The 56,869-nt window shown below is 73.1% G+C and carries 51 protein-coding genes and 1 pseudogene (1 of these 52 cut by a window edge); 30 read left to right on the forward strand and 22 right to left on the reverse strand.

Annotated features, from left to right (window positions below):
- Nucleotides 1-46 precede the first annotated feature (46 nt).
- Nucleotides 47-1,963 carry a translational GTPase TypA gene (typA, locus tag IE225_RS05095; RefSeq protein WP_190056118.1) on the reverse strand — a complete coding sequence of 639 codons (1,917 nt, stop codon included), beginning with the start codon at nt 1,961-1,963 and terminating at the stop codon, nt 47-49.
- 980 nt (nt 1,964-2,943) lie between these two features.
- Between typA and IE225_RS05100 the strand changes: the two genes are divergently transcribed.
- The 6 genes from IE225_RS05100 to IE225_RS05125 all read left to right on the forward strand — a co-directional run bounded on the left by IE225_RS05100 (nt 2,944) and on the right by IE225_RS05125 (nt 9,431).
- Complete coding sequence (locus IE225_RS05100) at nt 2,944-4,599, forward strand: peptide ABC transporter substrate-binding protein (protein WP_190056119.1); 1,656 nt, start codon at nt 2,944-2,946, stop codon at nt 4,597-4,599.
- A 181-nt stretch (nt 4,600-4,780) separates the two neighbouring features.
- A complete protein-coding gene (locus tag IE225_RS05105) occupies nt 4,781-5,707 on the forward strand; it encodes an ABC transporter permease (protein ID WP_190056120.1) in 927 nt (308 codons plus the stop codon).
- Nucleotides 5,708-5,737: 30 nt separating this feature from the next.
- Nucleotides 5,738-6,658, forward strand: a complete 921-nt coding sequence (locus IE225_RS05110) for an ABC transporter permease (protein WP_190056121.1) — start codon at nt 5,738-5,740, stop codon at nt 6,656-6,658.
- Between the two features lie 48 nt (nt 6,659-6,706).
- Complete coding sequence (locus IE225_RS05115) at nt 6,707-7,753, forward strand: ABC transporter ATP-binding protein (protein ID WP_190056122.1); 1,047 nt, start codon at nt 6,707-6,709, stop codon at nt 7,751-7,753.
- The gene (locus tag IE225_RS05120; RefSeq protein WP_229879259.1) at nt 7,746-8,894 is read left to right on the forward strand and encodes an ABC transporter ATP-binding protein; all 1,149 of its coding nucleotides are present in this window, start codon (nt 7,746-7,748) and stop codon (nt 8,892-8,894) included. The genes IE225_RS05115 and IE225_RS05120 overlap by 8 nt, the downstream gene beginning before the upstream one ends.
- Before the next feature lie 144 nt (nt 8,895-9,038).
- On the forward strand, nt 9,039-9,431 hold the full coding sequence (locus IE225_RS05125; protein WP_190056123.1) for a VOC family protein: 393 nt from the start codon (nt 9,039-9,041) through the stop codon (nt 9,429-9,431).
- A 4-nt stretch (nt 9,432-9,435) separates the two neighbouring features.
- On the opposite strand, the gene IE225_RS05130 is transcribed toward IE225_RS05125, so the two are convergent.
- The 6 genes and pseudogenes from IE225_RS05130 to IE225_RS05155 all read right to left on the reverse strand — a co-directional run bounded on the left by IE225_RS05130 (nt 9,436) and on the right by IE225_RS05155 (nt 18,586).
- On the reverse strand, nt 9,436-10,440 hold the full coding sequence (locus IE225_RS05130; RefSeq protein ID WP_190056124.1) for an ABC transporter ATP-binding protein: 1,005 nt from the start codon (nt 10,438-10,440) through the stop codon (nt 9,436-9,438).
- A gap of 476 nt (nt 10,441-10,916) precedes the next feature.
- Nucleotides 10,917-11,963 (reverse strand): annotated as a pseudogene (locus IE225_RS32845) (ABC transporter ATP-binding protein); the annotation flags it as partial.
- Complete coding sequence (locus IE225_RS34205) at nt 11,960-13,051, reverse strand: ABC transporter permease subunit (RefSeq protein ID WP_229879265.1); 1,092 nt, start codon at nt 13,049-13,051, stop codon at nt 11,960-11,962. The pseudogene IE225_RS32845 and the gene IE225_RS34205, both read right to left, overlap by 4 nt.
- Entirely contained in the window at nt 13,048-14,112 is a 1,065-nt protein-coding gene (locus IE225_RS05145; RefSeq protein WP_190056126.1) for an ABC transporter permease, read from the reverse strand. The genes IE225_RS34205 and IE225_RS05145 overlap by 4 nt, the downstream gene beginning before the upstream one ends.
- Before the next feature lie 47 nt (nt 14,113-14,159).
- Nucleotides 14,160-15,998, reverse strand: coding sequence for an ABC transporter substrate-binding protein (locus IE225_RS05150; protein WP_190056127.1), 1,839 nt, complete (start codon nt 15,996-15,998; stop codon nt 14,160-14,162).
- A gap of 458 nt (nt 15,999-16,456) precedes the next feature.
- Nucleotides 16,457-18,586, reverse strand: coding sequence for a S9 family peptidase (locus IE225_RS05155; protein ID WP_190056128.1), 2,130 nt, complete (start codon nt 18,584-18,586; stop codon nt 16,457-16,459).
- Nucleotides 18,587-18,763: 177 nt separating this feature from the next.
- Here IE225_RS05155 and IE225_RS05160 point away from each other — a divergent pair, with 177 nt between their 5' ends.
- Nucleotides 18,764-18,958, forward strand: coding sequence for a hypothetical protein (locus IE225_RS05160; RefSeq protein ID WP_190056129.1), 195 nt, complete (start codon nt 18,764-18,766; stop codon nt 18,956-18,958).
- A 333-nt stretch (nt 18,959-19,291) separates the two neighbouring features.
- Here the strand turns inward: IE225_RS05160 and IE225_RS05165 are convergent, their stop codons facing one another.
- Together IE225_RS05165 and IE225_RS05170 are read right to left on the reverse strand one after the other, a co-directional pair.
- Nucleotides 19,292-19,564, reverse strand: a complete 273-nt coding sequence (locus IE225_RS05165; protein ID WP_190056130.1) for a hypothetical protein — start codon at nt 19,562-19,564, stop codon at nt 19,292-19,294.
- A 66-nt stretch (nt 19,565-19,630) separates the two neighbouring features.
- Nucleotides 19,631-19,774, reverse strand: a complete 144-nt coding sequence (locus IE225_RS05170) for a hypothetical protein (RefSeq protein ID WP_190056131.1) — start codon at nt 19,772-19,774, stop codon at nt 19,631-19,633.
- 625 nt (nt 19,775-20,399) lie between these two features.
- On the opposite strand from IE225_RS05170, the gene mshB reads away from it, so the two are divergent.
- The 7 genes from mshB (at nt 20,400) to IE225_RS05205 (ending at nt 28,247) form a co-directional block, all read left to right on the forward strand.
- Entirely contained in the window at nt 20,400-21,377 is a 978-nt protein-coding gene (gene mshB, locus IE225_RS05175) for an N-acetyl-1-D-myo-inositol-2-amino-2-deoxy-alpha-D-glucopyranoside deacetylase (RefSeq protein WP_190056132.1), read from the forward strand.
- Nucleotides 21,377-21,787: a DUF6113 family protein gene (locus tag IE225_RS05180; RefSeq protein WP_190056133.1), complete on the forward strand. Its 411-nt coding sequence runs from the start codon at nt 21,377-21,379 to the stop codon at nt 21,785-21,787. Before mshB ends, IE225_RS05180 begins: the two co-directional genes overlap by 1 nt.
- 211 nt (nt 21,788-21,998) lie before the next feature.
- Nucleotides 21,999-24,560 carry a hypothetical protein gene (locus tag IE225_RS05185; RefSeq protein ID WP_190056134.1) on the forward strand — a complete coding sequence of 854 codons (2,562 nt, stop codon included), beginning with the start codon at nt 21,999-22,001 and terminating at the stop codon, nt 24,558-24,560.
- Nucleotides 24,561-24,746: 186 nt separating this feature from the next.
- On the forward strand, nt 24,747-25,682 hold the full coding sequence (locus IE225_RS05190) for an ABC transporter ATP-binding protein (RefSeq protein ID WP_190056135.1): 936 nt from the start codon (nt 24,747-24,749) through the stop codon (nt 25,680-25,682).
- Nucleotides 25,679-26,419, forward strand: coding sequence for an ABC transporter permease (locus IE225_RS05195; protein ID WP_190056136.1), 741 nt, complete (start codon nt 25,679-25,681; stop codon nt 26,417-26,419). Before IE225_RS05190 ends, IE225_RS05195 begins: the two co-directional genes overlap by 4 nt.
- Nucleotides 26,416-27,636, forward strand: coding sequence for a sensor histidine kinase (locus IE225_RS05200; RefSeq protein WP_373303134.1), 1,221 nt, complete (start codon nt 26,416-26,418; stop codon nt 27,634-27,636). The genes IE225_RS05195 and IE225_RS05200 overlap by 4 nt, the downstream gene beginning before the upstream one ends.
- Nucleotides 27,633-28,247 carry a response regulator transcription factor gene (locus IE225_RS05205; RefSeq protein WP_190056137.1) on the forward strand — a complete coding sequence of 205 codons (615 nt, stop codon included), beginning with the start codon at nt 27,633-27,635 and terminating at the stop codon, nt 28,245-28,247. Before IE225_RS05200 ends, IE225_RS05205 begins: the two co-directional genes overlap by 4 nt.
- 94 nt (nt 28,248-28,341) lie before the next feature.
- Here IE225_RS05205 and IE225_RS05210 read toward each other — a convergent pair whose 3' ends face one another.
- Complete coding sequence (locus IE225_RS05210; protein WP_190056138.1) at nt 28,342-29,202, reverse strand: transglutaminase-like and tetratricopeptide repeat-containing protein; 861 nt, start codon at nt 29,200-29,202, stop codon at nt 28,342-28,344.
- A gap of 85 nt (nt 29,203-29,287) precedes the next feature.
- Nucleotides 29,288-30,388 (reverse strand): GNAT family N-acetyltransferase, encoded by a 1,101-nt coding sequence (locus tag IE225_RS05215; protein WP_190056139.1) that lies wholly within the window; start codon nt 30,386-30,388, stop codon nt 29,288-29,290.
- A 146-nt stretch (nt 30,389-30,534) separates the two neighbouring features.
- Between IE225_RS05215 and fdxA the strand changes: the two genes are divergently transcribed.
- Nucleotides 30,535-30,855, forward strand: a complete 321-nt coding sequence (fdxA, locus tag IE225_RS05220; RefSeq protein ID WP_190056140.1) for a ferredoxin — start codon at nt 30,535-30,537, stop codon at nt 30,853-30,855.
- 163 nt (nt 30,856-31,018) lie between these two features.
- Entirely contained in the window at nt 31,019-32,116 is a 1,098-nt protein-coding gene (locus IE225_RS05225; RefSeq protein WP_190056458.1) for a bifunctional succinyldiaminopimelate transaminase/glutamate-prephenate aminotransferase, read from the forward strand.
- Between the two features lie 151 nt (nt 32,117-32,267).
- Here IE225_RS05225 and IE225_RS05230 read toward each other — a convergent pair whose 3' ends face one another.
- Both IE225_RS05230 and IE225_RS05235 read right to left on the reverse strand, forming a co-directional pair.
- Entirely contained in the window at nt 32,268-32,762 is a 495-nt protein-coding gene (locus tag IE225_RS05230; protein ID WP_190056141.1) for an ATP-binding protein, read from the reverse strand.
- Nucleotides 32,763-33,113: 351 nt separating this feature from the next.
- Nucleotides 33,114-34,112 carry a VldE C-terminal domain-containing protein gene (locus IE225_RS05235; protein WP_190056142.1) on the reverse strand — a complete coding sequence of 333 codons (999 nt, stop codon included), beginning with the start codon at nt 34,110-34,112 and terminating at the stop codon, nt 33,114-33,116.
- A 132-nt stretch (nt 34,113-34,244) separates the two neighbouring features.
- Here IE225_RS05235 and dapE point away from each other — a divergent pair, with 132 nt between their 5' ends.
- Together dapE and IE225_RS05245 are read left to right on the forward strand one after the other, a co-directional pair.
- Complete coding sequence (gene dapE / locus IE225_RS05240) at nt 34,245-35,324, forward strand: succinyl-diaminopimelate desuccinylase (RefSeq protein ID WP_190056143.1); 1,080 nt, start codon at nt 34,245-34,247, stop codon at nt 35,322-35,324.
- Between the two features lie 95 nt (nt 35,325-35,419).
- Nucleotides 35,420-36,178 carry an LOG family protein gene (locus IE225_RS05245; RefSeq protein ID WP_190056144.1) on the forward strand — a complete coding sequence of 253 codons (759 nt, stop codon included), beginning with the start codon at nt 35,420-35,422 and terminating at the stop codon, nt 36,176-36,178.
- A 284-nt stretch (nt 36,179-36,462) separates the two neighbouring features.
- Here the strand turns inward: IE225_RS05245 and folP are convergent, their stop codons facing one another.
- The gene (folP, locus tag IE225_RS05250) at nt 36,463-37,323 is read right to left on the reverse strand and encodes a dihydropteroate synthase (protein WP_190056145.1); all 861 of its coding nucleotides are present in this window, start codon (nt 37,321-37,323) and stop codon (nt 36,463-36,465) included.
- A gap of 162 nt (nt 37,324-37,485) precedes the next feature.
- Here folP and IE225_RS05255 point away from each other — a divergent pair, with 162 nt between their 5' ends.
- Complete coding sequence (locus tag IE225_RS05255) at nt 37,486-37,863, forward strand: DivIVA domain-containing protein (protein WP_190056146.1); 378 nt, start codon at nt 37,486-37,488, stop codon at nt 37,861-37,863.
- A complete protein-coding gene (locus IE225_RS05260; protein WP_190056147.1) occupies nt 37,860-38,444 on the forward strand; it encodes a DNA-3-methyladenine glycosylase I in 585 nt (194 codons plus the stop codon). Before IE225_RS05255 ends, IE225_RS05260 begins: the two co-directional genes overlap by 4 nt.
- Nucleotides 38,445-38,470: 26 nt before the next feature.
- Here the strand turns inward: IE225_RS05260 and chcB are convergent, their stop codons facing one another.
- Nucleotides 38,471-39,274: a 2-cyclohexenylcarbonyl CoA isomerase gene (gene chcB, locus IE225_RS05265; RefSeq protein ID WP_190056148.1), complete on the reverse strand. Its 804-nt coding sequence runs from the start codon at nt 39,272-39,274 to the stop codon at nt 38,471-38,473.
- A 408-nt stretch (nt 39,275-39,682) separates the two neighbouring features.
- Here chcB and IE225_RS05270 point away from each other — a divergent pair, with 408 nt between their 5' ends.
- Nucleotides 39,683-39,850, forward strand: a complete 168-nt coding sequence (locus IE225_RS05270) for a DUF3117 domain-containing protein (protein WP_190056149.1) — start codon at nt 39,683-39,685, stop codon at nt 39,848-39,850.
- 303 nt (nt 39,851-40,153) lie between these two features.
- Here the strand turns inward: IE225_RS05270 and IE225_RS05275 are convergent, their stop codons facing one another.
- Nucleotides 40,154-40,852, reverse strand: a complete 699-nt coding sequence (locus IE225_RS05275; protein WP_190056459.1) for an O-methyltransferase — start codon at nt 40,850-40,852, stop codon at nt 40,154-40,156.
- A gap of 234 nt (nt 40,853-41,086) precedes the next feature.
- On the opposite strand from IE225_RS05275, the gene sigE reads away from it, so the two are divergent.
- From sigE to IE225_RS05300, 5 genes are all read left to right on the forward strand, one after another.
- On the forward strand, nt 41,087-41,800 hold the full coding sequence (sigE, locus tag IE225_RS05280; RefSeq protein WP_190056460.1) for an RNA polymerase sigma factor SigE: 714 nt from the start codon (nt 41,087-41,089) through the stop codon (nt 41,798-41,800).
- Nucleotides 41,797-42,795 (forward strand): anti-sigma factor family protein, encoded by a 999-nt coding sequence (locus IE225_RS05285; protein WP_190056150.1) that lies wholly within the window; start codon nt 41,797-41,799, stop codon nt 42,793-42,795. Before sigE ends, IE225_RS05285 begins: the two co-directional genes overlap by 4 nt.
- Before the next feature lie 148 nt (nt 42,796-42,943).
- Entirely contained in the window at nt 42,944-44,866 is a 1,923-nt protein-coding gene (locus IE225_RS05290) for a trypsin-like peptidase domain-containing protein (RefSeq protein ID WP_190056151.1), read from the forward strand.
- A gap of 244 nt (nt 44,867-45,110) precedes the next feature.
- Nucleotides 45,111-45,554, forward strand: coding sequence for a sec-independent translocase (locus tag IE225_RS05295; RefSeq protein WP_190056152.1), 444 nt, complete (start codon nt 45,111-45,113; stop codon nt 45,552-45,554).
- Between the two features lie 293 nt (nt 45,555-45,847).
- Nucleotides 45,848-46,525 carry a hypothetical protein gene (locus IE225_RS05300; RefSeq protein ID WP_190056153.1) on the forward strand — a complete coding sequence of 226 codons (678 nt, stop codon included), beginning with the start codon at nt 45,848-45,850 and terminating at the stop codon, nt 46,523-46,525.
- A 148-nt stretch (nt 46,526-46,673) separates the two neighbouring features.
- Here IE225_RS05300 and IE225_RS05305 read toward each other — a convergent pair whose 3' ends face one another.
- From IE225_RS05305 to IE225_RS05315, 3 genes are read right to left on the reverse strand one after another with little or no spacing between them, the layout of a single operon-like run.
- Nucleotides 46,674-47,807 carry an Mrp/NBP35 family ATP-binding protein gene (locus IE225_RS05305; protein WP_190056154.1) on the reverse strand — a complete coding sequence of 378 codons (1,134 nt, stop codon included), beginning with the start codon at nt 47,805-47,807 and terminating at the stop codon, nt 46,674-46,676.
- Between the two features lie 43 nt (nt 47,808-47,850).
- On the reverse strand, nt 47,851-48,522 hold the full coding sequence (locus IE225_RS05310) for a DUF1003 domain-containing protein (RefSeq protein WP_190056155.1): 672 nt from the start codon (nt 48,520-48,522) through the stop codon (nt 47,851-47,853).
- A complete protein-coding gene (locus tag IE225_RS05315) occupies nt 48,512-49,837 on the reverse strand; it encodes a magnesium transporter MgtE N-terminal domain-containing protein (protein ID WP_190056156.1) in 1,326 nt (441 codons plus the stop codon). Before IE225_RS05315 ends, IE225_RS05310 begins: the two co-directional genes overlap by 11 nt.
- Before the next feature lie 247 nt (nt 49,838-50,084).
- Between IE225_RS05315 and IE225_RS05320 the strand changes: the two genes are divergently transcribed.
- Entirely contained in the window at nt 50,085-50,831 is a 747-nt protein-coding gene (locus IE225_RS05320) for a hypothetical protein (protein ID WP_190056157.1), read from the forward strand.
- Nucleotides 50,832-50,994: 163 nt separating this feature from the next.
- Here IE225_RS05320 and IE225_RS05325 read toward each other — a convergent pair whose 3' ends face one another.
- A complete protein-coding gene (locus tag IE225_RS05325) occupies nt 50,995-51,510 on the reverse strand; it encodes a hypothetical protein (protein ID WP_190056158.1) in 516 nt (171 codons plus the stop codon).
- A gap of 48 nt (nt 51,511-51,558) precedes the next feature.
- Nucleotides 51,559-52,674 (reverse strand): magnesium and cobalt transport protein CorA, encoded by a 1,116-nt coding sequence (locus tag IE225_RS05330; protein ID WP_190056159.1) that lies wholly within the window; start codon nt 52,672-52,674, stop codon nt 51,559-51,561.
- A 575-nt stretch (nt 52,675-53,249) separates the two neighbouring features.
- Between IE225_RS05330 and IE225_RS05335 the strand changes: the two genes are divergently transcribed.
- The gene (locus tag IE225_RS05335; protein WP_190056160.1) at nt 53,250-53,834 is read left to right on the forward strand and encodes a suppressor of fused domain protein; all 585 of its coding nucleotides are present in this window, start codon (nt 53,250-53,252) and stop codon (nt 53,832-53,834) included.
- 117 nt (nt 53,835-53,951) lie between these two features.
- Here IE225_RS05335 and IE225_RS05340 read toward each other — a convergent pair whose 3' ends face one another.
- Complete coding sequence (locus tag IE225_RS05340; RefSeq protein WP_190056161.1) at nt 53,952-55,154, reverse strand: MFS transporter; 1,203 nt, start codon at nt 55,152-55,154, stop codon at nt 53,952-53,954.
- 125 nt (nt 55,155-55,279) lie between these two features.
- Here IE225_RS05340 and IE225_RS05345 point away from each other — a divergent pair, with 125 nt between their 5' ends.
- Both IE225_RS05345 and IE225_RS05350 read left to right on the forward strand, forming a co-directional pair.
- Nucleotides 55,280-55,927 (forward strand): DUF6758 family protein, encoded by a 648-nt coding sequence (locus tag IE225_RS05345; RefSeq protein WP_190056162.1) that lies wholly within the window; start codon nt 55,280-55,282, stop codon nt 55,925-55,927.
- A 187-nt stretch (nt 55,928-56,114) separates the two neighbouring features.
- A protein-coding gene (locus IE225_RS05350; RefSeq protein WP_190056163.1) for a PHP domain-containing protein crosses the window boundary here: on the forward strand, nt 56,115-56,869 show its 5' portion. It continues 103 nt past the right edge of the window; only the first 755 of its 858 coding nucleotides appear in the window; its start codon is at nt 56,115-56,117; its stop codon lies off the right edge, out of view.

The raw sequence follows: 56,869 nt of genomic DNA on the forward strand, positions 1-56,869 counted from the left end.
GGCCGTCCCCGCCGGGGCAGCTCCCCCCGGTACGGGCGCGCCGGGGTCAGGCGTGCTTGGCCCGGCTCGCCGCCCGGGCGCGCTCGCGCTGGTCCAGGACCACCTTGCGGATGCGGATGGCCTCCGGGGTCACCTCGACGCACTCGTCGTCGCGGCAGAACTCCAGGGACTGCTCCAGCGACAGCTTGCGCGGCGGGATGATCTGCTCGGCCACGTCGGCGGTGGACGAGCGCATGTTGGTGAGCTTCTTCTCCTTGGTGATGTTGACGTCCATGTCGTCGGCGCGGGAGTTCTCGCCGACGATCATGCCCTCGTACACCTCGGTACCCGGCTCGACGAAGAGCGTGCCGCGCTCCTGGAGGTTGGTCATGGCGAAGGCGGTCACCACGCCGGCGCGGTCGGCGACGAGGGAGCCGCTGTTGCGGGTCTGCAGCGGACCGGCCCACGGCTCGAAGCCCTCGTGGAGGGAGTGGGCGATGCCGGTGCCGCGGGTGGCGGTGAGGAACTCGGTGCGGAAGCCGATCAGGCCGCGCGAGGGCACCACGAACTCCATGCGCACCCAGCCGCGGCCGTGGTTGGACATGTTGTCCATACGGCCCTTGCGGACGCCCATGAGCTGCGTGACCGCGCCCATGTGCTCCTCGGGCACGTCGATGGTCATGCGCTCCACCGGCTCGTAAACCTTGCCGTCGATCTCCTTGGTGACCACCTGCGGCTTGCCGACGGTCAGCTCGTAGCCCTCGCGGCGCATGGTCTCTACGAGGATGGCGAGCGCGAGTTCGCCGCGGCCCTGGACCTCCCAGGCGTCGGGCCGGCCGGTGTCCAGCACCCGCAGCGAGACGTTGCCGATCAGCTCGCGGTCGAGGCGGTCCTTGACCTGGCGGGCGGTGACCTTGCGGTCCTTGACGGCCGCCTTGTTGTCGGCGCCCTTGCCGGAGCCGCCCCGGCCGACCAGCGGGGAGGTGTTGGTGCCGATCACCATGGAGATGGCCGGCTCGTCGACCGTGATCAGCGGCAGCGCGACCGGGTTCTCCGGGTCGGCGAGGGTCTCGCCGATCATGATGTCGGGGATGCCGGCGACGGCGCAGATGTCGCCCGGGCCGGCCTTCTCGGCGGGCTTGCGGGTGAGCGCCTCGGTCATCATCAGCTCGGAGATGCGCACGTTCTGCACGGAGCCGTCGCGCTTCATCCAGGCCACCGTCTGGCCCTTCTTCAGCTCGCCCTGGTGGACGCGCAGCAGGGCGATACGGCCGAGGAAGTTGTCGGCGTCGAGGTTGGTGACGTGCGCCTGGAGCGGGGCGCCCTCCTCGTAGGTCGGGGCCGGGATGTGCTCCAGGATGGTCGAGAAGAACGGCTCCAGGCTGGTGGAGTCGGCCGGTACGGTCCCGTCCTGCGGCTTGGTGAGGGAGGCCACACCGTCGCGGCCGCAGGCGTAGACGATCGGGAACTCGATCTGGTCCTCGTCCGCGTCCAGGTCCAGGAACAGGTCGTAGGTCTCGTCCACGACCTCGTCGATGCGGGCGTCCGGACGGTCGGTCTTGTTGATGCAGAGGATGATCGGCAGCCGCGCCTGCAGCGCCTTGCGCAGCACGAAGCGGGTCTGCGGCAGCGGGCCCTCGGAGGCGTCGACGAGGAGGACGACGCCGTCGACCATGGACAGGCCGCGCTCGACCTCGCCGCCGAAGTCGGCGTGGCCGGGGGTGTCGATGATGTTGATGGTGACCGGGTCCCCGCCGTCCTTGGGGTGGTACTTCACCGCCGTGTTCTTGGCGAGGATCGTGATGCCCTTCTCACGCTCCAGGTCGTTGGAGTCCATCATGCGGTCGTCGACCTGGTCGAGCTGGTGCGCGGCGAAGGCGCCGGCCTGCTTGAGCATCGCGTCGACGATGGTGGTCTTGCCGTGGTCGACGTGGGCGACGATGGCGACGTTGCGGATGTCGTGGCGCTGAATGGACGCGGCCATGGTGCGGCGTATCTCCCGGGGGTTGCGGAATGCCCGGCGCGGACGTCTGCGGTGCGCGGGCCCTGCCGGGCTGAACATGCCACGGCCTCACCCCATGGTACGGGTGCCGCGACGGCGACCACCTCTCCGGTGTGCCGGTATATCCGGTTCTCCCGGTTTGCGACCCTCTCGGGTCTTCCTCACACCCCTCGGCCTTCCGGAGTCGCACGGTTGTAGTTTGACCTGGCTTTGCCAAAGAGGCGGGGCGCGGCCCGCGGTCCGCCGGCCGGCTTGATCACCCGCGCCGGATGGATCGGCATTCCCGGCGACGGCGCGGACGCGTGTCCGGAAAACCGCTGCCGGCCGCAAGACGGTCACCTCAAGGAGCACCGCCGCCCTCTCCGCCCGTGCCGCCGGCCCGCCGGGTCGGCGGCGGTGTGTTCCGCGGCACGGGGCCGGACCTCGCGTCGAGAACCGGTCTTTCGTCGTCTTTCGTCGCGCGATCGCGGATACAGGGTTTTCCCTATGGCTGGAAATAAAGGGAGTTCTCCACGGTCACAGGCGTATGCCGTCCGCACTAGTCTTGCCTGCTGCTCACCCGGCCGCCCGACTCGCGGTCCGGTGAACTCTTCCGCCGCGGCGTCGAAGCAGATCTCCGCCGTCGGCGCAACTGATTTATCGTCAACTCGTTCGCTATCCGGACAGTTGACACCGATACTTGTGTAACAAGTCCGTTTCGCAGGCATCTTTCACCAAACTGTTTGTCCGGATTTTGGAAGAAGTAGATGCCAGGTGTGATCGAACCGAGACCTAAGAGGTGTGGCTCACCTGTGAGCCATGGCAGATAGTTAGGCGCGTAGAGCTCGGGTGGACGAGCCACGTGCCGCGGACGGCGCCGGCTCACGAGCCTTGCGGGTGCACCTGATTCCCCGTTCTTGCGGTCCGTGGGATGTCCTGTGCCCGCTCTTGCGGTGAACAAAAGGACTCAGGAGGAGGAACCCATGCGTGGTGCCAGGAGCGCCAAGTGGGTCGCGGGCGCGATCGTCATAGCCCTGGCCGCTACTGCCTGCGGCGGAAGTGACGACAACAGCGGCAACAGCGGCGGCAGTGGCGCCGGCAAGAACGGCGGGACCTTCCGGATGGGTATCACCGAGCCGGTGGCCATCGACCCCTACAACGCGCAGGAGTCCGAGGGCATTCTGGTCACGGACAACCTTTTCACGGGCCTGTACGAGCCGACCGCCGACGGCCAGGTCGTCCCGGCGCTCGCCACGTCCAAGAAGGCCAGCTCCGACGGCAAGACGTGGACCTTCACCATCAAGAAGGGCACCAAGTTCACCAACGGCGAGCCCGTGGACGCCCAGGCGTTCATCCGCGGCTGGAACCGGGTGGCGCAGAAGTCGGCCGCGTCCGACGTCGCCTACCACATGGCCGGAATCGAGGGCTTCGACGAGATCCAGGCCGGCAAGTCCAAGGCCATGTCCGGCCTGAGCGCGCCCGACCCCTACACCCTCCAGGTCAAGCTGTCCTCGCCGGACTTCGAGTTCTACATCAAGACCACCCACACGGTCTTCAGCCCCGTGCCCAAGGCCGCGGGCGACGCCCACAACAAGGCGTACAACGAAGCCCCCATCGGCAACGGCCCGTTCAAGATGCAGGGCAAGTGGGAGCACAACAAGTCGATCACCCTCGTCCGCAACGACTCCTACGGCCTGAAGAAGGCTCACCTGGACAAGGTGCAGATCGACATCCTCAACGCCAACAACGGTGTGACCCTGGAGTACCAGGGCTTCGAGTCGGGTCAGTACGACTGGGCGCGCATGCCCACCCCGCAGCTTCCGGCCGCCAAGGCCAAGTACGAGCCGCAGGGTGAGTGGATCCAGGAGGACACCAACGGCATGAACTACCTCCTGCCGATCACCGACAACGGCCCGATGAAGAACCCGAAGGCGCGCCTGGCGGTCTCGTACGCCATCGACCGGGATGCCATCATCAAGGGCGTCTTCCAGGGCATGATGACCAAGTCCACGACGATCCTGCCGCCGGTCTTCAAGGACGTGTACCAGAAGGACCTGTGCACCTCCTGCGTCAAGCAGGACAAGGCCAAGGCCAAGCAGCTCGCCAGGGAAGGCGGCCTGAAGCCCGGCACCACCATCGAGCTCGGCTACAACACCGGCTCCGGCCACGAGGAGTGGATCCAGGCCGTCAAGCAGCAGCTCGAGGACGTCCTCGGCGTGAAGGTGAAGAGCACCGGCAAGCCCTTCGCCGAGCTGCTCGCCGACCAGCAGAAGCCGGGCGCGACGGGCCTGTACCGCTTCGCGTGGGGCGCGGACTACCCGACGCCGGACAACTACCTCTTCCCGCTGCTGGACACCGCGTCCATCAACAAGGACTCCTCCGGCAAGGTCACCGGCGACAACCGCGGCCGCTACAGCAGCAAGCAGTTCGACGCCCTCGTGGCCAAGGCCCGTTCCACCGCGGACCAGGCCGGCCGCAACGCGCTCTACAAGCAGGCCGAGAAGAAGGCCCTGGACGACATGGCCCTGATCCCGCTGTGGAACCGCACCCAGCTGCGTCTGGTCAACACCAAGAAGTTCGCCGACATCCGCATGGACTTCCACGAGAACCCCAACCTCGCCGAGATCAGCATGAAGTAGCCCGGGCGCCGCGGAACGCGGCAGTCCGGTGACGGGGCCGCGGTGCCGAGCTGGACTCGGGTGCCGCGGCCCCTCCGATCGTCGGGAGGACGCGATCCGCCCTCCCGTCCCCACCCCGCATCCCCGTCCGCGGACGGGGACGCTGCCCGGCGAACGGCAGCGCGGCGCAGAGAGGCAAGTCATGGGAAGGTATGTGGTCCGTAGGCTGGGCCAGTTGGTCGTGGTCGTACTCGGTGCGACGCTGATCCTGTTCGCCTGCCTGTTCGTGCTCCCCGGCGATCCCGTGGGGCAGATCGCGGGCAGCGACAAGGCGCGCGACCCGGCCGTGATCGAGCAGTTGCACAAGCAGTACGGACTCGACAAGCCCCTTGTCGTGCAGTACGGCACCTACGTGGGCAAGCTCGTCACCGGTGACCTCGGCACGGACTACACGCAGAGCCGTCCGGTCGCGGAGATCCTCGAACCCAAACTGGTCAACACGGCGAAGCTGGCGGTGTTCGCCATCGCCATCGACATCGTCATCGGCGTCTCCGTCGGTGTGGTGGCGGCGATGCGCAGATACTCCATCTGGGACGTGTCGGCGACCTTCGTCACCACACTCGCCATCGGCGTGCCGTCCATCGTGCTCGGCATGCTCATGCAGCGTCTCTTCGTGGTCGAACTGGGCTGGTTCCCGCTGATCGCCGACGGCAGCTTCAAGTCGATGGTGCTGCCGGCCGTGACGCTCGCGATCATCGACGCCGCCCTCGTCGCACAGCTCGCCCGCAGCACCATGCTCGAAGTGCTGCGCGCCGACTACGTGAAGACGGCCGTGGCCAAGGGACTCTCCCGCCGGACGATCCTCTTCCGCCACATCCTGCGGAACTCGGTCATCCCCGTCGTCACCTACCTCGGCATCTCGTTCGGCACGCTGCTCGGCGGCGCGATCATCACCGAGACGATCTTCAACTGGAACGGCATCGGTCTCGCGCTGATCCAGGCGATCCAGCAGAACAACAACCCGATCATCGTCGGGGTGGTGACGATCAGTGTGGCGATCTTCGTCCTGCTGAACCTGGTCGTCGACCTGCTGTACGCCGCTCTCGATCCGCGTATCCGCCTCTCCTGACCCGCCGGGTCGCCACCAAGGAGTCACACCATGACCGAACTCGTCACGGGCACGGGAGAGCCGGCACCGGCCCCCGCCGCGACACAGCCCGGCGCGGAACCCAGCGTCGCCAGGGTCAGTCAGTGGGCCGACATCCGGCACCGCTTCTTCGCCAACAAGCTGGCCGTGGTCGGCCTGGCGATCATCGTCGTCCTTGTGCTCACCGCCCTCCTCGCCCCCGTGCTGGCGCCGTACGACCCGCTCAAGCAGGACCTGACCGCCACGCTCCAGGCCCCGGGCGGCAAGCACCTGCTGGGCACCGACGCGCTCGGCCGGGACCAGCTCTCCCGCCTCATCTACGGCAGCCGGATCGCGGTGGTCGTCGGCCTCGCCTCCATCCTCGTCGCGCTCACCATCGGCATCGTGCTGGGCGCCCTGGCCGGCTACTTCGGCCGCTGGGTCGACACGGTGATCATGCGGGCCGCGGACATCTTCTTCGCGTTCCCGCTGCTCATCGGCTCCATCGTCATCATCCTGCTGATGGGCCGCGGCGTCCTGCCCGTCGTGCTGTCCCTGGGCATCTTCCAGTGGGCCACCTTCGCCCGCCTGCTGCGCAGCCAGATCCTCTCCGTGCGCGAGATGGACTTCGTCCACGCCGCCCGGGCGCTCGGGGCCGGCCGGAGCCGGATCATCCGGAAGCACATCCTGCCCAACTCCGTCACGTCGGTCCTGGTGTACGGCACCAGCAACGTCGGCATCGCCATCGTCGCGGAGGCCTCGCTGTCGTACCTGGGCGTGGGGGTCGACCCGGAGGTCGCCGAGTGGGGCAACATGATCTCGGCCGGGCGCGGATTCATGGGAGTCAAGGACTTCATGTGGACCTACCCGAGCCTCGCCATCGTCATCACCGCGCTGGGCTTCATCCTGCTGGGCAACGGCCTGCGCGACGCACTCGACCCGAAGCTGCGGTGAGGCACACCCGTGAGTCGACCCCTGCTGAAGCAAGACGAAGGTGATGGCATGACCAGCCTGGAAACGGCTCCCGCGAACGCCGGGCCGGACGGGACCGCGCCGCTGCTCGAAGTCCGGGACCTGCACGTGGAGTTCAAGGTCCGCGACTCCGTCACGAAAGCGGTCAACGGCGTCAACTACAGCGTCAACGCGGGCGAGACGCTGGCGGTGCTCGGCGAGTCGGGCTCGGGCAAGTCCGTCACCGCACAAGCGATCATGGGCATTCTGGACAGCCCTCCCGGACGCATCACGAAGGGCCAGATCTTCTTCCAGGGCCAGGACATCCTCAGCCTGCCGGAGAACGAGCGCCGCAAACTGCGTGGCGCCAGGATGGCCATGATCTTCCAGGACGCCCTGTCCTCCCTCAACCCCGTGCTGTCGGTGGGCTTCCAGCTCGGCGAGATGTTCCGCGCCCACCAGGGCCTGACCCGCAAGGAAGCCAAGGCGAAGGCCATCGAGCTGATGGACCGCGTGCGCATCCCCGCCGCCCGGCAGCGGGTCAACGACTACCCGCACCAGTTCTCCGGCGGCATGCGCCAGCGCATCATGATCGCCATGGCGCTCGCCCTGGAGCCCGACCTCATCATCGCCGACGAACCGACCACCGCCCTGGACGTCACCGTCCAGGCCCAGGTGATGGACCTGCTCGCGGAGCTCCAGCGCGAGTACAACATGGGGCTGATCCTCATCACGCACGACCTGGGCGTGGTCGCGGACGTGGCCGACAAGATCGCCGTCATGTACGCGGGCCGGATCGTGGAGACCGCCCCGGTCCACGAGCTGTACAAGCGGCCGGCCCACCCGTACACACGCGGCCTGCTCGACTCCATCCCCCGGCTCGACCAGAAGGGGCAGGAGCTGTACGCGATCAAGGGACTGCCCCCCAACCTGCAGCAGATCCCGCCCGGTTGCGCCTTCAACCCGCGGTGCGCGCAGGCACGGGACATCTGCCGCACCGACGTTCCGGCGCTCGTCCCGGTGACCGGCGAGGACGGCACGGAACTGCCGGGCCGTGCTTCCGCGTGCCACTTCTGGAAGGAGACGCTCCGTGGCTGAGCTCAGCAAGGACAGCGGACACACCGACGCCATGCCGAACGTCTCCGAGGTGGAGGTCGTCGACGCGTCGTCCGAGACGGAGGCGGTCGCGGCCGTCGAGGCGCCCGTTCAGCGGGGAGAGCCGATCCTGCAGGTGCGGGACCTGGTGAAGCACTTCCCGCTGACCCGGGGCATCCTGTTCAAGCGTCAGATCGGAGCGGTCAGAGCGGTCGACGGCGTCTCCTTCGACCTCCACCAGGGCGAGACGCTCGGCATAGTCGGCGAGTCCGGCTGCGGCAAGTCCACCGTGGCCAAGCTGCTGATGAACCTGGAGCGGCCCACCGCCGGGCAGATCTTCTACAAGGGCCAGGACATCACCCGGCTGTCCGGGCGTGCGCTGAAGGCGGTGCGCCGCAACATCCAGATGGTGTTCCAGGACCCGTACACCTCGCTCAACCCCCGCATGACGGTGGGCGACATCATCGGTGAGCCCTTCGACATCCACCCCGAGGCGGCGCCCAAGGGCGACCGGCGCAAGCGGGTGCAGGAACTGCTGGACGTCGTCGGCCTCAACCCCGAGTACATCAACCGCTACCCGCACCAGTTCTCCGGCGGTCAGCGCCAGCGCATCGGCATCGCCCGCGGGCTCGCGCTCAACCCGGAGATCATCATCTGCGACGAGCCGGTGTCGGCGCTGGACGTCTCCGTCCAGGCGCAGGTCATCAACCTGATGGAGCGGCTGCAGGACGAGTTCAACCTCTCCTACATCTTCATCGCGCACGACCTGTCGATCGTCCGGCACATCTCCGACCGCGTCGGCGTGATGTACCTCGGCCGGATCGCCGAGATCGGCACCGACGAGCAGATCTACGAACACCCCACGCACCCCTACACCCAGGCGCTGCTGTCGGCGGTGCCCGTCCCCGACCCCGAGGCCCGCGAGCACCGCGAGCGGATCATCCTCACCGGCGACGTGCCCTCCCCGGCCAACCCGCCCTCCGGCTGCCGCTTCCGCACCCGCTGCTGGAAGGCCCAGGACAAGTGCGCCCAGGAGGTGCCCCTGCTCGCCGTGCCCGAGCGGTTCAAGGGCACCGACTCCCCGGCGGCCCACGAGTCGGCCTGCCACTTCGCGGAGGAGAAGGACGTGGTCCACGCGGCCTGACGCCCGCCGCCCACGTGCCCGGTTCCCGGTGCCCCGCGGGGTGCCGGGAACCGGCGTTCCGCCCCGGGACATCCGAGGACCGGGCGCTTCGGAGCCGCACACTTCAGGACCGGACGCTTTGGGACCGGACACTTCAGGACCAGGATGCTGCACCACATCGAACTCTGGGTGCCCGACCTCGCGCGCGCGGTGCGCGAATGGGGCTGGCTGCTCACCCGGCTCGGCGGCCGGCCCTACCAGGAGTGGGAGCACGGCCGCAGCTGGCGGCTGGGCGGGACGTACCTGGTCGTGGAGCAGTCGCCGGCGATGAGCGGCGAACGCCACGACCGGATGCGCCCGGGGCTCAACCACCTCGCCTTCCACGCCGGGAGCCGCGGTGACGTCGACACCCTCTCCGCCGCCGCCCCGGCCCACGGGTGGCACCCGCTCTTCGCCGACCGGTACCCGCACGCGGGCGGACCGCGGCACTATGCCGCCTACCTGGTGAACTCGGACGGCTTCGAGGCGGAGTTGGTGGCCGCGGAGCAACGGGCCTGAGGCGTCACGGGGCTACGCGCGCCCCCGCCCAGTGGCACGCCACCTGCGCCCGGCCGCCCCCCTCCAGCACCGCCGGTTCCTCGGTACGGCACCGGTCGGCGACGCCCGCCCGCGCGGCCTCGCCGCCCGCCAGTACCGGGCAACGGGCCTGGAAGCGGCAGCCGGAGGGGATGTGGGTGGGGTCGGGCGGCTCGCCGGTGAGGACGACGGGGGCGCCCGGGGCCTCGGGGAGGACGGAGAGGAGGGCCTGGGTGTAGGGGTGCCGGGGTGCCGTGAGGACGTCCTCCACCGGGCCGGTCTCCACGACGCGCCCCAGGTACATCACCGCCACCCGGTCGGCGATGTTCCAGGCGAGGCCCAGGTCGTGGGTCACCACCAGCGCGGCCAGGCCCAGTTCGGTGCGCAGCCGCAGCAGCAGGGCGAGGATCTCGCCGCGCGCCGAGGCGTCCAGGGAGGCCACCGGCTCGTCGGCCACCAGCAGTTCCGGGTCCAGGGCCAACGCGCCCGCGATGACGACGCGTTGGCGCTGTCCGCCGGAGAGTTCGTGCGGGTGGCGCAGGAAGAAGCGCTCGGGGGGCCGCAGTCCGGCGCGGGAGAGGGCCCGCGCCACCGCCTCCCGCTCGTCACCGCCGTGGCGGTGGATGCGCAGGCCCTCGGCGACCGCCTCGTAGACCGTGTGCCGGGGGTTGAGGGAGCCGCTGGGGTCCTGCAGGACCAGCTGGGCGCGGCGGCGGTAGGTCTTCAGGGCCCGGGAGCCGTACTCCAGCGGCCGGCCCGCGAAGACGACCTGCCCCCGCGTCGGGCGGACCAGGCCGAGCAGGGCGCGGGCCAGCGTCGTCTTGCCGCAGCCGGACTCGCCGACCAGGGCGACGATCTCGCCGGGGCGGATGTCGAGGTGGACGCCGTCGACGGCGCGCAGCGGCGGTCCGCCGCGCCGGCCCGGGAAGGCGACGTGCAGGTCCCGGGCGCTGAGCAGCGGGGGCGGGGACGGGGTGCCGTCGTCGGTCACGGGGTGCTCCTCGTCCTGGACGTGCCCGTCGCCTCACCGGCGGGGGCGGCACCGGTGGCGGCAGCATCGGTGGCGGGTCCGGCGGCGGCAGCCTCGGCGGCGGGTTCGGCGGCGGGTTCGGCGGCGGGTTCGGCGTTCGTGCCGGTTCCGGTGGGTCCGGCGTCCGTGCCGGTTCCGGTGGGTCCAGCGTTCGTGCCGGTTCCGGTGGGTCCGGCGTTCGTGCCGGTTCCGGTGGGTCCGGCGTTCGTGCCGGTTCCGGCGGGTCGGGTGTCCGCTCCGGCACCGGCCACGGGGCCGGTGGCTGTTTCGGCTTCGGTGACAGGTTCGGTGTCCGTGCCGACTCCGGCCGTGGGTTCGGCGTTGGCTTCGGCGCCGGGGGCGAGCCCGGTGGCCGCTTCGGTTCCGGCCACGGGTGCGGTGGCCGTTCCGGTACCGGCGGCCGGGTCGGCGGTCGCTCCGGTACCGGCGGCCGGCTCTGATGCCGACCCGGTGGCCGTTCCGGCACCGGCGGCGGACCCGGCGTCCGTGCCGGCTCCGGTCGTCGCTGCGGCGTCCGCCGCGGGGGCGTCCCCTTCCGCCCCGACCCGTACGCACGCCGCCCGCCGGCCCTCGCCCGCCTCCCGCAGCACCTGGTCCCGGGTGGTGCAGACGTCGAGCACGGCGGGGCAGCGGGGGTGGAAGGCGCAGCCGGCGGGGACGGCGGACGGGTCGGGCGGGTCGCCGGGCAGGCCGCGCGGGGCGAACCGGGAGGCCGGGTCGCCGATGCGCGGGAAGGCGGCGGACAGGGCCTGGGCGTAGGGGTGGCGGGCGTCGTCGTACACCGCCCGGGCCGGGCCCTCCTCGACCACCCGGCCGGCGTACATCACCGCCAGCCGGTCGCAGGTGTCGGCGAGGACGGCCAGGTCGTGGCTGATCATGATCAGGCCGAGGTCCTGCTCGGCGACGAGCTGCTCGATCAGCCGCAGGATCTGCGCCTGGATCATCACGTCCAGCGCGGTCGTCGGCTCGTCGGCGACGACCAGGCGCGGGTCGCAGGCGAGCGCCATCGCGATCATGACGCGCTGCCGCTGGCCGCCGGAGAGCTCGTGCGGGTACGCCGACGCCCGCGCCGCCGGCAGGCCGACGTGCTCCAGCAGCTCACCGGCGCGCCGCCGGGCCGCGGCCGCCGTCGCCTTCCGGTGCAGCAGGATCGGCTCGGCGATCTGGTCGCCGACGCGGTGCACGGGGTTGAGGGAGTGCATCGCGCCCTGGAAGACGATGGAGGCGCCCGCCCAGCGCACCGCCCGCACCCGCCCCCACCGCATGGTCAGCACGTCCTCGCCGTCCAGCAGCACCTGCCCGCGCACCCGGGTCCCGGCCGGCAGCAGCCGCAGCAGCGCCAGGGCCAGCGTCGACTTGCCGCAGCCCGACTCGCCCGCCACGCCGAGCTTCTCGCCCGCCGCGAGCCGCAGGTCCACGCCCCGTACGGCGGCCGCGCCGCCCGGGTAGGTCACCTCCAGGTCCCGTACGTCCAGCAGTGTCACCGTGCCACCCCCAGCCGCGGGTTGAGGACCGTCTCCACCGCGCGTCCGCACAGCGTGAACGCCAGGGCCACGCCCGCGATGGCCAGGCCGGGCGGCACCAGGTACCACCAGTCCCCGGCGCTGACCGCGCCCGCCTCCCGCGCGTCCTGCAGCAGCCCGCCCCAGGACACCACCGTCGGGTCGCCCAGGCCGAGGAAGGCGAGGGTGGCCTCGGTGAGGATGGAGGAGGAGACCATCAGGGTGGTCTGCGCCAGCACCAGCGGCATCACGTTGGGCAGTACGTGCCGGGTCATGACGTGCGCGTGCCCGCCGCCCAGCGCGCGGGCGCGCTCGATGTACGGCCGTGCCTCCACCGCCAGCGTCTGGGCGCGCACCAGGCGGGCCGTGGTCGGCCAGGTGGTCACGCCGATCGCGAGGATCACCGTGCCCAGCGAGCGGGGCAGCACGGCGGTCAGCGCGACGGCGAGCACCAGCGTCGGCATCACCAGGAACCAGTCGGTGACCCGCATCATCACCGTGGCGTACGCGCCGCGGAAGTGCCCGGCGGTGATGCCGACCGCCGCGCCGATCGCCACGGACAGCACCGCCGCGAGCAGCCCCACCAGCAGCGAGACCCGTGAGCCCCACACCACCAGGCCCAGCAGGTCGCGGCCGTAGCGGTCGGTGCCGAGCCAGAACCGGCCGCTCGGGGGCGCCAGCGGCTGCCCGGGCGCGTCGGTGACCCCGGCGACGTCGGATCCGACGGCCAGCGGCGCGGTCAGCGCCAGCAGCGCGCACAGCACGAGCGCGGCCAGGCCCGCCAGGCCGGCGCGGTGGGTGCGGTACTGCCGCCAGAACCGGGCCGCCGCCCGCCGCCGGCGCTGCCAGGCCGGCCGGCGCGGCCCGGCGTGCGCGGCGGCGTCCTGTGCGGAGGCATCCTGCGCGGCGGCATTCTGCGCATCCGCGCCCCGCGCATCCGCGCCCCGCGCATCCGCGCCCCGCGCATCCGCGCCCTGCGCATCCGCGCCCCGCGCATCCGCGCCCTGCACGTCCGCGCCCCGCGCATCCGCGCCCCGCGCGTCCGCCGGCGGGGTCACTCCGGTCGTCATCGCCCCACCCTCGGGTCGAGCAGCGGGTACACGAGGTCGGCCAGCGTGTTCATGATGATCACCGCCGAGGCGAAGAGGAGGAACAGGCCCTGCACCAGGGGCAGGTCGGGGACGCTGAGGGCCTGGTAGAACAGCCCGCCCAGACCCGGCCAGGAGAACACGGTCTCGACCAGGATCACGCCCGCGACGGTCCGGCCGAGGTTGATGAAGACGAGGGTGACGGTCGGCAGCAGCGCGTTGGGCACGGCGTGCCGGCGCCGCACCAGGTCGTCGCGCAGGCCCTTGGCGCGGGCGGTGGTCAGGTAGTCGCTGCCCATCTCGTCCAGCAGCGCCGAGCGGGTGACCAGCAGCGTCTGGCCGTACTCGACGGCGACGAGCGTGACGACCGGCAGCACCAGGTGGTGGGCGACGTCGAGGACGTGCGCGAGGCCCTCCTCGCCGCCGGACTCCATGCCGCCGGTCGGGAACAGCCCGGGGACCGGGCCCACGCCGACCGCGAGGACGACGATCAGCAGCAGGCCCAGCCAGAACGACGGCACGGAGTACAGGGTCAGCGCCAGCCCGGTGTGGATCCGGTCTCCGAGCCGCCCGTGGCGCCAGGCGGCGCGGGTGCCCAGCACGATGCCGAGCACGGTGTACAGCACGAACGCGGTGCCGGTCAGCAGCAGCGTGTTCGGCAGCGCCTCGGTGATCTTGTCGATGACGGGCGCGCGGAACTGGTACGACGTGCCCAGATCGCCGGTGAGCGCCTTGCGGCAGTAGTCGGCGAACTGCTCCCACAACGGTAAGTCCAGCCCGAACTCCCTGCGGTACTGCGCGAGTTGCTCGGCGGACACCGGACGCCCGCCGGTCATCGTCTTCACCGGGTCGCCGGGGATGAGCCGGAAGAGGAAGAAACCGGTGACGAGGACGGCGAACAGCGACACGGCGGCGCCGGCCAGCTTGGCCGCTCCGTAGCGCAGGTAGGCGGCGGCGGTGCGGGCGCGCGGGCCGCGCACCGCCGCACCGGTGGTCCTCCCGGCCACCTCCTCCACCGGGGGCGGCGCGGCGTCGGCGGTCATGGCCGCGGCCCGGGTGCCGGGCCTGCGGGGCGGGTCGGTCGCATGGGCTACTCCCGGTCGTCGGCGGTGGCGCGGCGGCGCAGGGCGAGGAACGCGCCGACCGCCGTCAGGACGACGACGCCCCCGGCGATGCCGGCGATCACCCCGGCCGAGCCGGGTCCGCCGGAGGACGGGTCGGAGTCGGCCGGGACGGCCGACCACCAGCTCCAGTAGCCGTCCTGGCCGTAGATGTTGCCCGCGTCCTTCGGCATCGTCTCGATCGAGGCGATCTGGTCGGTGCGGTAGGCCTCGACGGCGTTGGGGTACGCCATGACGTTCATGTACCCCAGGTCGTACAGCCGGGACTCCATCCGCTGGACGATGTCCGCCCGTTTGGCGGGGTCGTACTCGGCGAGCTGCCGGGCGTAGAGCCGGTCGTAGGCCTTGTCGCAGATGAAGTTGTCGGTGGCGGCGGTGTCCTTGGGGGTGTCGGGCAGGGCCGCGCAGGTGTGGATGGACAGCACGAAGTCCGGGTCGGGGTTGACCGACCAGCCGTCGAAGGCGAGGTCGTAGCGGCCGGCGAGCCACGGGTCGGTGACGTTGTCCAGGCAGTCGAGGTTCACGCCGATGCCGAGTTTGCCCCACCACTCCTTGAGGTACTGCCCGACGGCCTTGTCGTTGGGGTCGGTGGCGTGGCACAGGACGCGGTAGGTGAGCGGCTTGCCGTCCTTGCCGACGCGCCTGCCCTCGGCGTTCTTGCGGTACCCCGCCTCGTCCAGGAGCCGGGCCGCCTTCGCCGGGTCGTAGGCGAGTTTCTGGTCCGGCGAGGGCTTCCAGAAGTACGTCGAGAAGCGCGGCGGGATGTAGCCCTGGCCCTCGACGGCGTGGCCCTGGAACACCTTGTCGATGATGGTCTTGCGATCGACCGCCAGGAACAGGGCGTGCCGCACCCGCACGTCGAGCAGGGACGGGTCGCCGTCGCCGAATTTCTGCCCGTCCTTCGCGCGGGCGCCGGGGTTGACGGCCAGGGCGTAGAAGCGGCGGCCCGGGGCGTCGTTGACGCGGATGTGCTTCGCGCCCTTGAGGGAGGCGGCCTGGGCGGGGGTCAGGGAGGGCGAGCCGGCGACGAACGAGACCTCGCCCTTGCGCAGGGCGGCGACCGCCGCGTCCTGGTCCTTGTAGTACCGGAAGACCAGCTCGTCGAACTTCGGCGCGCCGCGCCAGAAACGCTGGTTGGCCTTCAGCCGCACGTAGCTGTCGGGCTTGTACGCGGTGAGGACGAACGGCCCGTCGCCGACGACGGGGAAGCTCTTGTCGTTGTTGAACTTCGAGAAGTCCCCGACCTTCTCCCAGACGTGTTTGGGCACGATCGGCACGTCGAGCGCGGTCATCGTCGCCTGCGGCTTCTTCAGCCGGATGACCAGCCTGGTCGGGCTCGGGGCCGTCACCTCACGGAAGTTGGCGACGAAGCTGCCGTTGGCGGTGGCCGCCTTCTCGTCGGTCATCATCTTGGTGAAGGTCCAGGCCGCGTCCTCGGCGGTGACCTTCCGGCCGTCCGACCAGGTGGCGTCGGAGCGGATGGTGTAGGTCCAGGTGAGCTTGTCCGCGGACGGGGACCACCGGGTGGCCAGGCCGGGGACGGGGTGGGCGTCGCCGGGGTCGTAGTCGGTCAGGTACTCGTACATCAGCCGGTTGATGCTGGTACTGACCAGCCGGGTGGCCAGGAAGGGGCTGAGGGAGTCGACGCTCTGCGCGACCGCGACGGTGAGCGTCTTCTTCCCGTCCGCCGCCGCGGCCCGCTGGGGCGCGGGGTTCAGCGGGGTCGCGAGGCCGGCCGTGAGGGCCAGGGCCGCGACCCCGGCGGCGGCGAGCCGGGCGGTTCTGCCGTGCTGGTCTGCTCTGCTCATGGAGATCCTGACCTCGCGTCATCGCCGGCACAGTCGAGAAGAGTGGTCTATCAGCGCGCCTCCGGGGCGTCAACGGCGCGTAGAGGGCGTGTGGCCTGCGGAAATAACAAGTTGATCACACAATGGGCGGTCATTGGTCCATACCACTGAAGGGGTGCAGGTCGGGCGCTGGCGCCCGGGCTCGTCCTCCCCGTACCTGGGCAAACCGCCCGAAATGCGTTAACGCGTCGGCAACTTGGCGGAAGCCGTCGCGCCATACGGACGCGCGAGTCTGGGGAGGTACGGCCGTGCGGGTGCCGTGAACGGGCCGGGGTGCGCCATGTCACCCCGGCCCGTTGCCGTGTGCGCGGCCCGTTGCGCCGCGCGCGTCCGCCGCCGCGCGCGTCCGCCGCCGCGCGTGTCCGTCGCCGTGTGCGCTTGCCGCCGTGTGCGTCCGCCGTCGCGCGCGCCGTCGGCCGTTACGCGAGCCCCAGGACCCGCTTGAGGAAGTCCACCTGGAGCAGCAGCAGGTTCTCCGCGACCTGCTCCTGCGGGGTCATGTGGGTGACGCCGGACAGCGGCAGCACCTCGTGCGGGCGGCCGGCGGCCAGCAGGGCGGAGGACAGGCGCAGGGAGTGGGCGACGACGACGTTGTCGTCCGCCAGGCCGTGGATGACCATGAGCGGCCGGTGCGGCTCGGCGGGGGAGACCAGGCCGTCGTCGTCGACGAGCGAGCTGCGCGTGTACGCCTCCGGGGCGGCGGCCGGGTCGCCCAGGTAGCGCTCGGTGTAGTGGGTGTCGTACAGCCGCCAGTCGGTGACCGGGGCGCCGGCGATGCCCGCGTGGAAGACGTCCGGGCGGCGCAGCACGGCCAGGGCGGCGAGGTAGCCGCCGTAGGACCAGCCGCGGATCGCCACCCGGGACAGGTCGAGCGGGTGGCGCCGGGCGAGGTCCCGCAACGCCTCGATCTGGTCGTCCAGGGTGCGCGTGAAGTCGTCGCGGATGGCCTTCTCCCAGGCGGGGGAGCGGCCCGGGGTGCCGCGGCCGTCGGCCACCAGGACCGCGAAGCCCTGGTCGGCGAACCACTGGGAGGTCAGGTGCGGGTTGTGCGCGGCCACCACCCGCTGGGCGTGCGGGCCGCCGTAGGGGTCCATGAGGACCGGGAGGGGAGTGTCACCGTGGTAGTCCGTTGGCATAAGCAGGGCGCACGGGATTCGGCGTGCGCCCCCCTCCAGCAGTGTCACGCGCGGGGACAGACCGGGATCTTCGGCGTACGACGGGATAACCGCGACGCGCTTGCCGTCCCGCAGCACCTGCACCTGCGTGCCCGGCCGGTCCAGCCGGGCGGACACCAGCACGGTCACGTCCCCGGCACGCACCGCCGTGTGCACGCCGGGCTCCTGCGACACGCGCTCCACGCCGAGCTCGTTGACGCGGTGGACGTGCACCTCCCCGATCTCCGCGTCGGCCGCCTCCGCGCCCGCCGAGGCCGCGACCAGCACGTCGTCGGCCGACACGTCGAGCACCGCCCGCACGTGCAACTGCGCCCCGGTCAGCGGCCGTTCCCCCACCGCCAGGACACGCGCCCCGCCCTCGTCGGCGATCCGCACGAGCTGTCCCGACGGGCTCCAGCACGGCACCCCGGGGAAAAGATCCAGCCAAGTTGGATCTTCGTCGGCGTGCACCATCCGGGTCGCCCCGGTGTCCGGGTCCACGGCCAGGTACACCTGGCTGCGCTGGTCCCGCGCCTGCACCAGCAGCAGCGGCGGACCCGCCGCCGACCAGTGCACTCGTGCCAGATAGGGGTAGCGCGCCCGGTCCCAGACGACCTCCGTGCGCACCCCGTCGAGGCCGATCACGAACAGCCGCACCTCCGCGTTGTCCGTGCCCGCCGCCGGGTACGCCACCCGCTGCGGCTCGCGCTCCGGGTGCGCCGGATCGGCGATCCACCACCGCCGCACCGGCGTGTCGTCCACCCGCGCCACCAGCAGCCGGTCCGACTCCGGCGCCCACCAGAAGCCCCGGGAACGGCCCATCTCCTCGGCCGCGACGAATTCGGCCAATCCGTAAGTGACCGATCCCGCGCCCCGCGCGGGCTCCGGCTCGGCGAGCGCCCGGTCGCCCTCTCCCTCGGCGCCCACCACCCGCAGCGCCCCGCCGGCGACGTAGGCGACGTACCGCCCGTCGGGGGAGGGCCGCGGGTCCACCACCGGCCCCGGGACGCGCAGTTCGCGCGCCGTACCGGCCCGCAGCTCGGCCGTGAAAAGCCGCCCTGACAAGGCGAAAGACGCCAACTCGACGGTGGCGTCGGTGGCGTAGGCGACGACGCCCGCACCCCCCTCCCGGCTGCGCTCCCGGCGCGCCCGCTCCTCGGGCGGCAGGTGCTCCTCGGCGCCGCCCAGCAGGACCCGCGGATCGGCCGCCACGCGCTCCGTGCCGTCCGTCAGGTCCAGCACCCACAGCGCGCTCGCCCGGTCCGTGCCGGAACGCGAGCGCAGGAACACGACACGGGAGGCGTCGGGCGCCACGGTGAACGAACGCGGCGCGCCGAGCGTGAACCGCTGGGTGCGGGCGTGCCGTCGGGGAAAGGAGTCAGGCTCGGTCGTCATGGCACGACGATATTGGCCATGCGCCCCCTTGTGCGGCCGTGCGCCGACCGATGCGCGCGTTCGGATAGTTATGATCACAGTCGCATAGTGGGTAGGAACCTGCTTGCTCCCGCGAGGATTTGTCTGCCCCCAACGTCCGACCCCCCGCGCCCTTGGGACCTTTGGAGGTGAACCGCCGTGGCACTCTCGATTTCGGCGGTGGTGCTGCTGGCGATCATCGTCTTCATTCTGATCAGGAAGTCAGGGCTGAAGGCGGCACACGCCATCGTCTGCGTTCTGCTCGGCTTCTACCTCGCCTCCTCGACAGTCGCCCCGACGATCAACGAGCTGACGACGAACATCGCCGGGATGATCGGCAGCATCAAGTTCTGACACGTGCGGTGGTGCCGCGGGCGCCGGGGCGACGACCGGAGCTCGCGGCACCACCGGCCGGTCCCGCGCCCGGAGGAGCCCCGGCCGCCGAACGGCCGCGCGGCGCCCGACGAGAACCGGAGGCCCGCCGGCCTCCGCGGCGTCGGAAGATACGGGGATGCCCCGGCTCCGGCACCGGGCAGCTGCCGGCCCCTGCCGGGGAACGTCCCGCCGCCCGCGAGGACTCCGGCCGCGGCGGGGACGTCACCGTCGCCGACCGGACGGCTCCGCGGATGATCCGCCGCACTGTGCCGAAGGGCGTGTCGTGGACGAGCCGGGTCCGGCCGCCCCGACTCAGGACGGTGCTTCCGGCTCGACCGAGTTCTTCACGAGCTTCGGCGGAGCGCTGCCCACGTCAACCCGATAGCTGTTCATTATCTCTTCCAAGCGCCTGAATATCAGTTCGTCCCCGAGGTCTTCGCGGAGGGCCTCCAAAACTTGTGGAGCGCTGATCTCGGAGCAGTATTGACCTGGTTTCGTCTCGGGTTGCGGCGGCGGTGCGTCCTCACTGCCGGCGACAAGGGTTTCGATGTTGCCGCGGCGGTCGTAAACGGCAGTGATTCTCATCGGGGGATTCCTTTCGCTGCTGGTTCGGTCAGACGGTGGCAGAATCGGCGGAGTTGGCGAGAAAAGCTATTCGTTGACTCGGCTGACGAAGGTGATGAAGTTCTTCACGGGCAGGTTTCCGGTGTTGTTGCAATTTGCCCCGACGTAGTACTCCCAGTAGTTGATGTCCCCCTGCTGCCAGGACCTCTTCGTGATGTGCAGTTCGCGCACCGACATCGTGTAGTACCCGGAGGCGGACTCGTTCGGGATCGCGGTGATGGCGTAGGTGCCGAGGGTGCTGGGGGCGCTGCCCAGCGGCCAACTCAGCCAAAGCGCGCTTCCGGGCTGAATGGGGCTCCGAGTGGTCCAGTATTGCTTGGAGATTACTGCGACGGTACCCATGGCCGGCCTCGATTCGCATGGAGTTGCTCACGAATATTTCACACGGCCAACGTAAAACCCGCGTTCGCGGCCTGCAAGTCGATCAGGAGGGGGCGAGTCGGATTTCTGTGGAGCGGGCTTTTTCCCCGGCAAGGTCTTCGCGAATAAACTGTTGAAGATGAGTGCTTCCCATTCTGGATGTGGGTGATCCCGAAAGCGGGAACAGCGGTGGTTGCGCGGTCGATCCGATGGGCGCCGCAGCGAGCATGCGAGGAATCCGCCCTCGCGCGGGGCGGGCGAAGGTGCTTTCGCCCGGCACTCGTGGTCGGCGTGATCGCGGCGGAATTGGGCGTGTCTCTCGGGCGGGCGCGCTTCTCGGAGGTGTCGGCCGGTCCCGGCCGGGGAGGGCGGGGCGGCGGCGCATCCCCGCGGCCGGGGTGAAAGGGGAGAGCCGGTGCCTCGTAGGGTGGTTCCCATGACGCAACCGCCCTCCGCCAGCCTTCAGCTGGGGGAACCCCCGGCCCGCCGCGATCGGCGTCTGCTCCTGGTGCACGCGCACCCGGACGACGAGTCGATCAACAACGGCGCGACGATGGCCCGCTACGCCGCCGAGGGTGCCCAGGTGACCCTGGTGACGTGCACGCTCGGCGAGCGCGGCGAGGTCATCCCGCCCGGGCTGCGGCACCTGACCGGCGCCGCGCTGGGCGCGCACCGGCGCCGGGAGCTCGCCGCGGCGATGCGGGCGCTCGGGGTCACGGACGTCCGGCTGCTCGGCGGCGCCGGGCGGTACCGGGACTCCGGGATGATGGGCACCGCCGACAACGACGACCCCGCCTGCCTGTGGCGGGCCGACGTCGACGAGGCCGCCGCCCACCTCGTCGAGGTGATCCTGGAGGTGCGCCCGCAGGTCCTCGTCACCTACGACGACCACGGCGGCTACGGCCACCCCGACCACGTCCAGGCCCACCGCATCGCCCTGCGCGCCGCCGACCTCGCCGCCGAGGCCGGCTGGGAGATCCCCAAGGTGTACTGGAACCGCGTGCCGCGCTCGGTCGCCGAGGAGGCCTTCGCGCGGCTGGGCGAGGACCTGCCGGGGCTGCCGTTCGAGAAGGCGGCGAGCGTGGCGGACGTTCCGGGCGTGGTGGACGACGAGCGCGTCACCACCGCCGTCGACGGCAGCGCGTACGCCGCCGCCAAGGCCGCCGCGATGCGGGCGCACGCCACCCAGATCGAGGTGGCCGAGCCGTACTTCGCGCTGTCCAACGGGCTCGCGCAGCCCCTGTTCACCACCGAGTACTACGAACTCGTGCGCGGCGAGCGGCCGCGGGAGCGCGAGAGCGACCTGTTCGCCGGGATCACCGGGATTGTCGAGGATGCCGGGAGTACCGGGGACGCCGGGAGTGTCGGTGGTGCCGGGTCCGCGGGCGCGGGCGCGCAGGGCGGGGAGGTGTGATGGCGGACCGTTCCCCGATGCTCGCGCAGCCCTGGCGGCCGCCGTCCGCGGGGCGGGCCGCCGCCTACCTCGGGCTGTTCGTCCTCGGCGCGGTGGCCGGCGCGGCCGGGGCGCTGGTGCAGAGCGGCTGGTTCCCGGGCGGGCTGCTGCTGGCGCTCGCGGGCGCCGTCGGCGTGTTCCTGGGCGGCGCCCGGGCCGCCGACAGCCGGGCCGGGGCCGTCGCGCCCGCCGTCGGCTGGCTGGTCACCGTCATCCTGCTCACCGTCAGCCGCCCCGAGGGGGACTTCCTCTTCGCCGCGGGCGGCGGCACCTACCTGTTCCTGCTCGGCGGCATGGCCGTCGCTGTGATCTGCGCCACCCTCGCCCCGGGTCGGCAACCCGGTGGCGGTCCCGCCCGACTTGGCAACTGACGTACCACTTCGCCGTACCAGGCCCGTGCGGGTCGCGTGCGGGTTTCCGCAGCGGTCGTGGAATACGCGCCAGATGTGGCCAGTATGGTGGTGCGCGCCGCCGAGCCTCCCCCGAGCTGTCGGCTTGCCCGGCCGGGACAGCCGGACAGGACAGGGGGACCCCACTGCGTGAGGTCGTGACGGGCGGCGGAGCCAACCGGGAGAACCTGCCTTGAGTCGTGAAACTGACACTCCGTCCTCCGGGCCCCAGGGGCGCGGCGGAGCCGCCTACCCCTCGGGCACCCCGCCGTACGGCACCCCGACGGGTTCCGGCGACGGTGCGGACGCGGGCCGTTCGGCGACCCAGCCGGAGGAACGCAAGACCGAGACGACCCTGACGACCAGGATCCGGATCAACATCCCCGGGTCCCGGCCGATCCCGCCGGTCGTCGTGCGCAAGCCCGTCGGCGAGTCCGGCGGCGCGGGCGACTCCGCCGACGACGGCAAGCCCGCGACCGCCCCGTCCGGCACGGCCGACACCAAAGGCACCGGCGGCGCCCAGGGCATCGGCGGCGCCAACGGTGCCAACGGCACCGGCGCCGGCGCGGCCGAGGCGCCCGCCGAACCGGCCGCGCCGGCCGAGGAGAAGACGACCAGCGACTGGTTCGCGCCGCGCAAGTCCCCGGTGAAGAAGGACACTCCGTCCGGCGGCTCCGGCGTTCCCGGTGTTCCCGGCGTTTCCGGCGGTCCGGGTGTCTCCGGCGGTTCGGGTGTCTCCGGCGGTCCGGGCGCGCCCGCCGGCTCCTCCGGCGCCCCCGGCCGCCCGGGCGGACCCGGCACGTCCGGCGCGTCCGGCGGGTCCGGTGCGCCCCGCCCCGCCGTCGGCCGCCCCGGCGGTGTCGTCGGCTCCCTGAGCGCGCCCGGCGCCCGCACCGGCTCCACCAAGGGCGCCGGCCTGCCCGGCGCCACCGGCGGCCCGGTCGCGCCCGGCCACGGCGGCGGCACCGGCTCCTTCGACGTCACCGAGGTGCTGAACGCCGGGCGCCGCCAGGGCGCCGACGGCGGCGAGCCGCGCCGCGACGAACTGCCGTACTTCTCGGACGACGAGCGCGCCGACGGTCCCGGCGCCCGGGAGGGCTACGGCGACCAGGACGTGAACGGCGGTCAGGACCCGTACGGCAGCGGCCAGGACCCGTACGGGAGCGGCCAGGACCCGTACGCCGGTTTCGGCGGCGAGCCCGGCGCCCACGGCCCCGGCACCGGACCGGCCGCCGACCCCTTCGGCGCCGACCACGACTTCTCCGCGCCGAACGCCCCGGGCGGTGACGCCTACGCCGGCCGGCCCGGCCCCGGCGGGCAGCGCCCGCACGGCGGCCCCCAGGGCCCGAACGGACCCACCACCGGACCCGTCACCGGCGACGGCCCGCCGGTGCCCCCGGCCCCCGGCCTCGGCGGGCCGAACACGCCCGGCGGCCCGGGCGGACCCGGCCGTGTTCCCGGCGGTCCCGGCGCTCCCGGCGGTCCCGGCGCTCCCGGCGGTCCCGGTGCCGCGCCCGGCGGCGGCCCGTACGGCGGCGGCCGCGGACCCGGCGGCGGGATGAGCGACGACACCGCGGTCCTCACCCCGCAGAAGCCCGCCCCCGAACCCGGCGCACCCGGTTACGGCCCGGGCCCGGACAACGTCTCCGGAGACACCGTCACCAGCGGCATCCCCGTGGTGCCGCCGGGCTCCGGCACGCCCTTCGGCTCCGGCGCACCCGGTGCCGCCGCGCAGCGGCACACCCCGCCGAAGCTGCCCGAGCCGGCCGCCGCCGGCGCGCCGCAGGCGGCGTCGAAGAAGTCGCAGAAAAAGAAGGGCCGCAGCAAGCTCGCGCTGCTCGGCGGCGGCGTGGTCGTCCTCGCCGGTGTCGCCTACGGCGCCGGGCTGCTGATGAACCACTCCGACGTGCCCAAGGGCACCACCGTGCTCGGCGTCGACATCGGCGGCACCCGCGACGAGGCGGTCAAGAAGCTCGACGACGCGCTCGGCGACCGGGAGAACAAGCCGCTGAAGCTGACCGTCGAGGGCAAGACCGTCACGCTCGCCCCGGACCGGGCCGGGCTCCAGCTCGACACCCAGGCCACCGTCGACGCGGCCGCCAAGAGCGACTACAACCCGGTCTCCGTGATCGGTTCCCTCTTCGGCAACCACCGGGTCGTCGAACCGGTCATGCCCACCGACAAGGAGAAGCTGCGCGCCGCCCTGGAGACCGCCGCCGGCGGTGCCGGCACCGCGATCGAGGGCACCATCAAGTTCGAGCCCGGCAAGGCGGTCGCCGTCTACGGCAGGACCGGCAAGGGCCTCGACGTCGACCGTTCCATCGAGGTGGTCGAGCAGGCGTACCGCACCCAGATCGAGACCGGCAACCCCGCACCGGCGGCCCTGCCGACCACCACCCGTCGGCCGACGGTGCCCAACGCCGAGGTCGACCGCATGATGAAGAAGTTCGCCGAGCCCGCGATGTCGGCGAACGTCACCGTCAAGACCCCCGACGGACTGCACGTGGTCGCCTTCAGCCCGCAGAAGTCGCTGTGGAAGTTCCTCGGCGTCAAGGCCGTCGGCGGCAAGCTCGTCGACACCTACGACAAGGCCGCGCTCAAGGAGCTGTACGGCAGCACCTTCGACGGTGTGAAGGTCGCCCGCGCCACCGGCCAGAAGACGCCGGTCACCGTCGAGGACGTGATCAGCGCCCTGCGTCCGGCGCTGATGAGCACGACGAACCGGGTCGCGGTCATCGACACCAACCCGAGCTGACGCACCCACGGTGAGGGCACCCGGCGTCCACGGCCGGGTGCCCCTCGCCGTGCCCCCGGCCTCCGCTCACCCCCGTCACCGCCCCTGTCACCCGCCCCTGTCACCCGTCCCGTATGACATCTGTCATCCGGTACTCGGGATCCATGGCACTGCCCGGCGACGGCTCCCCGCGGACACGATGGGGACATGACGACGACAACGCGGACCACGACCGCGACCGCAACCCCGGCGGTGGCGTTCGAGCAGGTCGGCAAGAGCTACGGGGACGTGCGGGCCGTGGACGGGCTGACGCTGGCCCTGCACCCGGGGGAGACCGTGGCGCTGCTGGGCCCGAACGGGGCGGGCAAGTCCACCACCCTCGACCTGCTGCTGGGCCTCAGGCCCCCGGACACCGGCACGGTCCGGGTGTTCGGCGGCAGCCCGCGGGAGGCGATCGTCGCCGGGCGCGTGGGCGCCATGCTGCAGAGCGGCGGGCTGATGGAGGAGGTCACCGTCGAGGAACTGGTGCGGCTCCACTGCGACCTGCACCCGCGGCCGTACCCGGTCAGGGACGTCCTCGCCCGCGCCGGGATCGCGCAGATCGCCGACCGCAAGGTCGACAAGCTCTCCGGCGGCCAGGCCCAGCGCGTCCGCTTCGCGCTCGCCACCGCGGGCGACAGCGACCTGATCGTCCTGGACGAGCCGACCACCGGCATGGACGTCTCCGCCCGCCAGTCCTTCTGGGCGACCATGCGCGAACAGGCCGACCAGGGGCGCACGGTACTGTTCGCCACCCACTACCTGGAGGAGGCCGACGCCGTCGCCGACCGGGTGCTCGTGCTGCACCGCGGCCGGCTGCTGGCCGACGGCACCGCCGCCGAGATCAAGGCCAAGGCCGGAGCGCGCCGCATCTCCTTCGATCTGGAGGGGACGATCGACGAGGCCGCCCTGCGCGGCCTGCCCTTCCTCACCTCCCTGGACGTCTCCGGCCACACCGTGCGCATCCAGTCCGCCGACGCCGACGCCACCGTCCACGCGCTGTACGGGCTCGGCGTCTACCCCCGCAATCTCGAAGTGGCCGGGCTCGGACTCGAGCAGGCCTTCGTCGCCCTCACCGCGGCCGAGGAGGCCAAGCAGTCATGAAAAGCCTCGTCAAGCTGGAAATCACCCGCGCCCTGCGCAACCGCAAGTTCCTGTTCTTCTCCGTGATCTACCCGTCGGTGATCTTCCTGCTGGTCTCCGGCGGCTACGGCGGCACCGACCGGATCGACGGCACCGGCCTGACCGTCGCGACGTACATGATGGTCTCCATGGCGTCCTTCGGCGCCCTGACCGCCGTCCTGATGGGCAACAGCGAGCGCATCGCCAAGGAACGCGAGAGCGGCTGGGTGCGGCAGCTACGGCTGACCCCCTTGCCCGGACGCGGCTATGTCCTCGCCAAGACCGCCAGCGCGGCCGTGGTGAGCCTGCCGTCCATCGTGGTCGTCTTCCTCGTCGCCGCCGCCGTCAAGCACGTCCGCCTGGACGCCTGGCAATGGCTCGCCCTCACCGGCGTCATCTGGATCGGCAGCCTGGTCTTCGCGGCGCTCGGCGTCGCCCTCGGCTACCTCGCCAGCGGGGACGCCGTCCGCCCGGTCACGATGATCACCTACTTCGGCCTGTCCATCCTCGGCGGCCTGTGGATGCCGACGACCACCTTCCCGAAGTGGCTGCAGGACATCGCCTCCTGGATGCCCACGCACGCGTACGCCGCGCTGGGGCGGGCGATCGAGGAGAGCCACACCCCGCAGGCCCGGGACATCGTCCTGCTCGCCGCCTTCTTCGCCCTGTTCACCGGCGGCGCGGCCTGGCTGTACCGGAAGGACACGCTGAAGGCGTGAGCGCCATGACGAAGGGGCGGATGCGGGAAGCGGCCGGCGGGACCGGGGCGCGGGGGATCCCCGTGGGGGAGACTCCCCGCACCCTCCGCCAGGGGCTGCGCAAGGGCCTGTGGATCGGCGTCTGGCTGGTGTTCCTCGGCGAACCGGTCCGCGACCTGACCTCCGGCCGCCACACCCCGTCCGGCACGGCGGCCGGCTGGGCGGGCCTCGCGGTCTTCGTCGGCGTCTACCTGGCGCTGGTCTTCCGTAACATGGGCCGACCCGAGCACCGGCCCGCCGGCCTGTCCCGCGTCGCCGTCCTGATCGCCGGGCTGGGCGTGCTCGCCACCGTGCTGTGCCTCACCCTCGGCAGGCACTGGCTGGACCTGTACGTGTACGTCTCCGTGGCCTGCGGCGCCGCCCTGCCCCTGCGCGCGGTCTACTGGACGATCCCCCTGACCGGCGCGACCATGACGCTCGTCGGCCGGCACCTCGGCGCGACGGGCCCGGGACAGCGGCTCCTGCTGGTGGTGATGATCGGCTTCGCCATGACAGGCGTACGCCAACTGGTGCGCACGACCGTCGAGTTGCGCCGGGCGCGGGCCACTGTCGCCCAACTCGCCGCCAACGAGGAGCGGTTGCGCCTCGCCCGCGACCTGCACGACCTGCTCGGGCACTCGCTGTCCCTGATCGTCCTCAAGAGCGAACTGGCCGGCCGGATGCTGCCCGACCACCCCGACCAGGCGGCCCGGCAGGTCGCCGACATCGAACGGGTCGGCCGCCAGGCCCTGGTCGACGTCCGGGAGGCGGTCACCGGCTACCGCCGCCCGCGCCTGTCCGCCGAACTCGCCGGCGCCCAGGTCGCGCTGGCCGCCGCCGGCATCGCCGCGCACCTGCCCGAGGCGCCCGACCTGACCGGTGTGCGCGAGGAGAGCGAGTCCGCACTCGCCTGGGCGCTGCGCGAGGCCGTCACCAACGTGGTCCGGCACAGCGGCGCCGGCCGCTGCACCGTCGAACTGCTGCGCCGCCAGACCCTGGACGGCCCCCAGTTCGAACTGTCCGTCGAGGACAACGGCTCCGGCGGCTCCGGCGGCGGCCCCGGCAACGGGCTGACGGGCCTGGCCGAGCGCTTGGAGAAGGCGGGCGGCAGCCTGGAGGCGGGCCGTTTCCGGCACGGCTTCCGGCTGGTCGCCCGCGTCCCCGCGGGCCCCGCCCCGGACGTAGGATCCGGGGCATGAGCCGCACGATCAAGGTCCTCCTCGCCGAAGACCAGTCCATGGTCCGCGAGGCCCTGGCCGCACTGCTCGGCCTGGAGGAGGACATCGAGGTCGTCGCCCAGGTGGCGCGCGGCGACGAGGTCCTCGCGGCCGCCCGCGCCCACGACGTCGACGTGGCCCTGCTCGACATCGAGATGCCCGGCTGCACCGGCATCGAGGCCGCCGCCCGGGTCCACCGCGAGCTGCCGCGGGTGAAGCTCGTCGTCCTCACCACCTTCGGCCGCCCCGGCTACCTGCGCCGCGCCATGGAGGCCGGCGCCGACGCCTTCCTGGTCAAGGACGCGCCCGCCGCACAGCTCGCGGAGGCGATCCGCAAGGTGCTGGCGGGCGAGCGCGTCATCGACCCCACCCTCGCCGCGGCCGCCCTCGCCGAGGGCGCCAACCCCCTGACGGAACGCGAACGCGAGGTGCTGCGCGCCGCCGCCGACGGCTCCACCAACGCCGAGCTGGCCGCCGCCCTCCACCTGTCCCAGGGGACCGTCCGCAACTACCTGTCCACGGCGATCCAGAAACTGGCGGTGCGCAACCGGGCGGAGGCGGTACGGGTGGCCCGGGAGAAGGGCTGGCTGTGAGCCGCCCGGCCGGCCACGGCGGGTCCGCGTGGAACGGCCCCGGCGGGTCCGCGTGGAACGGCCCCGGCGGGTCCGCGCGGGACGGCACCGGCCGTCAGTTCAACCGGGCCCGGGCCGCCCGCGCCTGCTGCCGCACCTGCTCCGCCGCCGGCGCGTCGACGGCGGCGACCACCTCCGCGTACGCCTCCAGCTCCGCCGCCCCCCGCACGAACTCGCCCCGCTGCACCAGCACCTGGGCCCGCTCGTAACGCAGCCGCGCCGGATGCGACGGCAGCAGCAGCGACAGCTCCACCGCCCACAGCGCCACGTCCGACCGCTCCGGCCGCGCGGCGGCCCACGCCCGCACGTTGTTCAGGATCCGCAGCACGACCTCCAGCGGATCGGCCGGCCGCAGCATCGACGGCTCCAGCGGCACCCCCGTCGCCTGCAGCACCAGCAGCTCCGCGTCGGCCCCGCTCAGCAGCCGCCCCCCGGCGAACGGATCGGCCAGCACCCGCTCACCGGCGGCGTCCTCCGCGCCGAACCCGACCACGAAGTGCCCCGGCAGCGCGACCCCGTACACCGGCGCCCCGGCCCGCCGCGCGACCTCCAGCCACACCACCGACAGCAGGATGGGCAGCCCCCGCCGCCGCTGCAGCACCGAGTGCAGCAGCGACGACTCCAGCCGCCGGTAGTCCCCGGCGGAGCCGCCGAAGCCGTACCGCCCGCCGAGCAGGTCCCGCAGCGCCTCGGCCCAGGCGCGCGGCCCGCCGGGCCGGAACGGCAGCTGCCCGGCCAGCCGGTCCAGCTCCACCTGCGCGGCGTCCAGCCCCGCCTCGTCGAGCGCGCCGTCGGCCACCGCGCCCACCAGCAGGCACAGCGCCGACAGGTCGGGCCGCGGCGACCGGGCCTCCTCGGCGAACCGGCGCCGCAGCTCGGCCGAGCGCTCGGGCGGCGGGGGAACGAGGGGGCGCATACCGGTTTCGTGCCCTTCCACGGTGATCCCTACCTACGGCCTACGGTGATCTCTGCCTACGGTCCCTGCCTGCCGTGATCCCTGCCTACGGTGATCCCTGCCTGCCCGCCCCGGGCTCCCGGTAGTGGTGGTAGGCGTGGTGGACGGCGAAGCCCATCCCGGCGTACAGCCGCCGGGCCGCCGCGTTGTCCGTCTCCACCTGCAGCCACGCGGCCGACGCGCCCTCCTCCAGGGCCCGCCGGGCGAGCGCGGCCATTACGGCGGTCGCCAGCCCGCGCCGCCGCTGCTCCGGGGCGACCTCGACGGCGGCGAACCCGGCCCACCGCCCGTCCACCACGCACCGCCCGATCGCGGCGGGCGGCGCGTGGCGGCCGCCGCCGGGCACGCTCGCGAACCACACCGACGGCCCGCTGCCCAGCACCCGCAGGGCCACCTCCCCGGGCCCCGTGCGCCGGTACCGGGCCAGCCAGCCCGCGTCGGCCGTCCGGGACAGCACCACCTCGTCCCCCTCGGCCCGGTCGGCCACCGGGGCCAGCGCGCCCACCCACAGCTCGGCGGTCACCTCGCGCACCCAGCCGCGCGCCTCCAACTGCGCGCACAGCGCCTCCTGGGTGCCCTCGGCCCCGGTCGCCGCCTGCACGTACGCGGGCAGCCCGCGCTCGCCGTACCAGCGCCGCACGGCGGCCAGCGCCTCGTCCAGCGGCATCCCGGGGTCGCCCAGCGCCAGCACCGAGTTGGCCCGCCGGGTGAAGCCCGCCCGCCGCCCGGCCGCCGCCTCCTGCGGACGCTCCGGGGCGGAAGAGCCGGGGGCAGTCCCGTCGCGCGGCACCGGTTCGGCCGCCGCCCGCAGTTCCCACTCGCCCAGCCGCTCGCTCTCCACCGGCCGCCACGCCCGGGCGGTGACGCGCGCCAGCTCCTCGTACGACGCCGCGGGGCCCCGCCGGCGCGCCGGGGCGGCGGGGATCACCTTGCCCGCGACCAGGGACGACTCCGGGACGCGGACGACCTCGCCGTCCTTCCGTGTGATCACCAGCACACCGTCGTCCCAGGATGTGAGAACACCCACCGTGTCGGTGAACTTCGCGCCTGGCGCGCCGGGATCGGCCAAGCGCCGTACCGACACCCGTTTCCCCACGTCACCAGGGGTGACTCGGACCTCGAGACGGCCCGCAGCCGAGATTTCCACAGGTCAGTTCACCCCTCCTGTTCGGATCACGCCCCGGAACGGAGATACTAGGGGCGGGCATCGACGACGCCGCGCTCCCGCGCGCCACATGCGGCGGAGCCTTTCAGGACGGGCCCGCCAGCGCCCTATCGAGGAGGAACGACAGCGTGACCTACGTCATCGCGCAGCCTTGTGTCGACGTCAAGGACAAGGCGTGCATCGAGGAGTGCCCGGTCGACTGCATCTACGAGGGCCAGCGGTCCTTGTACATCCACCCGGACGAATGCGTCGACTGCGGAGCCTGCGAGCCGGTCTGCCCGGTCGAGGCGATCTTCTACGAGGACGACGTCCCGGAGGAGTGGAAGGACTACTACAAGGCCAACGTCGAGTTCTTCGACGAGCTCGGCTCGCCCGGCGGCGCCAGCAAGCTCGGCCTGATCGAGCGTGACCACCCGTTCGTCGCCGCGCTGCCGCCGCAGAACCAGTAACCGGCGGCCCGCACGCATCACCCGCGCCGCCTCGGTCCCGTACGGCCTGATGACGTTGATCCCGTACGGGACCGAGGCGTTTGCCGTACGCGCCGCACCGCACTGCACCGTGCCGCGTCGCACCGCGGCGCACCGTGCCGCACAGAAAGTGAGCCCGAACACCGTGTCCGCCGTCTCCGACCGGCTTCCGGTCTTCCCCTGGGACCGGCTCGAACCGTACAAGGCGCAGGCCGCCGCGCACCCCGGCGGCATCGTCGACCTGTCCGTCGGCACCCCCGTCGACCCGGTGCCCGAGCCGGTGCAGAAAGCGCTGATCGCGGCGGCCGACTCGCCGGGCTACCCCACCGTGTGGGGCACGCCGGAGCTGCGCGACGCGATCACCGGCTGGGCCGGGCGCCGCCTCGGCGCCCGCGGCCTCACCCACCGGCACGTGCTGCCCGTCGTCGGCTCCAAGGAACTCGTCGCCTGGCTGCCCACCCAGCTCGGCCTCGGCCCCGGCGACAAGGTCGCCTTCCCGCGCCTGGCCTACCCCACCTACGAGGTCGGCGCCCGCCTCGCCCGCGCCGGGCACGAGGCCTACGACGACCCGACGGCCCTGGACCCGGCCGGCCTGAAGCTGCTGTGGCTGAACTCCCCGTCCAACCCGACGGGCCGGGTGCTGGCCAAGGAGGAACTGACCCGGATCGTCGCCTGGGCCCGCGAGCACGGCGTCCTGGTCTTCTCCGACGAGTGCTACCTGGAGCTCGGCTGGGAGGCCGATCCGGTCTCCGTCCTCCACCCGGACGTCAACGGCGGCTCCTACGACGGCCTCGTCGCCGTCCACTCCCTCTCCAAGCGCTCCAACCTCGCCGGCTACCGCGCCGCCTTCCTCGTCGGCGACCCGGACGTCCTCGGCCCGCTGCTGCAGATCCGCAAGCACGGCGGCATGATGACCCCCGCCCCCACCCAGGCCGCCGTCGTCGCCGCCCTCGGCGACGACACCCACGTCCGCGAGCAGCGGGAGCGCTACGCCGCCCGCCGCGCGGCCCTGCGGGCGGCGCTGCTGGACCACGGCTTCCGCATCGAGCACAGCGAGGCCGGCCTCTACCTGTGGGCCACCCGGGACGAGTCCTGCTGGGACACCGTGGCCCACCTGGCCGAACGCGGCATCCTCGTCGCCCCGGGCGACTTCTACGGCCCGGCGGGCGAGCGGTTCGTGCGCGTGGCGTTCACGGCGACGGACGAGCGGGTGCGGGCGGCGGTGGAACGCCTGGCGCGCTGACGGCGCCCGCCCCGGCACGGGCTCGTGTGCTCCGGCGTGGACCCGCACAACCCGGCGTTGGATCCCCGCCCGCCTCTCGCGAGACGAACGGGGCCCAGGACGCGTCCTGGACCCCGTTTACCGTACGGACCGGCGGACCGGCCGGCGCTCGTCAGCGGAGTGACAGCCCCTTGACCGGCAGCGAGCGGACCGGCGTGGCCCCCTTGACGAGGCCGTCCGTGGACAGGCCGCCCTTGGTGCCCTTGGCTCCCTTGCTCCCCTTGGCACCCTTGCTCCCCTTGGTCGCGGGCTTCGCGGTGCCGTTCAGCGCGGCCTCGGTCGACCCCACCACGTTGTCGGCGACCTTCTGCGCGGCCGGCGTCGCCTTCTTCAGGACCTGGTCACCGGTCCGGCCCGCGGCCGGCACAGCCTTCTTGAGCGCCTGGCCGCCGGTGAGGTTCGCGACACCGGCGACGTGCTGCGTGGCACCGTCGGCGGCGTTGACGGCGCTCACCCCGTCCAGGGCGGTCGGCCCGCCGAGGTTCGGGGTGGCCGCCGGCAGCTCGGCGGCCGCGTGGGCGGAGCCGGCCGTACCGACCCCGGCAGCCGCTCCCGCAGCGACGAGCAGCGCGGCACGGGCGATCCGGCGGGTCAGGGGGAGGGACATGGTGCTCCTTCGACGGAGAGAACGGCAGAACAATGAACTGTCCGCCCGCGCCCGGAAGTTGACCGTCCCCGCGGGGATTGCCGTCCGGGCTCGGACGCAGTGACTACCGCTCGAGGCCCGCGAAGGTTGCGGCGAGACGACGTAAAGAGTTGGCAATGCGTCGCATTATCGGCTGGGGAGGAAAACGGGCAAAGAAGGCGGCGCGGGAAACCGCGCCGCGCGGCTGTGGCCCAGTATTTCCAAGGGATTCGGCGACCGCGGGGGCGACCGGACGAAAACCTGCGCACAGCGCCACCCGATTTCCCCGCGCACAACCCCCGCGGGTGAGTCCTCGCACTCCTGCCCGGTGCGCTACTGCCCGGTGACGATCCGGACCGCGCGCGTGTCTTTCGCGCCGTCGCCGGAACTGCGGCGCCACTCGCTGTCGGTGCTGCCCGCGCTCCACTCGCGCCCGGCGTAGGAGACCCGCCGGATGTGCAGCGCGGAGGAGTTGGCCACCGCCCAGTGGGCGAGCTGCCAGCCGCGCTCGCGCCCGCCGCGCCCGCCGGCGGCGGGGTCGTCGGTGACGGGCAGCGTCACGGTCCGGCCCTCGGTCCGCGCGGTCACCGCCGGCGCCGGGGTCCGCGTCGGCGCCGGCGCGGCGGTGGCCGCCCGGCCGGTGCCGGTGGCGGAGACCTCCGCGCCGGCGTCCTGCAGCACGTCCCGCCCGAAGTCGCGCACCAGCGCGGCGCGCACCGCGTCCGGACCCGGCGTGGTGCGGGTGGGGTCCGGGCGGCCCTGGCAGGTCAGGGTGGCCGCCGAGCGGCCGGTGAGGGCGGCGGCGAGCAGCGTCGCGTCCGGTTCGTGCTTGGCGTACGCCTGCGGGAAGCCGCTGCGCTGCACGCGCTGCGCCGCCACGGTCAGCGGCAGGCGGGTGTAGCCGGGCACCTTGGCCAGGTGCTCGTAGAAGACGCCCGCCGCGTACGTCGGGTCCATGATCTGCTTCGGCGTGCCCCACCCCTGCGAGGGCCGCTGCTGGAACAGGCCGAGCGAGTCGCGGTCGCCGTGCCGTATGTTGCGCAGCCCGGACTCCTGCAGGGCGGTGGCGAGCGCGATGGTCACGGCCCGCTCGGGCAGGCCGCGCCCGGTGCCGACGGCGGCGATCGTCGCGGCGTTCACCGCCTGCTCCGGCGTGAGCTCGTACGACGCTCCGTCGCCGTCGCCCGAGACGACCTTGCAGCCCGGGGCTCCCGTACCGCCCGTGATGTACTGCACCGCGAGATAGCCCGCCAGGGCGAGCAGGACCACGAAAGCCGCCCCGAAACGGAAGAGGCGGCCGCGTCGTTTGGGAGTAGGGGACGGCTCTGGCACGCGTATCAAGGTACTGGAGCCGGCCGGGCCGTTCGCGCGGAGTCCGGGACGAACGGCCGGATGCGACCGCCCCGACACAAGGGCCCGGCGCACGGGCCCGGCGCGAACGGCGCGGCGGGTTAGGGTCGTCGCATGGCCGACACCTCGCTTGACCTCACGCTGGACGCCGCGCGGCTGACCGCGCAGCTCGTCGACTTCCCCTCGGTCAGCGGCACCGAGCAGCCGCTCGCGGACGCGATCGAGACCGCGCTGCGCGCCCTGCCCCACCTCACGGTCGACCGGTACGGCAACAACATCGTCGCCCGCACGCACCTGGGCCGACCGGAGCGGGTCGTCCTCGCCGGCCACATCGACACCGTCCCGATCGCCGGCAACGTCCCCTCGCGGCTGGACGAGGACGGCGTCCTGTGGGGCTGCGGCACCTGCGACATGAAGTCGGGCGTGGCCGTCCAGCTCCGCATCGCCGCGACGGTGCCCGCCCCCAACCGCGACCTGACCTTCGTCTTCTACGACAACGAGGAGGTCGCCGCCGACCTCAACGGCCTCAGGCACATCGCCGAGGCGCACCCGGACTGGCTGCGGGGCGACTTCGCGGTGCTGCTGGAGCCCTCCGACGGCCAGGTCGAGGGCGGCTGCCAGGGCACCCTGCGGGTGCTGCTGCGGACGAAGGGCGAGCGGGCCCACTCCGCCCGCGGCTGGATGGGCGACAACGCCATCCACGCCGCCGCCCCCGTCCTGGCCCGCCTCGCCTCCTACCAACCGCGCCGGCCGGTCATCGACGGCCTGGAGTACCGCGAGGGCCTCCACGCGGTCGGCATCTCCGGCGGCGTGGCCGGCAACGTCATCCCCGACGAGTGCACGGTCACCGTGAACTTCCGCTACGCCCCGGACCGCACCGAGGAGGACGCGCTCGCCCACGTCCGCGAGGTGTTCGCCGACTGCGGCGTGGCCGAGTTCGTCGTCGACGACCACAGCCCCGGCGCCCTGCCCGGCCTGTCCCACCCGGCGGCCGCCGCCTTCATCGAGGCGGTCGGCGGCACCCCGCAGCCCAAGTTCGGCTGGACGGACGTCTCCCGCTTCTCCGCCCTGGGCATCCCCGCGGTCAACTACGGCCCCGGCAACCCGCTCCTGGCGCACAAGCGGGACGAACGGGTGGAGACCGCGAAGATCCTGGCGGCGGAGGAACGCCTGCGCGCCTGGCTCACGGCCTGAGGCGCGCCGCCGCGCTCCCGACATGCCGACGTCCCCCTTCCGTAACTCGCGTAGATCTACGCTGAGGTGGAAAGAGGCAAGCGGAGGGAGCGCACATGGCTACCGGGAACCCCGAGGGCACCAAGCGGCCACTCGACGAGCGGCGCCTCGGACCCGTCCTCCGACGACGGGGCCAGGTCCAGGAGAGCACCACCGACCAGCGACTGCTGGACGAACGCGCTCCCACGGACTGGGTGCACACCGACCCCTGGCGCGTGCTGCGCATCCAGTCCGAGTTCGTCGAGGGTTTCGGCACGCTCGCCGAACTGCCGCCAGCCATCAGCGTGTTCGGCTCGGCGCGCACACCGGTCGACTCGCCCGAGTACGAAGCCGGGGTACGGCTGGGCCGGGGCCTGGTCGAGGCGGGCTTCGCGGTGATCACCGGCGGCGGTCCCGGGGCGATGGAAGCGGCCAACAAGGGCGCGTGCGAGGCCGGCGGCACCTCCGTCGGCCTCGGCATCGAGCTGCCCTTCGAGCAGGGCCTCAACCCCTACGTCGACATCGGCCTCAACTTCCGCTACTTCTTCGTCCGGAAGATGATGTTCGTCAAGTACGCCCAGGGCTTCGTCGTCCTGCCCGGCGGCCTGGGCACCCTCGACGAGTTCTTCGAGGCCCTCACCCTGGTGCAGACGCACAAGGTGACCCGCTTCCCGATCGTCCTGTTCGGCACGGACTACTGGGGCGGCCTCGTCGACTGGCTGAAGAACACCCTGGTGGCCCAGGGCAAGGCGGCCGAGAAGGACCTCCACCTGTTCCACCTCACGGACGACGTGGACGAGGCGGTGGAGCTGGTGTCGAAGGAGGCGGGCCGCTAGCGCGGGCCCGGGCGGGGGCGCCACCCGGGCCGGGCGGGCCGGGTCGGGTCGGGAGCGTCCCGGACGGGCCGGGGGCCGGGGTCGGCGGATGGCGTCGGGGTCGTGGCGGGAGGCCGGCGATGCTGCCGGGTCCGGGACGGGAAGCCACCGGACGGACCCGGGGCCCGGGGCGGGAAGTCACCGGACGGACCCGGGGCCCGGGGCGGGAAGCCACCGGACGGACCCGGGGCCGGGGCGGGCCCGGTGCGTCGGGGAGCGGCCCCGGGGGCCGGCCCCCGCCGGGCCTAGGCCAGCCCCCGCCGGGCCACCGCGGGCTCCCGGTGGCCCGCGATCGACGCGACCATGTCGAGCACCTGCCGCGTCTCGGCCACCTCGTGCACCCGGTACACCTGCGCCCCCAGCCACGCCGACACCGCCGTCGTGGCGAGCGTCCCGAGCAGCCGTTCCTTCACCGGCTTGTCCAGCGTCTCGCCCACGAAGTCCTTGTTGGACAGCGACACCAGCACCGGCCACCCGGTGGCGACCATCTCCCCGAGCCGCCGCGTCGCCTCCAGGCTGTGCCGTGTGTTCTTCCCGAAGTCGTGCCCCGGGTCGATCAGCACCGACTCGCGCGGCACCCCGAGCGCGACGGCCCGCTCGGCGAGTCCCACGGTCACCTTCAGGATGTCGGCCATGACATCGTCGTACGTCACCCGGTGCGGCCGGGTCCGCGGCTGCGCGCCCCCGGCGTGCGTGCACACCAGTCCGACCCGGTGGCGCGCGGCGACCTCCGCGAGCCGCGGGTCGACCCCGCCCCAGGCGTCGTTCAGCAGGTCGGCCCCGGCCTCGCAGACGGCCTCGCCGACCTCGGCCCGCCAGGTGTCGACGCTGATGACGACGTCGGGGAAGCGCCGCCGCACCTCGGCGACGAACCCGGCGGTGCGCCGCACCTCCTCCTCGGCGCTGACCTCCTCGCCGGGCCCGGCCTTGACCCCGCCGACGTCGATGATGGCGGCGCCCTCGGCGACGGCCTGCTCCACGCGGGCGAGAGCCGGCTCGTCGCGGAAGGTGGCCCCCTGGTCGTAGAAGGAGTCGGGGGTCCGGTTCACGATCGCCATGATCACCGGCTCGTGCGGGGGGAACTCCCGCCTGCCCAGCCTGAGCATCCCCTGTGACCTCTTCCTCGTACGTGCTGCCGGTCGGCCCACTGCGACCCTAAGCGACCCTAACTGCCAGACTCGCATGGCACGATCGGACCCTGACACCCGCCGGGGCGCACGGGCGCCGGCACCGGGCGCGGCGGAGCCGACAGAAGAGGATCCTCAGCGATGGTTATGTTCTTGTTCCTGGTCGTCGCGCTGGCCGTCGTGGTCGCCGCGGTGACGCTCGCCGTGCTGGGCGGCGGCGAGAGCGGCCCGCTGCCGGAGGCCGCGCCCGAGCGGCTGGAGGACCCGCTGCCGCCGGACCGCCCGGTCGGCCGGGAGGACGTGGCGGCGCTGCGCTTCCCGCTCGCCGCCCGCGGCTACCGCATGGCGGACGTGGACGACGCCCTCAGCCGCCTGGCCGCCGAACTCGCCGAGCGCGACGCCCGCATCGCCGAGCTGGAGGCCGCCCTCGCGGGCGCCCGCGCCGCCGCGCAGGCCGGCCGGCCGCAGCAGCCCGAGCCCCGGGACGGCTCCTCCGCCACCTGGCAGGACCCCCGATGACCGACGGCGCCGCCCTGGCGGGCCCGGACGGCGCCCCGCGCTGCCCGTGGGCCCTGTCCACCGAGGACTACGTCGCCTACCACGACGAGGAGTGGGGCCGCCCGGTCCACGGCGACGACGCGCTCTTCGAGCGCCTGTGCCTGGAGGCCTTCCAGTCCGGCCTGTCCTGGCTCACGATCCTGCGCCGCCGCCCCGGCTTCCGCGCCGCCTTCGCCGGCTTCGAGATAGCCGAGGTGGCCGCCTTCACCGAGGCCGACCGCGCCCGCCTCCTCGCCGACCCGGGCATCATCCGCAACCGCGCCAAGATCGACGCGGTGCTCGCCAACGCGCGCGTGCTCGCCGAGTGGTCCCCCGGCGAGCTGGACGCGCTGATCTGGTCCCACGCTCCCGATCCGGCCGGCCGCCCGGCCCCGCGGACCCTGGCCGACGTCCCGGCCGTCACCCCGGAGTCGACGGCCCTGTCCCAGGCCCTCAAGCGGCGCGGCCTGCGCTTCGTCGGCCCGACGACGGCCTACGCCCTGATGCAGGCCTGCGGACTGGTCGACGACCACCTCGCGGACTGCGTCGCGCGCCGCGCCTGAGCCGCGCCTGAAGCGGCCCGCGCGGCTCAGCGCCCCAGGTAGACCGGCTTCTCCTTGTTCACGAAGGCCCGCACGGCGATCGCGTGGTCCTCGGAGGAGCCGGCCCGGGTCTGCAGCTCGTCCTCCTTCTGCAGGGTCTCCTCCAGGGAGTGCGTCAGGCCGTGGGCGACGGCCTCCTTGATCGCCGCGTAGGCCACCGTCGGGCCCTCGGCCAGCGCCCGCGCGATCCGCTCGGCCTCCTGCCGCAGCTCGGCGGCCGGCACCACCCGGTTGGCGATGCCCAGCTCGTGGGCCTCCTGCGCGGAGATGCTGCGCGGGAAGAGCAGCAGGTCGGTGGCGCGCGCCGGGCCGACCACCCGCGGCAGGGTGAAGGAGATGCCGGAGTCCGCGGTGAGCGCCACCCCGGCGAAGGAGGTGTTGAACGACGCCGTGTCGGCGACGATCCGGTAGTCCGCGGCGAGCGCGAAACCGAAGCCCGCGCCGGCCGCGACGCCGTTGACCGCCGCGACCACCGGCTTCGGCGCCCCGGCCAGCGCCCGCACGATCGGGTTGTAGTGCTCGCGCACCGTGCTCATCGTCTGCCCCGACCCCGTCTCCCGGTCGGCGGTCAGCAGCCCGATGTGCTCCTTGAGGTCCTGGCCGACGCAGAAGGCCCGGTCCCCGGCCGCGGTCAGCAGCACGGCGCGTACCGCGGTGTCGTCCGCCGCGGCGCGGGCCGCGTCCCGCAGGGCGACCTTGGTGGCGACGTCCAGCGCGTTCATCGCCTCGGGGCGGTTGAGTGTGATCGTCGCGAGCCCGTCGCTCACCTCGTAGAGCACGGTGTCGGCCATGGGGCATCCCCTCCGGTGTCGCGGCTCGACGTACCGATCGGTACGTCCTTTCCGAAGGACAGCATGGCGGAGATCACCGCGGTCGGCCCGTCGGCGGCGTGTGAGCTGCGTCAAAGAATTCCGGTCCGAATGCGGCGGCATGCGGCGGCATGCGGCAGCATGTGGTGGCATGCGGCGGCCGGAAGTCGGGGCGGTGACGCAGTATCGCAGCCTGATCCCCGAATTGAGTGGTTTTGCTCGTATGCGTTGCGCAAGCGATGCCGTCCGGTGTTGGTCATCAGGTCGTGCGATGCGGGATAATGGCCTGGAAGCAATGTGTTCGATGCCGGTGTCGTGTGCCCCTGCCCGCGCGGGGTTGTCCGAGACGTCGGCTGACGTTGAGCTGTGGTTTCAGGAAGGGGAACGAGCATGGCGGCCATGAAGCCGCGGACGGGCGATGGCCCGCTCGAGGTGACCAAGGAGGGGCGGGGCATCGTCATGCGCGTTCCGCTCGAAGGCGGCGGTCGGCTCGTCGTCGAGCTGACCCCCGAAGAGGCCGACGCGCTCGGCGACGCCCTGAAGAAGGTCGTCGGCTGACCCGTCCGGCGACCCTCCTCGCCCTTCCGGCCGCCCCGGCACCGCGTGCGCACGCACGGCACGGTGCCGGGGCGGCCGCGTTTTTCCGGTCACCCGGAAGCCGGCCGTGTCGTGGAGATGCTCCGGGCCGGGCGGAGGCGCCGGGCCGTTCGGGTGCGCCGGGCCGCGCGAGCGCCGCGCGGGCGTTGCGCGCCGCGGGTGCGTCCGGACGGCGCGGGAGTGTGTTCCCTGCCGCTCGGGTACGTTGCGTGCCGCTCGAGAGCGTTGCGTGCCGCTCGGAAGCGTCGCGTGCCGCTCGGGCGCTCAGCGTTTGACCGCGCACAGCAGGCCGTCGCCCACCGGCAGCAGCGACACCACCAGCTCCGGGCTCTCCCGCATCGTGCGCAGCAGCTCCCGCAGCCGCACCACCTCCGTCGGCTGCGGCCCGGAGTCCAGGGTGCGGCCGTGCGCGAAGACGCCCTCGAACACCACGAGCCCCCCGGGCCGCAGCAGGCGCAACGATTCGGCTAGGTAGTCCGGGTACTCCAGGCGGTCGCCGTCGCAGAAGACGAGGTCGTAACCGGCGTCGGCGAGGCGGGGCAGGACGTCCAGGGCGGGGCCGGGGATGAAACGGGCGCGGTTGCTGGCGAAACCGGCCGCGCGGAAGGCCTGGCGGGCGGACTGCTGGTGCTCCGGCTCGGTGTCGACCGTGGTCAGCACCCCGTCCGGCCGCATGCCGTGCAGCAGGTGGATGCCGGACACCCCGGTCCCGGTGCCGATCTCGGCGACCGCCTTGGCGTCCACGGCGGCGGCGAGCAGGCGCAGCGCGGCGCCCGCGCCGGGGGAGACCGAGCGCAGCCCCGCCTCACGGGCCCGGTCGCGGGCCCAGCGCAGCGCGTCGTCCTCGGCGACAAAGGCGTCGGTGAACGCCGCGCTCGTCTGCCGGTTGCCGGTAATGACCCTCTCCTGTCCCCATGGTTGCCTGGGCGTGACTGTAGCCGCTGGGTTCGGGAACCCGCAGATGGGACCGCTCGTTTGAAGGGATGGGCCGGTGACGGGCGACGCGACGGGGGGCGAGAGGTGGACCGGGACGCCGAGCAAGTGCTGACGCAGCCGTATGAGCCGTATCAGCAGGTATCAATTTCTCGTAAAACCGCTTATCCGCTGCTAACGGGCGAGGTGGCTATGGTAGGGGCTCCACTGGACACCACCAGAGCCGACAGGGGAGGTGCGGCCGCGCCTGTGGATCGGGGAGGAGTGCTGCGGCGCTTCCTCGGTTCGGCGGGCAGGCCGAAATCCGTGAACGACACCGCTGCTGACCACGGCCACGCCGCCGGTGACACCGCCGGCTTCGCCCAGACCGCGACCTTCTCCACCGACGCGGACGGGCAGGCGTGGACTCCGCCCACCTGGGAGGAGATCGTCAGCACGCACAGCGGCCGGGTCTACCGGCTCGCCTACCGCCTCACCGGCAACCAGCACGACGCGGAGGACCTCACCCAGGAGGTCTTCGTCCGGGTCTTCCGCTCCCTGTCGACGTATTCGCCGGGCACGTTCGAGGGCTGGCTGCACCGCATCACCACCAACCTCTTCCTGGACATGGTGCGCCGCAAGCAGCGCATCCGCTTCGACGCCCTCGGCGAGGACGCGGCCGAGCGGCTGGCCAGCCGCGAGCCCACGCCGCAGCAGGCGTTCAACGACGCCCACTTCGACGCCGACGTCCAGCAGGCCCTGGACACGCTCGCGCCCGAGTTCCGCGCCGCGGTCGTCCTGTGCGACATCGAGGGCCTGTCGTACGAGGAGATCGCCGCGACCCTGGGCGTCAAGCTCGGCACGGTCCGCTCCCGCATCCACCGCGGCCGCTCCCAGCTGCGCAAGGCCCTGGCGCACCGGTCGCCGCAGGCGCGCGCGGAGCGGCGCTCCTTCGTGCCCCGGGTACCGGCGCTGGGGGGAGGGGGCGCGTCCGCGTGAGTGGATCACGGCCCAGTCCCGCAGAGCAGCACCTGGGAGACCGGCTCTCCGCCCTGGTGGACGGAGAGCTCGGTCACGAGACGCGTGAGCGTGTCCTCGCGCACGTCGCCACCTGCCCGAAGTGCAAGGCGGAGGTCGACGAGCAGCGCCGGCTGAAGAACGTCTTCGCCCGGACCGCCCCGCCGCCGCCCTCCGAGAGCCTGCTGGCCCGCCTCCAGGGGCTTCCGCAGGGAGGTGATCCCGACGGCGGCGGCACGCCGCCGGACGGGGGAGGGCTCACCGCCGGCCTCTCCGGACGCGCCTTCGGGCTCGCCGGGGTCTTCGGCGTGAGACGCGGCGACCCCTTCGCCTTCGACTACGCCCACAGCCGTGCGCACCCCGCGGCCGCGCTGACGCCCGCCGAGCCGGAACCGCCGTCCCGCGGCTTCCGCGTCCACCCCGTCGGCAGGGCCGAGGGCGAACGGCCGGCCTCGCGCGGGCTGCGGTTCGCGTTCGTCGCCGCCGGCGCGGTGTCGCTCGCCGCGCTGGCGCTGGGCGGGGTGACCGCCGGCATCCCGGGCGACGCCCCCACCGACGCGCGCGGAACCGGCAGCAACGTCACTCCGGCACCCCGGCAGGCCGCCAACGGCGTGGTGGCACCGGAGTCCCAGCGCCGCCGGTCCACCACCACGCCGCTCCTCGCCCAGCAGAGCCGCCGGGGGACGCTCACGGACGCCCCGGCCACGTCGACGTCCGCCGCCGCCCCGCTGCTGCCCGGGACGCCCACGCCGGCCACCGGGCAGGACCAGCAGCCCCTGCGCACGCTCACCGCCCCCTTCCTGGCGGACGCCACCGCCCTGTCCCCGCTCATACGCCCGCTGGTCGCGGCCCCCCAGCCGGTCCTGACCTCGTGGACCGCGGTTCCCGGCGTCACCGCGCCCGACCTGCTCGGCGCCCCCGATCCCGGTACCACCTCCACCTCCTCCTCCGCACCGTCCTCCCGCGCGGCCCGCTGAGCGGGCCGGTCCGCCGGGCGACCTCGGCGCCGCCGCGTGAACCTGGTTGAATCCCCGTGGACCGCGCCCGCGCAACCGCCCGGGCGCGGAGGCGATCGTCCACGGCCACCGCTCGACACGCCGTGCCGTGGCCAACCGTGGGGAGGACATGAACGAGGGCAAGCCGGTACCTCCGGAGGCGCACCGGGCAGTCGGCGCGGCAGCGCCGGAGACGGGCACCGGGAACATCGGGACGGCACCGACGGAGAACGTCACGGAGCGCGCCGTCGCGGAGGACGCCGTCGCGGAGGGCGCCGCGGCGGGCGGCGGCCGCGAGGGTGCCGCCACTGAGGACACCCCGGCCGTCACCGAGGACACCCGGGCCGCCGCCGAGGACGACGGGGACTTCCGGCCGGCGCGCCCCGCGGGGACGCCGGCCGCCGGGCGAACGACCGGTGACGCGGAGGCGACCGGCGACGCGGAGGCGACCGGCGCCGGCCGGCCCGGAGAGCCGGCCGCGCGGGACCCCCGCGCAGACCAGCCGCCCCGGCCGCTGCACGACCCCGACCCGTACGACACGCCGCCCTACGGCGAGCCCGGCCCGTGGGCCCCGGCTCCGCCGGTGCAGCACCCCGCCGTGGCGGCGCCCGCCACCGGGACCGCCGTACCGGCCCCGACCCCCGATCCGTCCGCGCCGCGCCCGTCGGCTCCCGTGCCCGCCGCAGGCCCGCCGGTACCGCCCGTCGCCGGCCCGCCCGTGCCGCCCGCCGCCACGGCCGCCGGTGCCGACCCCGCACCGCCCCTGCCGCATCCGGTGTCCCCGCCGCACCCCACACCGCAGGGCACCGCCGGCCCGGCAGCGGCCCCCGTGGCGTCCCCTGGCACTCCCTGGCAGCGCTACGACCCCTGGTCCGCCGCGCCCTTCGCCGCCTCCCTCCAGCAGACCGGCGCCGCCCCGCTCACCGAGCCGCAGCGCCGCCGCCGCGCCCGGCGGGTCCTGCTCGCCGCGGCCGTCGCCCTAACGCTGGCCGCGGGAGGCGTCGGCGGGGCCGTGGGCGCCTACCTGGAGCGCAACGGGGGCATCGGGACCGTCGAGCTGCCGCAGGCCGGCAAGGAGCCCGGCGGCCGGGCACCGGACAGCGTGGCCGGGATCGCGGCCCGCGCCCTCCCCGGCGTCGTGACGCTGCATGTGCGCGGCAGCGAGGAGCAGGGCACCGGGACGGGCTTCGTGCTCGACGGGCTCGGGCACATCCTCACCAACAACCACGTCGTCGAGCCCGCGGCCGGCTCCGGCGACATCACGGTCACCTTCAACGGCGGCCGGACGGCGAAGGCGTCGATCGTGGGCCGGGACGCCGGGTACGACCTGGCCGTCGTGCGGGTCAAGGGCGTACGCGGGCTCACCCCGCTGCCGCTCGGCAACTCCGACAACGTGCGGGTCGGCGACCCGGTCGTCGCCATCGGCGCGCCGTTCGACCTGGAGGGGACGGTCACCTCCGGGATCATCAGCGCCACGGAGCGGCCCATCACGGCGGGCGGCGAGGAGGGCGACGGCAGCGACGTGTCGTACGTCGACGCGCTGCAGACCGACGCCCCCATCAACCCCGGCAACTCCGGCGGCCCCCTGCTCGACACCAGGGCCCGCGTCATCGGCATCAACTCCGCCATCCGCTCCGCCGACAGCGGCTCGGACACCGACGGCGGGCAGGCCGGTTCGATAGGACTGGGCTTCGCCATCCCCGTCAACCAGGCCAAGCGGGTCGCCGAGCAACTGATCAACACCGGCCGGGCCACCCACCCGGTGATCGGCGTGACCCTCGACATGGCCTACACCGGCGACGGCGCCCGCGTCGCCGCCGAGGGACGGGGCGGCGGGCCCGCGGTGGTGCCCGGCGGGCCCGGCGACCGGGCCGGCGTCGAACCGGGGGACGTGGTCACCGAGGTCGACGGCCGGCGCGTCCACTCCGGCGAGGAGCTGATCGTCCGGATCCGCGCCCACCGCCCCGGCGACCGGCTGCGGCTCACCCTGGTGCGGGACGGCCGCCGGCGGCAGGTCACCCTCGTCCTCGGCTCCTCGGCGGACAGGAGCTGACGGCCCGTCGAACACCGGTCGACGGGCAACCGACGGCAACCTCACCGGCCGGATCATCCGCTGACCGAAACCAGGCGGACGGCCCGGAAAACCGGTCGATCGCGGGCACTCGGCGCCCCGGCACGGTACCCGCCGCACGGCATCGGCGGGTACCGTGGATCCGGCCCGGACCACGGATGACCCGCGGAGCGCCGCGCAGACCCGCCGAGGGCCGAGGACCGAGGACATCGCAAGGAGCTTTCAGGTGTTCAATGACATAGGGCCGCTCGAGCTGGTGACGATCGTCGTCCTTGCCGTGCTCGTTTTCGGCCCGGACAAGCTCCCGAAGGTCGTCCAGGACGTGATGCGCACGATCCGGAAGATCCGCGAGTTCTCGGAGAGCGCCAAGCAGGACATCCGCAACGAGCTCGGGCCCGAGTTCAAGGACTTCGAGTTCGAGGACCTCAACCCCAAGACGTTCCTCCGCAAGCAGCTGGAGAACGACGACCTGGGGCTGAAGGAGATCCGCAACGGCTTCGACCTGAAGAAGGAGATGGCGGAGATCACCGACGCGGTGCACAGCCGCGACGCCGAGATCTCCGCCGGCTCCGCCTCCCCGGGGTCCTCCGCGGGCCGGGTCGACATGACCAAGAAGCCGGAGGCTCCCGCCCGCGACGACCGCCCGCCGTTCGACGTGGACGCCACCTGAGCCACCCGGCGACCCGCCCGGTGTCCCGCCCGGAGATTCCGGGGCCTTCGGGACTCCGGCGCCCGCGGACCCGCCGCGACATGCCGCAGACCCGCCGTGACGTGGCGCGTTCCCCGCGGCGCGCACGGGCCGCACGGCCTGAAGTCGCCGTCCGCGCGCCCCGCGCGCCGGGCGGTTTCCCTGCGGCCTGCACCGGTGTGGATATGCTGCCGAGTTGTTGTGCGGACCGGACGAGTACGCCCGAAGGGGGGCGGGCCGCTCGGTCCGACGAGAGCGAGGAGGCGTCCGGGCACATGGAGACGACAAGTCGGTCAGTCGCGCAGGCGCCGGCCGCGGAGGGCGGGCAACCGCTCCCCTCCGCCCGCCGTGCGGTCGACGACTACCTGCGTGCTTCCTTCCCGTGGTACGGCCTCGACGAGGCGTTCACGGGGCCGCGCTGGCTGATGCAGGTAGGCACCTCGGCCGACGGTTCCGTGGAACACGGCTCGATCGGGCACGGCGACGAACCCACCGTCCGCAGCGAGTACGCCGCCGCTGCCGGGGCCGACGGCCCGAAGGAGAAGTTCGCCGTCGTGGTCACCGTCGCCGCCAACCCCGTGCGGCGCAGCGCCGACGGCACGGGTCTGCTGGAGGCCACCTCGGTGTCCTCGGCGGCCTGGCTCGCCGGGGTGGGGCTGCTGACGTTCACCTGGCCCGGCCAGATCGACCACAGCCTGCGCGACGACTGGCTGGAGCAGCAGACGGAGACGGCGTGGGAACTCGCCGACGACCTCGACGGCCCGGTGTGGTCGTCGCTCACCCTGCCCGTCGACGGCGTGCCGACGCCCTTCCACTACCGCGAGTCCGAGTTCGGCTGGGTCCTGGCCGGATCCACGCCGTCGGGCGTGCACCTGGGCGCCTACGGCCGTGGCATGAGCGCCTACGGACTGGGCTTCGCCGTGATCAAGGACATCGGCGCCTACGCCGGATGAGCCGGAAACACGACGCCGGGGCGCCGTCCGTGGGGACGGCGCCCCGGCGTCGTGGCTGTGCCGTAGTTGTGCCGTGGCTGTGTCGGAGCGCGGGTCGTGACCGAGGTGGAACCGGAGCGGAACCCGGGCCGGACCAGGGCCGGAGGGATCAGAACTTGTTCCGCGGGGTGAGCCCCAGCGACAGTCCCGCCAGGCCCCGCTGCCGTCCCCCCAGCTTCCCCGCGATCGCGCGCAGGGCGGAGCCCGCCGGGGAGTCCGGGTCGGTCAGGACGACCGGCTTGCCCTCGTCGCCGCCCGCGCGCAGGCGGACGTCGATCGGGATGGCGCCCAGGACGGGGACGTTCGTGCCCGTCGTACGGGTCAGGCCGTCGGCGACCAGCCGGCCGCCGCCCGTGCCGAAGACGTCGACCATCTCGCCGCAGTGCGGGCAGGGCAGGCCGGACATGTTCTCGACCACACCGACGATCTTCTGGTGGGTCTGCACGGCGATCGCGCCGGCCCGCTCGGCGACCTCGGCCGCCGCCTGCTGGGGCGTGGTCACGACGAGGATCTCGGCGTTCGGGATGAGCTGGGCCACGGAGATGGCGATGTCGCCGGTGCCGGGCGGCAGGTCGAGGAGCAGGACGTCCAGGTCGCCCCAGTACACGTCGGCCAGGAACTGCTGCAGCGCCCGGTGCAGCATCGGGCCGCGCCAGACCACCGGCGCGTTGCCCGGGGTGAACATGCCGATGGAGATGACCTTCACGCCGTTCGCCGACGGCGGCATGATCATGTTCTCGACCTGGGTGGGGCGGCCGTCCACGCCCAGCATGCGCGGCACGCTGTGGCCGTAGATGTCGGCGTCGACGACACCGACCTTCAGGCCGTCGGCCGCCATCGCCGCCGCCAGGTTCACGGTCACCGAGGACTTGCCGACGCCGCCCTTGCCGGAGGCGACCGCGTAGACCCGGGTCAGGTTGCCGGGCTTGGCGAAGGGCACCTCGCGCTCGGCCTGGCCGCCGCGCAGGGCCGCCGCCAGCTCGCGGCGCTGCTCGTCGCTCATCACGTCGAGCGTGACGTCGACGCGGGTGACGCCCTCGACGCGGGAGACCGCGTCCGTGACGCGCTGGGTGATCGTCTCGCGCAGGGGGCAGCCGGAGACCGTCAGGTACACGGTGACCGCGACCGCACCGTCGGCGCCGATCTCCACCGATTTGACCATCCCGAGCTCGGTGATGGGCCGATGGATCTCGGGGTCGTTCACCGTCGCCAGTGCTTCGCGCACCGCGTCTTCCGTAACCATGAGGACGATGGTACGGCGCCGGGTACGGCCTCCGGGACGTCCGTCAGCGGTCGGGTACGTCACGTACGCGCGGACGGTCCGCGGAGACCGCCGGGAACACGCCGTGCCCCTCGTCGCCCGGCTTGTGCCCGTCGAGCCGCCGCTCCTCCAACTCCTTGACCAGGTCCTGCAGTTCGGAGCGGATCCAGTCCCGGGTGGCGACCTCGCCCAGGCCCATGCGCAGGGCGGCGATCTCGCGGGTGAGGTACTCGGTGTCGGCGATCTGCCGTTCGTTCTGCTTGCGGTCCTGCTCCAGGTTGACCCGGTCGCGGTCGTCCTGCCGGTTCTGCGCGAGCAGGATCAGCGGGGCGGCGTAGGAGGCCTGCAGGGACAGCGCCAGGGTCAGGAAGATGAACGGGTACTCGTCGAACCGCAGGGGCCGGGGCGCGAGCGTGTTCCAGCCGATCCAGGTGATGACGACGACCGTCATCCAGACGATGAACCGCCCGGTGCCCAGGAAGCGCGCGATGCGCTCCGACAGCCGCCCAAAGGCCTCCGGGTCCCACTCGGGCAGCAGCCGGCGCCGCGGCGGGCGCGGCTGGTCCAGGCGGGCCGCGCGCGGCCGGCCGGCGGCGGTGGCCCCGGCCGGGGTGCGCTCCCGGGACGCCGCGAAGGCGCGCTCCCGGTGCGCCGTCGCCGCGCGCCCGCGCACCGGAGTCTCCCGCTCAGGCGCCATGGGGAGCCACCCCCTTCCCGGCGCCCTCGGCGTCCCCGGCGTCCGCCGTCTCCCCGTTCGCCTCCAGTTGCAGCTCCGTCTCCCGCCAGTCGGCGGGCAGCATGTGGTCGAGCACGTCGTCCACGGTCACCGCGCCGAGCAGCGAGCCCGCCTCGTCGACCACGGGCCCGGCCACCATGTCGTACGCCGCGAAGAACTGCGCCACCACCGGCAGCGCCGCCTCCGGGCCCAGCGGCTGCAGGTCGGTGTCGACGATGGAGCTGACCAGGGCGTACGGGGGCTCGCGCAGCAGGCGCTGGAAGTGCACGGTGCCCAGGTACTTGCCGGTCGGCGTCTCGTCGGGCGGGCGGCAGACGTAGACCTGGGCGGCGAGCGCGGGCGACAGGTCGGGGTTGCGCACGCGGGCCAGCGCGTCGGCGACGGTGGCGTCGGGGCGCAGCACGATCGGCTCGGTGGTCATCAGACCGCCGGCGGTGTGCTCCTCGTACGACATCAGGCGCCGCATGTCGGCCGCGTCGGCGGGCTGCATGAGCGCCAGCAGCCGCTCCTTGTCCTCCTCCGGCAGCTCGCCGAGCAGGTCGGCCGCGTCGTCGGGGTCCATGGCCTCCAGGACGTCGGCGGCGCGCTCCTCCTTCAGCTTGCCGAGGATCTCGATCTGGTCGTCCTCGGGAAGCTGCTCCAGCACGTCGGCGAGACGGTCGTCGTCGAGGGCGGCGGCGACCTCGATGCGCCGCTTGGCGGAGAGGTGGTGCAGGACGTTGGCGAGGTCGACGGGGCGCAGCTGCTCGAAGGTGGCGAGCAGGCTCTCGGCGCCCTGGCCGTGCTCCTCCAGGGAGAACCCGGTGACGGCGGACCACTCGACGGTGAGCGTCTCGCCCCTGCGGCGGCGGAAGGCGCCGCGGCCGCCCTTGCGGACGAACACCTTGTCGATCTCCCAGTCGCGGCGGGCCGGAAGCTGGTGCACGGACACGTCCAGGACGGTGACCTCCTCGCCGGTCTCCACCAGCGTCACCCGCCGGTCCAGCAGCTCGCCGAAGACGAGCCGCTCGGTGGGCCGCTGCTCGAAGCGCCGGACGTTGAGCACGCCGGTGGTGATGACCTGCCCGGACTGGACGCCGGTGATCCGGGTCATGGGCAGGAAGATGCGGCGCCGGGTGGCCAGTTCGACGACCAGCCCGAGCAGCCGGGGCGGTTTGCGCCCGACGCGCAGCATGACGACGAGGTCGCGCACGCGGCCGACCTGGTCGCCGTTCGGGTCGAACACGGCGACCCCGGCAAGGTGCGAGACGAAGATCCGGGGGGCGCCCGCTGCCATGGGATGCGCCTCCTTTGCGTACGGCTTGCCGTACCGCTCGCCGCGGTACGACGACTGACATTGACGTTCTTGTTGCCGCTTATCCCAAATGCCCGCTGGGGTCGGCTTCAGGCTAGCCCGTCTCGATCTCGGGCGTCTCGGCGGGGAGGCCGGAGCGGCCGGCTCCGCCCGGGGGCCCGCGGCACCGGTACGCTGCCGTACGCCGATCAGGTCCCCCGCCCCGTGTGTGAGAAAGGCAGTTCCGTCCGTGACCGTGATCTCGCTGGGCCGTATCCGCCGGGCCGCGCTGGTGGGCGCGCTGTGCGCACTGGTCGTGACCGGGGCCGGGGGCTGCGGCGGGGAGGACCCGGACGCGGGGACCAACGGCGTCGGCAAGCTGCCCGCCGCCAAGATCCAGCAGCGCACCCGGGCCGCCGCCCGCGCCGCGAGCGCGGTGCACCTGTCGGGCAACGTGGTCAGCAACGGCCGCACGTACGCACTGGACGTGCGCCTGAAGTCCGGCGGCGGCACCGGGACGGTCACCTCCAAGGGGACGACGTTCGGGCTGCTGCGGATCGGCACGGAGCTGTACCTGAAGGCCGACGCCGGTTTCTGGAGCCACGCCGACGGCGACGGCTCCGGCGGCGGCACGGCCACGGCGGACAAGCTGGGCGGCAAGTACGTCAAGGTGCCGCGGCAGGACCCGCAGTACCGGCGCTTCAGCGGTTTCACGGACAAGGACGTCCTCCTCGACGGGTTGCTGACCCTGCACGGCAGGCTCGCCACGGACGGTCACCACGAGGAGTCCGGGGTGCGCACCATCCGCATCACCGGCGACCACGGCTCGGGCGGCACGCTCGACGTCTCCCTGGAGGGCAGGCCGTACCCGCTGCGCCTGGTGCGGGCGGGCGGCGCGGGCACCCTCCGCTTCTCCGGGTGGGGCGAGGACTTCGCCCTGAAGCAGCCGGCACCCTCGGAGACGGTCGACTACGGCAGGCAGCTGCCGACGTCGTAGCGCGCCCGCCGCCCGCGGCGCCCGGATCCGCCGTCCGCCGCCCGCGGCGTCCAGATCTGCCCGTTCGCCGCCTGGCGCCCGGATCCGCCGTCCACCGCCCGCGGCGCCCGGGCCTGCCCGTTCGCCGCCCGGCGCCCGGGCCCGCCGCCCGCCCCCGCGCCCGCTACCCGCGACGGCGTCGCTTCAGCAGCAGCCGGGGCAGCCCCGCCGGGATCGGCTCCCGCGTCGTCGCGGGCGTCGGCGCCGGCGCCTGGGCCAGCGAGTGGTCGGGCAGCGGCAGGAGCGCGCCGGCCGGCTCCAGGCGCACGATCCGGCACTCGCGGGCCCAGCGCCGCGTCACCGCCTCGCCGTCGGGGGCGTTGAGCCGCTTGCCCTTCAGCTCCGCGGCCGCCGCCTCCCACTCGGGGGAGTCCGGCGCCAGCGCCACCACGCGCGCCGGCCAGGTGACCAGCCGGCCGCCCTTGTCCTTGCTGCGCACGGTGACCTCGGCCGCGGCTCCGTCGGTCAGCCCCGGCAGTGGCTGCTCGCCCGGCCCGTCGCCGACCACGCAGGCCGCGCCCTCGTGCCACACGTGCCACAGCGGGCGGGCCGGACCGCCGGCGGGGCCCTTGACCCAGATGAGGCCGGACTTCTTGGTGGCCTCCTCGACGAGGGCCCTCTCGAGCAGTTCGCTGGTCATGGCAGAAGCCTAGCGACGAAGCCTAGCGACGCGTCCGGCGCGGCCCGCTCACAGCCAGCCGTTGCGCTTGAGGGTGCGGTGGATGCCCAGGCAGATGGCGACCGTGATGCTCATGATCACCGGGTAGCCGTATCTCCAGTGCAGCTCCGGCATGTATTCGAAGTTCATGCCGTACACCCCGCACACCATCGTCGGCACGGCGATGATCGCCGCCCACGAGGTGATCTTCCGCATGTCCTCGTTCTGCGCGACGGACGCCTGGGCGAGGTTGGCCTGGAGGATGGAGTTCAGCAGCTCGTCGAAGCCGACGACCTGCTCCTGCACCCGGGCCAGGTGGTCGGCGACGTCCCGGAAGTACTTCTGGATGTCCGGGTCGATCAGCCGCATCGGCCGCTCGCTGAGCAGCTGCATCGGCCGCACCAGCGGCAGCACCGCCCGCTTGAACTCCAGGATCTCCCGCTTGAGCTGGTAGACGCGGCCGGCGTCGGTGCCGCGCGGGCTGCCCTTGCGGCCCGGCGAGAACACCTCGGTCTCCACGTCGTCGATGTCGATCTGCAGCGCGTCGGCGACCGCGAGGTAGCCGTCGACGACGTGGTCGGCGATCGCGTGCAGCACCGCCGAGGGGCCCTTGGCCAGCAGCTCCGGGTCGTCCTGCAGCCGGTGCCGCAGCCCGCGCAGCGAGCCCTGCCCGCCGTGCCGCACGGTGATGACGAAGTCCCGGCCGGTGAAGCACATCACCTCGCCGGTCTCCACCACCTCGCTGGTGGCGGTGAGTTCCTCGTGGTCGACGTAGTGGACGGTCTTGAAGACCGTGAACAGGCTGTCGTCGTAGCGCTCCAGCTTGGGCCGCTGGTGCGCCTGCACGGCGTCCTCCACGGCCAGCGGGTGCAGCCCGAACTCGCGGGCGATGCCGGCGAATTCGGCCTCGGTCGGCTCGTGCAGGCCGATCCACACGAACCCGCCGTCGCGGCGCACCAGGCGCATCGCCTCGTGCGGGCCGAGCGGCCGGTCGGCCGCGACGCGCACCCCGTCGCGGTAGACGCCGCAGTCCACGACGGCGGAGGAGGCGGCGTGGTCGCGCGTGGTGTCGTACGTCCCGGAGTCCTTGTGCGGCGCGGGACGGGACGGGCGGACCACGGCGCGCAGGTCACGGATCATCGACATGGCAGGCTCCTTCGCAACGGGCAACGAAAGGCCCCTGCGACGGCTGGAACTGCCCGGAATGGGGACGTATCTCACGTCATCTCGTGCAAGATGTTTGGCACGTCCGCAAATCGGGGAGCACCGCACCGTCGCGGTGGCGTGCTTCGCTGCTGACTCGGATCAGGCAGATCAGGCAGATCAGGCAGGCGAAACGAAGTGCTCTTCCGTGGCACCGACTTTCACGGGCGTCGGCACGTGTGCGAGAGGTGGCAGCCAGCTGGAGTGAGGAGAACCGGACGGAGCCGGTACAGCCGGAGCAGCTACGTCAGCGGCCGGAAGAGCGGGTGGTACTGCACGGTCGACTTCGATCCATAACAGCCCCACCTCCTCCGGCCGGTCCCTCGTGAGGGACGTTCCCAACCCCGCCACCGGTTCCTCTGGTGCGGGTTCCCCCGCGGGGGAGATTCACGTCTCGGGTCCCGGGGACTCGAAGGCGTGCTTCTGCATGCCGTCCCCAACCACCGGCTCAGAGTAGCAGCCGCCGGACATGTCAAGGCGCCGCTTTGCCCGGTGCTGACGAGATCTATGCTCGCCGCATGGCAGATGTTCTCCCTCTGGTCGAGGCCCGGTTGCGTACCGCGCTGGGCGAGCCCGACGCGCGCGCCGCGGTCACCTTCCTCGGCGCCGACCGCATCGAGGTGCTGCGCTTCCGTGAGGGGGACGTCGTGCGCTACGCCACGCTCGGCATGTCCGCGCACCCCATGACCGATCCCGCGGCGATGGTCGCCGACCCGGTCCGGGGACCGCGCGCCGAGCTGGTCCTCTCGGTGCGCGCGGGTGTCGCCGACACCGACAAGGTGCTGCGCCCGCTCGCCGTGCTCGCCGCCTCCCCGCAGGTCGAGGGCGTGGTCGTGGTCCCCGGCGCCGCCCTGGACGTGGGCGGGCCGCTGTGGCCCGGGGCGCCCTTCACCTCCGTGCTGGTCGCCGAGCCCGGGGGCCTGGTGGCGGACCTGGAGCTCGACGCGCCGCTGGAGCCGGTGCGCTTCCTGCCGCTGCTGCCGATGACCCCCAACGAGGCCGCCTGGAAGCGGGTGCACGGCGCCCAGGCCCTGCGGGAGCGCTGGCTCACGCACGGAACGGACCTGCGGGACCCCGCCCGCCGGTCCGTTCCGCTGGACTGACCCACTGGACTGACCCACTGGGCCGGCCCATCGGACCGGCCCGCCCGGCGCCTCGGTGAGCAAACTCACGCCGCGCGCGGGTCGTCCGGGTCACCCGGGCCTCCCGGGCCGGCCGGATCACCCGGCGAAGACCGAGACGCTGTCCTCGACCGCGTGCCGCGTCTCCGGCTCGGCCGCCTCCCGCGTGAGTGCCCGGCGCCGTACGACGACGATGAGCGCGCCCACCAGCGCGGTGACCGCCGCCACCACGAACGGGACGTGGAGGTCGGTCCACTCCTCGATCTTCGGCGCGCAGTAGGGCGCGGCCGCCGCCGCGAACCAGCGCACGAAGTTGTAGCCCGCGCTCGCCACCGGTCGCGGAGCGTCGGAGACGCCGAGGGCCAGCTCGGTGTAGACGGTGTTGTTCACGCCGATCAGCGCGCCGGAGACGATCGTGCAGACCACGGCCGTGGTGTGGTCGCCGTAGCCGAGGACGAGGACGTCGGCGGCGAGCAGCACCAGCGAGCCGCCCAGCACCGGCAGCGAGCCGAACCGCTCCTGCAGGCGCGGCGCGATGACCACGGAGAACAGGGCCAGCAGCACGCCCCAGGCGAAGAAGACGGCGCCGGAGCGGTAGGGGGTCATGTTCAGCACGAACGGCGTGAAGGCCAGCACGGTGAAGAACGTGTAGTTGTAGAAGAACGCCGAGGCCGCGGCCGAGGCGAGTCCGCCGTGGCCGAGCGCCCGGATCGGGTCGAGCAGCGAGGTCCGGCGCGCGGGCCTCGGCTGCTCCCTCAGGAACGCGGTGATGCACAGGAAGCCGACCGCCATCAGCGTGGCCGTGCCGAAGAAGGGGTAGCGCCAGCTGAGGTCGCCGAGCACCGCGCCCAGCAGCGGGCCGCACGCCATGCCGAGGCCGAGGGCGGATTCGTACAGCAGGATCGCCGCCGCGCTGCCCCCGGCCGCCGCGCCGACGATGACGGCGAGGGCGGTGGAGACGAACAGCGCGTTGCCCAGGCCCCAGCCGGCCCGGAAGCCGACGAGCTCGCCGACCGAGTCGGAGGTGCCGGCGAGCCCGGCGAAGACCACGACCAGCGCCAGGCCGCACAGCAGCGTCCTGCGGCCGCCGATGCGGCTGGAGACGAAGCCGGTGACCAGCATCGCCACGGCGGTGATCAGGAAGTAGGAGGTGAACAGCAGCGAGACCTGGCTCGGGGTGGCGTCCAGGCCCGTGGCGATGGAGGGCAGGATCGGGTCGACGAGGCCGATGCCCATGAAGGCGACGACGCAGGCCCCGGCGGTGGCCCAGACCGCCTTCGGTTGCCGAAGAATGGTTGCCATATACACATATTATGTTAGCTGGGCTAACTAATGCAATGCGCATCGAGTTTCCGTGGGTGACTGATTCCATCCGTACGGGTGATCGTCCTTGACGCGGGCGGGCGGCGGTAGGACCGTGGGGCCCTATGAGGGGCGAACCCAGTTGCCCGAAGTGTGGTGGCCGGGTCAGGGCTCCCGGACTCTTCAGCGACTCCTGGCAGTGCGATGTGCACGGCACGGTGCATCCGCTGCAGCCCGTGATCCCGCCCAGCGTCGAGGCCCTCAGTGTCGTGGTGCACCGCGCGCAGGTGCCGGTGTGGATGCCCTGGCCCCTGCCCGTCGGCTGGCTGTTCACCGGCGTGGCCAACGCCGGTGACGACCGCAGCGGCGGTCGCGCCACCGCCGTCGCGTGCTCCGGCCCCGGTCCGCTCGGCGGCATGGGCGAGCTGATCCTCGTCGCCGAGGAGCTCGGCGTCGGCCTCGGCGCGCGCTACGCGGGCATCGAGGGCCCCGATCCCGGCCCCTGTCTGGACATCGAGAAGCCGCCGCAGACCAAGGTCCTCGCCGCCGGCCGCCCCACCCCGCTCTGGCTGCTGTCCGGCACCCCCGAGGACCGCGCGGTCTTCGCCGGCGAGGCCCTCGGGCTGTGGCTGTGGGCGGTGGTCTGGCCCGAGAAGTCCGGCATCCTCCTGTACGACGAACTGGTGCTGGCGGACCTGCGGGACGCGGGCGCGGAGGTCGAACTGGTGCCGTGCGGGGCGCTGTCACCGCGGCTGATCGAACCGTCGGGGTGAGCGCGGGCGCGAGCGCGGGGCCGGTGCGGACGTGTACGGAGGTGCGGGGGTGTCGCCGGCGCGGGCGGGGGTGTGCGCGAGCGGAGGTGTAGGGGGCGCCGTGCGGGGGCGGGTGTGACGGTGCGGTCCCTCACCCCGGTTATCCTTGAGTGTCCTTCCCGTACCGTCACCGCCCGGAGTCCGCGTCGTGCGCATAGACCTGCACACCCACTCCACCGCCTCCGACGGCACGGACACCCCGGCCGAGCTGGTGCGCAACGCCGCCGCGGCCGGCCTGGACGTGGTCGCGCTGACCGACCACGACACCACCCGCGGCCACGCCGAGGCCGTCGCCGCACTCCCGGAGGGGCTCACCCTCGTCCCCGGCGCCGAGCTGTCCTGCCGTGTCGACGGCATCAGCATGCACATGCTGGCCTACCTCTTCGACCCCGAGGAGCCCGCGCTGCTCGCCGAGCGCGAGCTGGTCCGGGACGACCGCGTGCCGCGCGCCCAGCGCATGATCGCCAAGCTGAACGAGCTGGGCGTGCCCGTCACCTGGGAGCAGGTGCAGCGGATCGCCGGGGACGGTTCGGTCGGCCGGCCCCACATCGCCTCTGCCCTCGTGGAGCTCGGCGTCGTCCCCACCGTGAGCGACGCCTTCACCGAGGAGTGGCTGGCCGACGGCGGCCGCGCCCACGTCGCCAAGCACGAGACCGACCCCTTCGAGGCCCTGAGGCTGATCAAGGGCGCCGGCGGAGTCGCCGTGTTCGCCCATCCCGGCGCCGGCAAGCGCGGCCGGACCGTGCCGGAGTCGGTGATCGCGGAGCTGGCGGCGGCCGGGCTCGACGGCATCGAGGTCGACCACATGGACCACGACGCCGGCACGCGCGCACGGCTGCGCGGCCTGGCCGGAGAGCTCGGACTGCTCGTGACCGGCTCCAGCGACTACCACGGCAGCCGCAA

This window comes from Streptomyces echinoruber (assembly GCF_014651135.1).
Classification (GTDB): Bacteria; Actinomycetota; Actinomycetes; order Streptomycetales; family Streptomycetaceae; genus Streptomyces; species Streptomyces echinoruber.

Coding starts and splice junctions, on each gene's coding strand:
- IE225_RS05195 (WP_190056136.1), top strand. CDS start 25,679: ATGAAAAGCCTCGTCAAGCTGGAAATCACCCGCGCCCTGCGCAACCGC.
- folP (WP_190056145.1), bottom strand. CDS start 37,323: ATGCTCAGGCTGGGCAGGCGGGAGTTCCCCCCGCACGAGCCGGTGATC.
- IE225_RS05315 (WP_190056156.1), bottom strand. CDS start 49,837: ATGGCAGCGGGCGCCCCCCGGATCTTCGTCTCGCACCTTGCCGGGGTC.
- mshB (WP_190056132.1), top strand. CDS start 20,400: ATGACGCAACCGCCCTCCGCCAGCCTTCAGCTGGGGGAACCCCCGGCC.
- typA (WP_190056118.1), bottom strand. CDS start 1,963: ATGGCCGCGTCCATTCAGCGCCACGACATCCGCAACGTCGCCATCGTC.
- IE225_RS05255 (WP_190056146.1), top strand. CDS start 37,486: ATGGTTATGTTCTTGTTCCTGGTCGTCGCGCTGGCCGTCGTGGTCGCC.
- IE225_RS05270 (WP_190056149.1), top strand. CDS start 39,683: ATGGCGGCCATGAAGCCGCGGACGGGCGATGGCCCGCTCGAGGTGACC.
- IE225_RS05125 (WP_190056123.1), top strand. CDS start 9,039: ATGCTGCACCACATCGAACTCTGGGTGCCCGACCTCGCGCGCGCGGTG.
- IE225_RS05345 (WP_190056162.1), top strand. CDS start 55,280: ATGAGGGGCGAACCCAGTTGCCCGAAGTGTGGTGGCCGGGTCAGGGCT.
- IE225_RS05290 (WP_190056151.1), top strand. CDS start 42,944: ATGAACGAGGGCAAGCCGGTACCTCCGGAGGCGCACCGGGCAGTCGGC.
- IE225_RS05230 (WP_190056141.1), bottom strand. CDS start 32,762: ATGTCCCTCCCCCTGACCCGCCGGATCGCCCGTGCCGCGCTGCTCGTC.
- IE225_RS05145 (WP_190056126.1), bottom strand. CDS start 14,112: ATGACCGCCGACGCCGCGCCGCCCCCGGTGGAGGAGGTGGCCGGGAGG.
- IE225_RS05115 (WP_190056122.1), top strand. CDS start 6,707: ATGACCAGCCTGGAAACGGCTCCCGCGAACGCCGGGCCGGACGGGACC.
- IE225_RS05210 (WP_190056138.1), bottom strand. CDS start 29,202: ATGCGCCCCCTCGTTCCCCCGCCGCCCGAGCGCTCGGCCGAGCTGCGG.
- IE225_RS05100 (WP_190056119.1), top strand. CDS start 2,944: ATGCGTGGTGCCAGGAGCGCCAAGTGGGTCGCGGGCGCGATCGTCATA.
- IE225_RS05105 (WP_190056120.1), top strand. CDS start 4,781: ATGGGAAGGTATGTGGTCCGTAGGCTGGGCCAGTTGGTCGTGGTCGTA.
- IE225_RS05340 (WP_190056161.1), bottom strand. CDS start 55,154: ATGGCAACCATTCTTCGGCAACCGAAGGCGGTCTGGGCCACCGCCGGG.
- IE225_RS05330 (WP_190056159.1), bottom strand. CDS start 52,674: ATGTCGATGATCCGTGACCTGCGCGCCGTGGTCCGCCCGTCCCGTCCC.
- IE225_RS05325 (WP_190056158.1), bottom strand. CDS start 51,510: ATGACCAGCGAACTGCTCGAGAGGGCCCTCGTCGAGGAGGCCACCAAG.
- IE225_RS34205 (WP_229879265.1), bottom strand. CDS start 13,051: ATGACGACCGGAGTGACCCCGCCGGCGGACGCGCGGGGCGCGGATGCG.
- IE225_RS05260 (WP_190056147.1), top strand. CDS start 37,860: ATGACCGACGGCGCCGCCCTGGCGGGCCCGGACGGCGCCCCGCGCTGC.
- IE225_RS05155 (WP_190056128.1), bottom strand. CDS start 18,586: ATGACGACCGAGCCTGACTCCTTTCCCCGACGGCACGCCCGCACCCAG.
- IE225_RS05335 (WP_190056160.1), top strand. CDS start 53,250: ATGGCAGATGTTCTCCCTCTGGTCGAGGCCCGGTTGCGTACCGCGCTG.
- IE225_RS05205 (WP_190056137.1), top strand. CDS start 27,633: ATGAGCCGCACGATCAAGGTCCTCCTCGCCGAAGACCAGTCCATGGTC.
- IE225_RS05165 (WP_190056130.1), bottom strand. CDS start 19,564: ATGAGAATCACTGCCGTTTACGACCGCCGCGGCAACATCGAAACCCTT.
- IE225_RS05190 (WP_190056135.1), top strand. CDS start 24,747: ATGACGACGACAACGCGGACCACGACCGCGACCGCAACCCCGGCGGTG.
- IE225_RS05310 (WP_190056155.1), bottom strand. CDS start 48,522: ATGGCGCCTGAGCGGGAGACTCCGGTGCGCGGGCGCGCGGCGACGGCG.
- IE225_RS05300 (WP_190056153.1), top strand. CDS start 45,848: ATGGAGACGACAAGTCGGTCAGTCGCGCAGGCGCCGGCCGCGGAGGGC.
- IE225_RS05305 (WP_190056154.1), bottom strand. CDS start 47,807: ATGGTTACGGAAGACGCGGTGCGCGAAGCACTGGCGACGGTGAACGAC.
- IE225_RS05150 (WP_190056127.1), bottom strand. CDS start 15,998: ATGAGCAGAGCAGACCAGCACGGCAGAACCGCCCGGCTCGCCGCCGCC.
- chcB (WP_190056148.1), bottom strand. CDS start 39,274: ATGGCCGACACCGTGCTCTACGAGGTGAGCGACGGGCTCGCGACGATC.
- IE225_RS05180 (WP_190056133.1), top strand. CDS start 21,377: ATGGCGGACCGTTCCCCGATGCTCGCGCAGCCCTGGCGGCCGCCGTCC.
- IE225_RS05110 (WP_190056121.1), top strand. CDS start 5,738: ATGACCGAACTCGTCACGGGCACGGGAGAGCCGGCACCGGCCCCCGCC.
- dapE (WP_190056143.1), top strand. CDS start 34,245: ATGGCCGACACCTCGCTTGACCTCACGCTGGACGCCGCGCGGCTGACC.
- IE225_RS05245 (WP_190056144.1), top strand. CDS start 35,420: ATGGCTACCGGGAACCCCGAGGGCACCAAGCGGCCACTCGACGAGCGG.